The 45945-nt window shown below is 73.1% G+C and carries 52 protein-coding genes and 1 pseudogene; 21 read left to right on the top strand and 32 right to left on the bottom strand.

Annotation, left to right across the window (positions count from 1 at the left end; translation table 11 throughout):
* The 7 genes from KBX37_RS16705 to KBX37_RS16735 form a co-directional block, all read right to left on the bottom strand.
* The coding region (locus KBX37_RS16705; protein ID WP_210776869.1) for a dihydrofolate reductase family protein at positions 1–371 on the bottom strand (371 nt) is incomplete at its 3' end.
* Between the two features lies 1 nt (position 372).
* Positions 373–1026 (bottom strand): GTP cyclohydrolase II, encoded by a 654-nt coding sequence (gene ribA, locus KBX37_RS16710; protein ID WP_210776870.1) that lies wholly within the window; start codon positions 1024–1026, stop codon positions 373–375.
* Between the two features lie 12 nt (positions 1027–1038).
* Positions 1039–2064 (bottom strand): lysylphosphatidylglycerol synthase domain-containing protein, encoded by a 1026-nt coding sequence (locus KBX37_RS16715; RefSeq protein ID WP_307849092.1) that lies wholly within the window; start codon positions 2062–2064, stop codon positions 1039–1041.
* A 56-nt stretch (positions 2065–2120) separates the two neighbouring features.
* Positions 2121–2936: a class I SAM-dependent methyltransferase gene (locus KBX37_RS16720; RefSeq protein WP_210776872.1), complete on the bottom strand. Its 816-nt coding sequence runs from the start codon at positions 2934–2936 to the stop codon at positions 2121–2123.
* A gap of 2 nt (positions 2937–2938) precedes the next feature.
* On the bottom strand, positions 2939–3973 hold the full coding sequence (locus KBX37_RS16725; protein ID WP_210776873.1) for a glycosyltransferase family 4 protein: 1035 nt from the start codon (positions 3971–3973) through the stop codon (positions 2939–2941).
* Between the two features lie 3 nt (positions 3974–3976).
* Entirely contained in the window at positions 3977–4375 is a 399-nt protein-coding gene (locus KBX37_RS16730) for a 6-carboxytetrahydropterin synthase (RefSeq protein WP_088961569.1), read from the bottom strand.
* 4 nt (positions 4376–4379) lie between these two features.
* Entirely contained in the window at positions 4380–5360 is a 981-nt protein-coding gene (locus KBX37_RS16735; protein ID WP_210776874.1) for a zinc-binding alcohol dehydrogenase, read from the bottom strand.
* 95 nt (positions 5361–5455) lie between these two features.
* Between KBX37_RS16735 and KBX37_RS16740 the strand changes: the two genes are divergently transcribed.
* The 3 genes from KBX37_RS16740 (at position 5456) to KBX37_RS16750 (ending at position 8715) form a co-directional block, all read left to right on the top strand.
* On the top strand, positions 5456–6238 hold the full coding sequence (locus tag KBX37_RS16740; RefSeq protein WP_210776875.1) for a CDP-alcohol phosphatidyltransferase family protein: 783 nt from the start codon (positions 5456–5458) through the stop codon (positions 6236–6238).
* Between the two features lie 430 nt (positions 6239–6668).
* A complete protein-coding gene (locus KBX37_RS16745) occupies positions 6669–8300 on the top strand; it encodes a sulfatase (RefSeq protein WP_210776876.1) in 1632 nt (543 codons plus the stop codon).
* 79 nt (positions 8301–8379) lie between these two features.
* Entirely contained in the window at positions 8380–8715 is a 336-nt protein-coding gene (locus KBX37_RS16750; RefSeq protein WP_210776877.1) for a hypothetical protein, read from the top strand.
* A gap of 21 nt (positions 8716–8736) precedes the next feature.
* On the opposite strand, the gene KBX37_RS16755 is transcribed toward KBX37_RS16750, so the two are convergent.
* Genes KBX37_RS16755 through KBX37_RS16765 form a run of 3 tightly spaced genes read right to left on the bottom strand, consistent with a single transcriptional unit; the run spans position 8737 to position 11649 of the window.
* Positions 8737–9537 carry an ABC transporter ATP-binding protein gene (locus KBX37_RS16755; protein WP_210776912.1) on the bottom strand — a complete coding sequence of 267 codons (801 nt, stop codon included), beginning with the start codon at positions 9535–9537 and terminating at the stop codon, positions 8737–8739.
* Positions 9538–9580: 43 nt separating this feature from the next.
* On the bottom strand, positions 9581–10603 hold the full coding sequence (locus KBX37_RS16760) for an iron chelate uptake ABC transporter family permease subunit (RefSeq protein WP_210776878.1): 1023 nt from the start codon (positions 10601–10603) through the stop codon (positions 9581–9583).
* Complete coding sequence (locus KBX37_RS16765) at positions 10600–11649, bottom strand: FecCD family ABC transporter permease (RefSeq protein ID WP_374103767.1); 1050 nt, start codon at positions 11647–11649, stop codon at positions 10600–10602. The genes KBX37_RS16760 and KBX37_RS16765 overlap by 4 nt, the downstream gene beginning before the upstream one ends.
* 83 nt (positions 11650–11732) lie before the next feature.
* On the opposite strand from KBX37_RS16765, the gene KBX37_RS16770 reads away from it, so the two are divergent.
* On the top strand, positions 11733–12764 hold the full coding sequence (locus KBX37_RS16770; protein ID WP_210776879.1) for an ABC transporter substrate-binding protein: 1032 nt from the start codon (positions 11733–11735) through the stop codon (positions 12762–12764).
* 4 nt (positions 12765–12768) lie between these two features.
* A complete protein-coding gene (locus KBX37_RS16775) occupies positions 12769–13614 on the top strand; it encodes a siderophore-interacting protein (RefSeq protein WP_210776880.1) in 846 nt (281 codons plus the stop codon).
* 61 nt (positions 13615–13675) lie between these two features.
* Here the strand turns inward: KBX37_RS16775 and KBX37_RS16780 are convergent, their stop codons facing one another.
* The 3 genes from KBX37_RS16780 to KBX37_RS16790 form a co-directional block, all read right to left on the bottom strand.
* Entirely contained in the window at positions 13676–14380 is a 705-nt protein-coding gene (locus tag KBX37_RS16780; protein ID WP_210776881.1) for an HAD family hydrolase, read from the bottom strand.
* Positions 14381–14462: 82 nt separating this feature from the next.
* Positions 14463–15353, bottom strand: a complete 891-nt coding sequence (gene sigJ / locus KBX37_RS16785; RefSeq protein ID WP_307849093.1) for an RNA polymerase sigma factor SigJ — start codon at positions 15351–15353, stop codon at positions 14463–14465.
* Positions 15354–15453: 100 nt separating this feature from the next.
* Positions 15454–15720 carry a hypothetical protein gene (locus KBX37_RS16790; RefSeq protein ID WP_210776917.1) on the bottom strand — a complete coding sequence of 89 codons (267 nt, stop codon included), beginning with the start codon at positions 15718–15720 and terminating at the stop codon, positions 15454–15456.
* A gap of 409 nt (positions 15721–16129) precedes the next feature.
* Between KBX37_RS16790 and KBX37_RS16795 the strand changes: the two genes are divergently transcribed.
* The 3 genes from KBX37_RS16795 (at position 16130) to KBX37_RS16805 (ending at position 18993) form a co-directional block, all read left to right on the top strand.
* Complete coding sequence (locus KBX37_RS16795) at positions 16130–16588, top strand: DUF4383 domain-containing protein (RefSeq protein ID WP_210776882.1); 459 nt, start codon at positions 16130–16132, stop codon at positions 16586–16588.
* A gap of 109 nt (positions 16589–16697) precedes the next feature.
* The gene (locus tag KBX37_RS16800; protein WP_210776883.1) at positions 16698–17249 is read left to right on the top strand and encodes a PadR family transcriptional regulator; all 552 of its coding nucleotides are present in this window, start codon (positions 16698–16700) and stop codon (positions 17247–17249) included.
* Between the two features lie 25 nt (positions 17250–17274).
* Positions 17275–18993 (top strand): acyl-CoA dehydrogenase, encoded by a 1719-nt coding sequence (locus tag KBX37_RS16805; RefSeq protein ID WP_210776884.1) that lies wholly within the window; start codon positions 17275–17277, stop codon positions 18991–18993.
* An 88-nt stretch (positions 18994–19081) separates the two neighbouring features.
* On the opposite strand, the gene KBX37_RS16810 is transcribed toward KBX37_RS16805, so the two are convergent.
* From KBX37_RS16810 to pgi, 4 genes are all read right to left on the bottom strand, one after another.
* Positions 19082–19744, bottom strand: a complete 663-nt coding sequence (locus KBX37_RS16810; protein WP_210776885.1) for a lysoplasmalogenase — start codon at positions 19742–19744, stop codon at positions 19082–19084.
* Entirely contained in the window at positions 19741–20571 is an 831-nt protein-coding gene (locus KBX37_RS16815; protein WP_210776886.1) for a sterol desaturase family protein, read from the bottom strand. The genes KBX37_RS16810 and KBX37_RS16815 overlap by 4 nt, the downstream gene beginning before the upstream one ends.
* On the bottom strand, positions 20568–21293 hold the full coding sequence (locus KBX37_RS35625) for a FadR/GntR family transcriptional regulator (protein WP_210776887.1): 726 nt from the start codon (positions 21291–21293) through the stop codon (positions 20568–20570). The genes KBX37_RS16815 and KBX37_RS35625 overlap by 4 nt, the downstream gene beginning before the upstream one ends.
* A gap of 109 nt (positions 21294–21402) precedes the next feature.
* The gene (gene pgi / locus KBX37_RS16825) at positions 21403–23040 is read right to left on the bottom strand and encodes a glucose-6-phosphate isomerase (RefSeq protein ID WP_210776888.1); all 1638 of its coding nucleotides are present in this window, start codon (positions 23038–23040) and stop codon (positions 21403–21405) included.
* A 237-nt stretch (positions 23041–23277) separates the two neighbouring features.
* On the opposite strand from pgi, the gene KBX37_RS16830 reads away from it, so the two are divergent.
* From KBX37_RS16830 to KBX37_RS16840, 3 genes are all read left to right on the top strand, one after another.
* Positions 23278–25239, top strand: a complete 1962-nt coding sequence (locus tag KBX37_RS16830) for an ABC transporter ATP-binding protein (RefSeq protein ID WP_210776889.1) — start codon at positions 23278–23280, stop codon at positions 25237–25239.
* 340 nt (positions 25240–25579) lie between these two features.
* A complete protein-coding gene (locus KBX37_RS16835) occupies positions 25580–26986 on the top strand; it encodes an endo-1,4-beta-xylanase (RefSeq protein ID WP_210776890.1) in 1407 nt (468 codons plus the stop codon).
* Between the two features lie 267 nt (positions 26987–27253).
* Complete coding sequence (locus tag KBX37_RS16840) at positions 27254–27715, top strand: hypothetical protein (RefSeq protein WP_210776891.1); 462 nt, start codon at positions 27254–27256, stop codon at positions 27713–27715.
* Positions 27716–27847: 132 nt separating this feature from the next.
* Here KBX37_RS16840 and KBX37_RS16845 read toward each other — a convergent pair whose 3' ends face one another.
* From KBX37_RS16845 to KBX37_RS16870, 6 genes are all read right to left on the bottom strand, one after another.
* Positions 27848–28357: an NUDIX domain-containing protein gene (locus KBX37_RS16845; protein ID WP_210776892.1), complete on the bottom strand. Its 510-nt coding sequence runs from the start codon at positions 28355–28357 to the stop codon at positions 27848–27850.
* A gap of 11 nt (positions 28358–28368) precedes the next feature.
* Positions 28369–28959, bottom strand: a complete 591-nt coding sequence (locus KBX37_RS16850; RefSeq protein ID WP_210776893.1) for an NADAR family protein — start codon at positions 28957–28959, stop codon at positions 28369–28371.
* Between the two features lie 118 nt (positions 28960–29077).
* Positions 29078–29719 (bottom strand): SRPBCC family protein, encoded by a 642-nt coding sequence (locus KBX37_RS16855; protein WP_210776894.1) that lies wholly within the window; start codon positions 29717–29719, stop codon positions 29078–29080.
* Positions 29719–30081, bottom strand: coding sequence for a helix-turn-helix transcriptional regulator (locus KBX37_RS16860; protein ID WP_210776895.1), 363 nt, complete (start codon positions 30079–30081; stop codon positions 29719–29721). Before KBX37_RS16860 ends, KBX37_RS16855 begins: the two co-directional genes overlap by 1 nt.
* 35 nt (positions 30082–30116) lie before the next feature.
* Positions 30117–30788: a peptidoglycan recognition family protein gene (locus KBX37_RS16865; RefSeq protein ID WP_210776896.1), complete on the bottom strand. Its 672-nt coding sequence runs from the start codon at positions 30786–30788 to the stop codon at positions 30117–30119.
* Between the two features lie 49 nt (positions 30789–30837).
* The gene (locus tag KBX37_RS16870) at positions 30838–31569 is read right to left on the bottom strand and encodes a lysozyme (protein ID WP_210776897.1); all 732 of its coding nucleotides are present in this window, start codon (positions 31567–31569) and stop codon (positions 30838–30840) included.
* Positions 31570–31798: 229 nt separating this feature from the next.
* Here KBX37_RS16870 and KBX37_RS16875 point away from each other — a divergent pair, with 229 nt between their 5' ends.
* The 4 genes from KBX37_RS16875 to KBX37_RS16890 all read left to right on the top strand — a co-directional run bounded on the left by KBX37_RS16875 (position 31799) and on the right by KBX37_RS16890 (position 35078).
* Positions 31799–32341: a carboxymuconolactone decarboxylase family protein gene (locus tag KBX37_RS16875; RefSeq protein ID WP_210776898.1), complete on the top strand. Its 543-nt coding sequence runs from the start codon at positions 31799–31801 to the stop codon at positions 32339–32341.
* Between the two features lie 51 nt (positions 32342–32392).
* Positions 32393–32770 (top strand): YciI family protein, encoded by a 378-nt coding sequence (locus tag KBX37_RS16880; protein ID WP_374103768.1) that lies wholly within the window; start codon positions 32393–32395, stop codon positions 32768–32770.
* Positions 32767–34005 carry a sigma-70 family RNA polymerase sigma factor gene (locus KBX37_RS16885; protein ID WP_307849094.1) on the top strand — a complete coding sequence of 413 codons (1239 nt, stop codon included), beginning with the start codon at positions 32767–32769 and terminating at the stop codon, positions 34003–34005. The genes KBX37_RS16880 and KBX37_RS16885 overlap by 4 nt, the downstream gene beginning before the upstream one ends.
* 164 nt (positions 34006–34169) lie before the next feature.
* Positions 34170–35078, top strand: coding sequence for a DUF559 domain-containing protein (locus KBX37_RS16890; protein ID WP_307849095.1), 909 nt, complete (start codon positions 34170–34172; stop codon positions 35076–35078).
* 143 nt (positions 35079–35221) lie between these two features.
* Here the strand turns inward: KBX37_RS16890 and KBX37_RS16895 are convergent, their stop codons facing one another.
* The gene (locus KBX37_RS16895; protein ID WP_210776901.1) at positions 35222–35650 is read right to left on the bottom strand and encodes a MarR family winged helix-turn-helix transcriptional regulator; all 429 of its coding nucleotides are present in this window, start codon (positions 35648–35650) and stop codon (positions 35222–35224) included.
* Positions 35651–35731: 81 nt separating this feature from the next.
* Here KBX37_RS16895 and KBX37_RS16900 point away from each other — a divergent pair, with 81 nt between their 5' ends.
* On the top strand, positions 35732–37534 hold the full coding sequence (locus tag KBX37_RS16900) for an ABC transporter ATP-binding protein (RefSeq protein WP_210776902.1): 1803 nt from the start codon (positions 35732–35734) through the stop codon (positions 37532–37534).
* Positions 37535–37652: 118 nt separating this feature from the next.
* A complete protein-coding gene (locus tag KBX37_RS16905) occupies positions 37653–38279 on the top strand; it encodes a hypothetical protein (protein WP_210776903.1) in 627 nt (208 codons plus the stop codon).
* A gap of 10 nt (positions 38280–38289) precedes the next feature.
* Here KBX37_RS16905 and KBX37_RS16910 read toward each other — a convergent pair whose 3' ends face one another.
* From KBX37_RS16910 to KBX37_RS16920, 3 genes are all read right to left on the bottom strand, one after another.
* The gene (locus tag KBX37_RS16910; protein ID WP_210776904.1) at positions 38290–38973 is read right to left on the bottom strand and encodes a DUF1345 domain-containing protein; all 684 of its coding nucleotides are present in this window, start codon (positions 38971–38973) and stop codon (positions 38290–38292) included.
* A 201-nt stretch (positions 38974–39174) separates the two neighbouring features.
* Entirely contained in the window at positions 39175–39609 is a 435-nt protein-coding gene (locus KBX37_RS16915; RefSeq protein WP_210776905.1) for a hypothetical protein, read from the bottom strand.
* Between the two features lie 103 nt (positions 39610–39712).
* Complete coding sequence (locus KBX37_RS16920) at positions 39713–40198, bottom strand: hypothetical protein (protein ID WP_210776906.1); 486 nt, start codon at positions 40196–40198, stop codon at positions 39713–39715.
* A 672-nt stretch (positions 40199–40870) separates the two neighbouring features.
* On the opposite strand from KBX37_RS16920, the gene KBX37_RS16925 reads away from it, so the two are divergent.
* Positions 40871–41059, top strand: a complete 189-nt coding sequence (locus KBX37_RS16925; RefSeq protein WP_210776907.1) for a DUF3024 domain-containing protein — start codon at positions 40871–40873, stop codon at positions 41057–41059.
* A 178-nt stretch (positions 41060–41237) separates the two neighbouring features.
* Here KBX37_RS16925 and KBX37_RS16930 read toward each other — a convergent pair whose 3' ends face one another.
* Positions 41238–41684 carry a hypothetical protein gene (locus KBX37_RS16930; protein WP_210776908.1) on the bottom strand — a complete coding sequence of 149 codons (447 nt, stop codon included), beginning with the start codon at positions 41682–41684 and terminating at the stop codon, positions 41238–41240.
* A gap of 393 nt (positions 41685–42077) precedes the next feature.
* On the opposite strand from KBX37_RS16930, the gene KBX37_RS35630 reads away from it, so the two are divergent.
* Positions 42078–43625, top strand: coding sequence for a plasmid pRiA4b ORF-3 family protein (locus KBX37_RS35630; protein ID WP_210776909.1), 1548 nt, complete (start codon positions 42078–42080; stop codon positions 43623–43625).
* 167 nt (positions 43626–43792) lie between these two features.
* Here KBX37_RS35630 and KBX37_RS16940 read toward each other — a convergent pair whose 3' ends face one another.
* From KBX37_RS16940 to KBX37_RS16950, 3 genes are read right to left on the bottom strand one after another with little or no spacing between them, the layout of a single operon-like run.
* Entirely contained in the window at positions 43793–44002 is a 210-nt protein-coding gene (locus KBX37_RS16940) for a type II toxin-antitoxin system VapB family antitoxin (protein WP_210776910.1), read from the bottom strand.
* A 27-nt stretch (positions 44003–44029) separates the two neighbouring features.
* A complete protein-coding gene (locus KBX37_RS35995) occupies positions 44030–44545 on the bottom strand; it encodes a hypothetical protein (protein ID WP_374103769.1) in 516 nt (171 codons plus the stop codon).
* A complete protein-coding gene (locus tag KBX37_RS16950) occupies positions 44515–44793 on the bottom strand; it encodes a DivIVA domain-containing protein (protein ID WP_374103770.1) in 279 nt (92 codons plus the stop codon). Before KBX37_RS16950 ends, KBX37_RS35995 begins: the two co-directional genes overlap by 31 nt.
* A gap of 312 nt (positions 44794–45105) precedes the next feature.
* Here KBX37_RS16950 and KBX37_RS16955 point away from each other — a divergent pair, with 312 nt between their 5' ends.
* On the top strand, positions 45106–45345 hold the full coding sequence (locus KBX37_RS16955) for a winged helix-turn-helix domain-containing protein (protein ID WP_089020718.1): 240 nt from the start codon (positions 45106–45108) through the stop codon (positions 45343–45345).
* Positions 45346–45394: 49 nt separating this feature from the next.
* A complete protein-coding gene (locus KBX37_RS16960) occupies positions 45395–45886 on the top strand; it encodes a helix-turn-helix domain-containing protein (RefSeq protein ID WP_210776911.1) in 492 nt (163 codons plus the stop codon).
* Here the strand turns inward: KBX37_RS16960 and KBX37_RS34545 are convergent.
* Positions 45841–45945: pseudogene (locus tag KBX37_RS34545) on the bottom strand (IS5/IS1182 family transposase); the annotation flags it as partial. The gene KBX37_RS16960 and the pseudogene KBX37_RS34545 sit on opposite strands and share 46 nt — an antisense overlap.

Below are 45945 nucleotides of genomic sequence, written 5' to 3' on the forward strand. Positions count from 1 at the left end.
GTCTTCGCCACCGCCGGCGCGGCGCAGTACACGCTCCGGTCCGCGTCGCCGACGGTGAAGAACCGGGCGCTCGGGTCGAGGTCGCCGCGCCCGGTCAGCGTCACCTTGACCGGCGACGGCGGCAGCCCGCGGTCCACCCGCGCCCGGCGCAGGCGCTCCGAGCGGATCACCAGCCGCGGGTCGTCGCGGCGGACGGTGCCGGCGCCGACCAGGATCGCGTCGCAGCCGGCCCGGACGGCGTCGACCCGGGCCAGGTCGTCGGCGTTGGACAGCAGCAGCCGCTGCCCGGTGGCGTCGTCGATGTACCCGTCGATCGACGTGGCGCAGCTCAGCAGCACGTACGGCCGCGCGCCCGCCGGCACGGCGCCCATCTCAGGTCAGCGACGGCGAGTCGGCGGTGCGGGCGGCCGCCCGGCTCGCCTTCGCCGCGAGGTAGTCGGCGTTGGCGGGGGAGAGGTAGACCCCGGTGGGGACCACCTCCGTCACCGTCACGCCGAGCCCGTCGAGCTGCTCGGCCTTCTCCGGGTTGTTGCTCAGCAGCGCCAGCCGCCGCACGCCCAGCACCGCCAGCATCTGCGCGGCCGCCCGGTAGTCGCGTTCGTCCTCGCCGTGCCCGAGCGCCACGTTCGCCTCGTAGGTGTCCAGGCCGGCGTCCTGCAACGCGTAGGCGTCCAGCTTCGGGTACAGGCCGATGCCGCGCCCCTCCTGCCGCAGGTAGAGCAGGAACCCGCCGGCGTCGGCGATGCGCTCCACCGCCTCGCGCAGCTGCGGGCCGCAGTCGCAGCGCTGGCTGCCGAAGACGTCCCCGGTCAGGCACTCGCTGTGCGGGCGGACCAGCGGCGCCGGCCCGGCCGACTGCCGCCGCAGCGCGCCCGCCCAGTCGCCGAGCCCGAACGCCAGGTGCTCCCGCCCGTCCGCCAGCCCGTCGAAGGTGAAGACCCGGGCCGTGGTGGCGTACCCGTCGGGTAGGCGGAGGGGAACCGTGACCTGCGTGCGGACCGTGGCGACCGGAAGTGCTCCGTACATGTGTCTCCTCCGTCAGGCGCTGCCGGCCAGCCCGGCAGCGGGTACCGCAGCAGAACCGCCCTGGCCCACCGTACGAGGTGTGGACCGGTACGGGTACCCGGCCGGAAGCCGGCCCAGCAGCAGCACGGCGGCGCCGGGCAGGGCGGCGACGACCACCAGCGCCCCGTACACCAGCGCGGTGGACACCCCCTGGGCGGCGCCCAGGCCGGCGGCCCCGAACGCCCAGGCGGCCACCCCCTCGCGCGGGCCGAACCCGGCCACGTTCGCCGGCAGCCCCATCGCCAGCAGCCCCAGCAGGGTCAGCGGCAGCAGCTGCGCCAGCGGGGCCGTGGCCCCGGCGACCCGGGCCGCCACCAGGAAGGTGCCCAGGTGGCCGAGGACCGCCACCGCCGAGGCGAGCAGCACCCCCGGCCCGGTCCGGCGGGTCAGCAGGCCGGCGCGGACGTCGGCGGCGGCGGCGCGCAGCGCGCGGGCCCGCCGGGACGGGCCGGAGCGGGGCAGCGCCCGGGCCAGCAGCACCACGCCGAGGGCGAGCGCCAGGGCCAGCGCGGTGGCCTCCGGCAGCCAGGGCCGCACCGGCGACGGCAGCGCCAGCAGCAGCGCTGCGGCGAGCATGACCTGGACGACCTGACCGGCGCTGCGTTCCCAGACCACCGCCCGCACGGCCCGGCCCAGGTCGCCGGCCTCCCGGCCGTGGCGCACCGCCCGGTGCACGTCGCCGAGCACCCCGCCGGGCAGGGTGGCGTTGAGGAAGACCGCCCGGTAGCAGTCCGCCACGGCGGTGCCCAGCGGGAGCCGGACGCCGAGCCCCCCGGCGACCAGCCGCCACCGCCAGGCGCAGCAGACGGTGCTGAGCGCCCCGAGCAGCAGCGCCGCGACCACCGCCGCGGCGTCGATGCGGCGCAGCGCGGCCAGCGCCGGGCCGGTGCCCAGCCACCACAGCAGCGCCGCCACCAGCGCGACGCCGCCGAGGTTGCTCACCCAGGCCCACCTTGGACGGACCGGGGTGCCGGGGGTTTCGTGGGCAGCCTGTGGCACGCGGGGCCTCCTGTCGAAGATCTCTCCCTCCTCCACGTACCGCCCGGCCGTCGGGTTCATTCCACCCCGGCGAGCAGGTCGTCGTGGCCCACCGTGACGGTCAGCCGGCCCGCCGCCGCCTCGGCCAGCCGGCGGCGGGCGTACCCGGTGATCCGGGCGGCCAGCTCCGGGCGCTGCTCGACGGCGGCATCGCACCAGCCGGTGAACCACTCGGCGATCAGCGCGTCCTGCCCGGCGCCCAGCCGCCACGGGCTGGACCGGACCGTCACGGGAACCCCGTGCCGCCGGAACGCGGCGACGGTGGCCGCGGCGGCGTCCGGACCGAGCAGCCGCCGGCCGTCGACGGTACGGCGTTGGTGCGCGTCGAACGCGGCGGCGACCTCCGCGTCCAGCTCGTCCGGCGGGTCGAGCCGCACCCGGCCGATGACGGAGAGCGTGAACAGGGTCGGGCGGCCCGCCCCGACGCAGGCCGTCACGATCGCCTCGATCTCCTCGGCGGTCAGCATGTCCAGCAGCGCCGAGGCGGTGACCAGGTCGGCGCCGGCCAGATCGGCGGCGGTGAGCCGGGTGATGTCCGTGCGCCGCGTCTCGACGCGCACCGGGCTGCCGTCGGCGGCGCGCGGCGGGGCGGCGAGGGCCCGGTCGAGCAGCCCCGGGTCCCGGTCATAGAGGACCCAGTGCTGCGGGCCGGGCAGCCGGGGGGCCAGCCAGCGTGCCATGGAGCCGGTGCCACTGCCCAGGTCGTGCACCACCAGGGGCCGGCCGGCGGCCAGCCGGGCGCGGACCCGGTCCACCAGGTCGTCGGCGCGGGCGGCGGCGTCGGCGGGCTCGCGCAGCGCGAGCCAATCGGCGAAGGGGTCGGTGACGTGCATGGTCAATCCCTCACTCCGTTCAGGACGTGGGCGATCGCCGCAGCGGTGTCCGGCCAGCCGGCCAGGCCGTCCCGGCGGGCCAGGGCCGCCTGCCGCAGCCGGTGCCGCAGCGGCGCCCCGGTGAGCCAGCGCCGCAGCGCGCCGGCCAGCGCGGTCGGGTCGTCGGCGGGTACCAGCAGGCCGGGCGGCTCGCCGTCCGGGGCCCGGCCCAGCGCCTCGGGCACCCCGCCCACCCGGGTCGCGAGCACCGGCAGGCCGCGGGCCAGGGCCTCGGTGACCACCATCCCGTACGTCTCGGCGTGCGAGGCGAGCACCAGCAGGTCGGCGGCGGCGTACGCGGCGTCGAGGTCGGCCCCGGTGCGCGGTCCGGCCAGCCGTACCCGCCCGGCCAGCCCCCGCTCGTCCACCAGCCGGCGCAGCCCGGCGACGAAGCCGGGATCGCGGGTGAGCGCGCCCACGCAGTCCAGCGTCCAGGGCAGGTCGGCGACCTCGGCCAGGGCGCGGACCAGCACGTCGTGTCCCTTGTGCGCGGTGACCGCCGCGACGCAGAGCAGTGCCGTGCCGGCGCCCGTGCCGGTCGCCGGTGGCGCCGGGTCCACCCCGGGGGTGGCCACGTGCACCCGGTCGGCGGGCAGCGGGTACCGGTCGAGCAGGCGGCGGCGGGTCCACCCGCTGGTGCTGACCACCGCGACGGCGCAGGCCAGCGCGGCGGCCTCGGTGTCGTCCTCCAGCGGCATGTGCACCAGCACCACCAGCCGCAGCCGCCGGGCGTGCGGGGCCAGCACCTCCGGCACGGCCGAGGCGACCAGCCCGTCGAGCAGCACCACCGTGCCGTCGGGCAGCGTCGCGAGCACCCCGGCCAGGCGGGTCCGCGCCGGCGGGTCGGGGCGCGGCCACCGCCCGGGTACGCCGTGCTCGCGCACCGCCCACCCCCGCTCGGCGAGGCCCCGGCAGACCCGGCGGTCGTACGTGTTGCCGCCGCTCGGGGTCGCCGGGTCGTCGATGTCGCCGGGGAGGACGACGTGCACCACCGGCACCGGCTACAGGGACCGCTCGTAGCTGGCCCAGGCGATGTGCGACTCGTGCAGCGTCACCGTGATCCCGGCCAGCTCGCGGGCCCCCGGGCCGAGCCCACCGGCGTGCGCCCGCTCGGCCAGCCGGTCCGCGACCGTGCGGCACAGCACCTCGGTGGTGGTGTTCACCCCGGCGAAGGCCGGCTCGTCGTCGAGGTTGCGGTAGGTCAGCTCGGCGAGGACGGCCCGCAGCTCCTCGGTGGCCCGGCCGATGTCCACCACGATGCCGTCGGCGTCCAGCTCGGCGCGGCGGAAGGTCGCGTCCACCACGAACGTCGCCCCGTGCAGCCGCTGCGCCGGCCCGAAGACCTCGCCCCGGAAGCTGTGGGCGACCATCATGTGGTCCCGTACGGTCACGCTGAACACGGCGTCACTCCCCGTCGTAGGTGATGAGGTGGCACAGCGCGGGGAGGCTCCCCGCGGCCAGTCGGTCGAGCACGTCGGGCAGGTCCGCGAAGCGCGACCGGCCGGTGAGCAGCGCGTCGAAGACCGGATCGGCGAGCAGCTCCAGGGCCAGCGCCATCCGGTCGGCGTAGCTTCGCCGCGCCGCCCGGGCCGGCGAGACCGTGCCGACCTGGCTGCTGCGGATGGTCAACCGGCCGGAGTGGAACGACCCGCCCAGCGACAGTCGCACCGGCCGGTCGCCGTACCAGCTCAGCTCGACCACCGTGCCCTCCGGGGCGAGCAGGTCGATCGCGCGCTGCAACCCCGGGCCGGTCGCGCTGGCGTGCACCACCAGGTCCCGCCCGTCGGCCGCGTCGTCGGGCGACGCGAAACCGGCGCCCAGCGCCGCGGCGACCGCCGCCCGCGCCGGGTCGGGGTCCACCAGCTCGACGCGTACCCCGGGGAAGCGGGCGAGCAGCGCCGCGACGGCGCAGCCCACCATGCCGGCGCCCACCACGCTGACCCGGTCGCCGACCAGCGGCGCGGCGTCCCAGAGCGCGTTCACCGCCGTCTCCACCGTGCCGGCCAGCACCGCGCGGGCCGCCGGTACGCCGTCGGGGACCGGCGTCACGGCCGAGGCCGGCACGACGTACGCGCTCTGGTGCGGGTGCAGGCAGAAGACGGTACGCCCGCGCAGCCGCGCCGGACCGGCCTCGACCACGCCGACGCTCAGGTAGCCGTACTTGACCGGGGCGGGGAAGTCGCCCTCCTGGAACGGGGCGCGCATCGCCGCGTACTGGTCGGCCGGCACGCCGCCGGTGAAGACCAGCGTCTCGGTGCCCCGGCTGACCCCCGAGTACCGCGCGCGCACCAGGACCTCGTCGGGGCCGGGCTCCGGTAGCGTCACCGGGCGGATCTCACCCACGCCGGGGGAGCGGAGCCAGAAGGCGTGGGCGTCGCGGATCACGCGGATGTTCTCCTCATCTGGCTGCCGGACCGAACCGAACGGCCACCCGCTCCGTGTTTCCTGTCGAGGCCGTCGATCATAAACACGGAGGCAGGGTGTCCAAGGTTCGAACCGGTCCGGTGCTCGGCCTGACCGCCCAGATCGTCCTGCTCGCCGGGCTGGCCGCGACCGTCGGGCTCGACGCCGCCGGCTGGCTGGCCGGCGTCGCGTACGGCATCGGGCTCTGCGGGGCGCTCGACCGTGGCCTGCGCCGACGCGGCGCAAACCGGTTGGGCCCGGCGGACCGGGTGACGCTGACCCGGGCGGTGCTCGTCGGCGGGGTGACCGCCCTGGTGGTGGACGCCATCGACGCGGCGGCGCCGCTGGCCGTGCTGGTGCCGATGGCCACGGTGGCGCTCGCCCTGGACGCCGTCGACGGTTGGGTGGCCCGGCGCACCGGCACCGCCAGCGCGCTCGGCGCCCGCTTCGACATGGAGGTCGACGCCTTCCTGATCCTGGTGCTCAGCGTCCACGTGGCGCCGTCCACCGGCGGCTGGGTGCTCGCCATCGGCGCGATGCGGTACGCCTTCGTCGCGGCGAGCTGGGTGCTGCCCTGGATGCGCGGGACGCTGCCGCCGCGGTACTGGCGCAAGGTGGTGGCCGCGGCCCAGGGGGTGCTGCTGCTGGTCGCCACGGCGGAGGTGCTGCCCGCGCCGGCGACCGCCGACGTGGTGGCGGCCTCGCTGGCGTTGCTGGTCGAGTCGTTCGGCCACGATGTCGGCTGGCTCTGGTGGCACCGCCGGGTCCGGACCGCCCCCGTACGCCGCCCGACGCCGGCTCTCCGGCCGGTGCCGGAGACCGTCGCCGAGCGCCCGCTCGCCGCGCACCAGCCCGTCTGAGCCGCACGATCGCCCGGCCGGACGGCCGGGCACAGCCCAGGGAAGGGACATCGCAGTGTCAGTGCTGTCGCGCCTGCGCCGCCGGGCCACGGTGGACGGTCAGGCCCGCCCGGTCGATCCGACCCCGCCGGTCGATCCGACCCCGCAGCCTCGGCGCGGCGAGCCCGACGGGCCGGCCCTCGACCAACCCGCCGACGCTGCCGCCGGGGCGGAGGCCCCCGAGGCGGCGTCCCCGCGGCAACCGGCTCCCGCCGGGGTGGAGGCACTGGATGCGGCGTCCGCGCCGCAACCGGCTCCCGCCGCAGCAGAGGCCCCCGATGTGGCGTCCGCGCTACACCCGGCTCCTGCCGAGGCGGAGGCACCCGGCGCTCCGAGCGGGCCGGAACCGGCCGGGCCCGTGGCGGATGGCGTCGCCGGTGGACGGGGACGGATGCGTACCGTCGCGGCGCGGGTGACCACCGTGGCGGCCGGCCTGCTCGTGTTCGCCGTGCTGGTGGCGCCGAACCGGCTCGACCAGCTCGGCCCGGCCGCGTTCCTGCGCATCCCGGTCGAGGGGCTGGTCGCCGCCGCACTGCTGCTGGTGCTGCGCGGCGTGGCCCGGCGGGCGGCGGCGGTGCTGTGCGGCGTCGCGCTCGGGCTGCTCGCCGTCGTCAAGCTGCTCGACATGGGCATGTCCGCCAGCCTCGCCCGCCCCTTCGACCTGGTCCTCGACTGGGTGCTGCTGGACGACGCGTACGGCTTCGTCCGCGACTCCGTCGGCCGGGCCGGCGCGGTCGGCGCGATCGTGGCGCTGGTCGCCGCGGTCGGCGCGCTGCTGGTGCTGACCACCCGGTCGGTGCTCCGGCTGACCCGGCTGGTGGCCCGGCACGACCGGCGGGCGGTCCGGGTGCTGGCGGGGTGCGCTGCGGTCTGGGTCGCCGGCGCGACGATCGGCGTGCCGGTCGCCGACTCGGGGACGTCCCGACTGGTCGGCCAGCATGTCGGCCAGCTGGGTGCCGGGCTGCGGGACCGGGAGGCCTTCGCCGCCGAGGCCGCCGCCGACGCCTTCCGCGACACCCCGGGCGACGAGTTGCTCACCGCCCTGCGCGGCAAGGACGTGATCGTCGCGTTCGTGGAGAGCTACGGCCGCGACGCGGTGCAGGACCCGGAGTTCGCCCCGCAGGTCGGCGCGGTGCTCGACGGCGGTACGCGCCGGCTCGCCGAGCGTGGTTTCCACGCCCGCAGCGGTTTCCTCACCTCACCCACCGCCGGCGGGGGCAGTTGGCTGGCGCACGACACCCTGCTGTCCGGGCTCTGGGTGGACAACCAGCAACGCCACCTCAGCCTGCTGGCCGGCGACCGGCTCACCCTCAACGGCGCGTTCCGGCAGGCCGGCTGGCAGACGGTGGGCGTGATGCCGGCGGCCACCCAGCCCTGGCCGGAGAGGAGCTTCTTCGGCTTCGACCGCTACCACGACGCGGCCGGGCTCGACTACCGCGGCCCGAAGTTCAACTACGCGCCCATGCCCGACCAGTACACGCTGGCCACCTTCCAGCGGCGGGAGCGGGCCACCCCGGGGCACGCGCCGATCATGGCGGAGATCCCGCTGATCTCCAGCCACTCACCCTGGGCGGCGATCCCCCGGATGCTCGACTGGGACCACGTCGGCGACGGGTCCATCTACCGCCGGCCGACCTCGGTGGCCGCCAACCCGAAGGACGTGGTGGGGCGCAGCGCCACCGAGGTCCGCACCGGCTACCGGCGCTCCATCGAGTACTCGCTGAACAGCCTGATCTCCTATGTGGAGACGTACGGCGACGACGAGCTGGTGCTGGTCTTCCTCGGCGACCACCAGCCCGCGCCGGTGGTGACCGGGGAGAACGCCGGCCGGGACGTGCCGATCACCATCGTGGCCCACGATCCCGCCGTGCTGGCACGGGTGACCACGTGGGGTTGGGACGAGGGGCTGCGGCCCGGCCCGCGTGCGCCGGTCTGGCGGATGGACACCTTCCGGGACCGGTTCCTGCGCACCTTCGGCCCGCAGCCACCGGCCGGGGCGGCCGCCCCACCGTCGCCCCGCTGACCCGGGAGGGATTCCGGACGGAGCGGACCAGCCCCGGATAAGCTGATCGGCCCCGGCGAACTCGACAGGCAGGAGCACCGTGGGCAGGCGATCGGAGGTGGCCCAGGCGGTCACGAGTGCCGGCCTGGCTGTCGTCGCCCACACCTGGTTCGGCGTCGCCGCCGCGAATGCACTGTGGATCGGACGGGATTCGCCCGGCGAGTGGACCTTCTACTTCGGCGCGACTAGCTGTCTGCTCCTGCCGGTGACCGTGGCCGCGGGTTGGTTGCTGACCCGCTCGCCCCGGACCAGGTACCTCGGGCGGGGTGCGCTCGTGGGGACAGCGACCGTGACCGTCCTCGTCGCAGCGGCGGCGGTGACGGGGTGGGCGCCGCCGTGGATCAGCGAAGGCTGGACCGGCACCGGCTGGAGCTGACGACGAGGGGGCGGGGGTCCGTCAGGACGTCGGCACTACCCGCGAGGCCGCGTCCGGGAGACGTGGGCGGCGGGTGGCGGGCACCACCAGCGGCGTGCCGGTCTCCGGGTCCTCGACGATCCGGCACGGCAGCCCGAACACCTTTTGGACCAGTTCGGCGGTGACCACCTCGCGCGGGTCGCCCTCGGCGACCACCCGGCCGTCGCGCATGGCGATCAGGTGGGTGGCGTAGCGGGCGGCGTGGTGCAGGTCGTGCAGCACCGCCACCAGCGTGCGGCCCTGCTCCTCGTGCAGCCGGGCGCAGAGGTCCAGCACCTCGATCTGGTGGGCGACGTCCAGCCAGGTGGTCGGCTCGTCGAGCAGCAGCAGCGGCGTCTGCTGGGCCAGCGCCATGGCGATCCAGACCCGCTGCCGCTGCCCGCCGGAGAGCTCGTCGACCGGCCGCTCGGCCAGTTCGGCGACGCCGGTGGCGGCCATCGACTCGGCGACCACCCGTTCGTCCTCCCGGGACCACTGCCGCAGCAACCCCTGGTGCGGGTACCGGCCGCGGGCGACCAGGTCGGCCACCGTGATGCCGTCCGGCGCCACCGACGACTGCGGCAGCAGGCCGAGGGTACGGGCCACCGCCCGGGACGGCAGCGCGTGGATGTCCCGCCCGTCGAGCAGCACCGTCCCGGCGCGCGGCCGCAGCGTCCGGGCCAGGGCCCGCAGCAGCGTCGACTTGCCGCAGGCGTTCGGCCCGATCACCACGGTGAACGACCCGTCCGGTACGGCCACCGACAGCCCCTCCGCGACGATCCGCCGCTCGTACGCCAAGGTCAGCCCGACCCCGTCCAGGCGTGGGTTTCCCGACACGCGATCTCCTTCAGTTTCGTCCGGCCCGCCGCGCGGCGAGCAACCACACCAGGTACGTCCCGCCGAGCACGCCGGTCACCACGCCCACCGGCAGTTGCTGGCCGGCGAGGGCGCGCTGCGCCACCAGGTCCGCCCCGACCAGCAGCACCGCACCGGTGAGCGCCGAGGCCACCAGGTTCGGCCCCGGCGCGCGGGTGAGCCGGCGGGCCAGATGCGGCGCGGTGAGCGCCACGAAGGAGACCGGCCCGGCGGCGGCCGCCGCGACGGAGGCGAGCAGCACCGCCGCGCCGAGCAGCACCTGCCGGACCCGGGTCACCGGCACGCCCAGCGCGGTCGCGGTCTCGTCGCCCAGCTCCACCATGGCCATTGCCCGGCCGCCGGCGAGCACCACCGGGGTGAGTGCCGCGAGAACGCCGAGCAGCGGCACCGCCTGCGACCAGCCGCGCCCGTCCAGACTGCCGGTGAGCCAGAGCACCGCCCGGGCGGCGTCCATCAGCGGCGCCCGGGTGAGCAGCCAGCCGTTGACGCCGGTGAGGATCGCGGTGAAGCCGATGCCGACCAGCACGAGCCGGTGACCGGCCAGGCCCCGGGCGCCGGCGACGGCACGGATGAGCAGGCCGGTGCAGATCCCGGTGGCCAGCGCCGCGCCGGACAGCGCGAGGCTGCTGCCGCCGAGCACCACGGCGATCAGCCCGCCGGTCGCCGCTCCCTGGGTGATGCCGAGCACGTCGGGGCTGCCCAGCGGATTGCGCAGCAGCGTCTGGACCACCGCGCCGGACAGCGCCAGGGCGGCCCCGACGCCCAGCGCGGTGACCAGCCGGGGCAGGCGCAGCTCGCCGACGATGAACTCCTCGGCCGCGGTGCCGCCCCCGGTCAGCGTGCGCAGCACGTCGGCCGGGCTCATCGGGTAGTCGCCGCCGCCGACGGCTAGCACGCCGAGGCTGACGGCGAGCAGCGCGGCGGTGGCGACGACGACCAGCGATCGGGGACGCCAGCGCAGCGACCGGCCACCCGGGGTGCGGAGCACGGTCATCGCCGGGCCACCAGACGCAGGAAGAGCGGGCCGCCGAGCACGGCGGTGACCAGACCGACCTGGAGTTCGCCGGGGCGGCCCAGCACCCGGCCCAGCACGTCGGCGCCGAGCAGCAGGACGGGCGCGTACAGCGCGCAGGCGGGCAGCAGCCAGCGCAGGTCCGGCCCGGTCAGCACGCGGACCAGGTGCGGCACGAGCAGTCCGACGAAGACGATCGGCCCACAGGCGGCGGTGGCCGCGCCGCAGAGCAGCGTGATCGCCGCGATGGCGCCGCCGCGCACCAGGGCCGGCCGGGCGCCGAGCGCCCGCGCGGTGTCGTCGCCCAGGGCCAGCGCGTTCAGCGACCGTGCGCCGGCCAGGGCGACCAGCAGGCCGGCCAGCACGAAGGGCGCCACGGTACGCAGGGTGGCGAACTCGGCGTTGGCCAGCGAGCCGACCGTCCAGAACCGCAGCCGGTCCAGCGAGGCGGAGTTGAGCAGCATGACCGCGCTGACGTAGGAGTAGAGCACCGCGTTGAGCGCCGCCCCGGCCAGCGCGAGGCGGTCCGGGGTGGCCCGCCGGCCGCCGCCGACGGCGTACACCCCGACGGTGACGGTGGCGGCGCCGAGCAGGGCGAACCAGATCCAGCCGCCGGCGGTGCCGACGCCGAGCAGGGCGGTGGCGGAGGCGACCGCGGCCGCCGCGCCGGCGTTGATGCCGAGCAGTCCCGGGTCGGCCAGGGGGTTGCGGGTGAGCGTCTGCATCAGCGCCCCGGCCACCCCGAGTGCCGCGCCGGCGACTAGGCCGAGCAGCGTGCGGGGCAGGCGCATCCGGTGCACCACCGCGTGTTCGGGGGAGGCGGCGGAGACCAGGCCCTGCCAGACCTCGGTGGGGGAGAGCGGTCGGGCGCCGACGGCGATGCTCAGCACCGCGACGACGAGCAGGAGCAGCAGTCCGGCGGCGAGCGCCGCGGCGGGGCCGGCCCGGCGGGTGGGTGGCGCCGGCGCCGGGGCGGCGGCGAGCGTGGTGACGGACAGGGTCGGCTCCGGGGGGAAACGGCATGGCACCGGTTGACTTCGGGTTAGGTTAGGTTAACCTAACCCCGCCATCGCGGATCATCGCGGTCCGGTCCTGATCGAAAGACGTCATCATGCCTGCTTCCATGTCCGCCCGCGGACTCTCCCGCCGGGGCCTGCTCGCCGCTGGCGGCGCCACCCTCGCGACCCTCCTCGTCGGCTGCGGCCAGGCCGACAAGCCCGGCTCCACCAGCGCCAAGGGTGCGACCGGCCCCTGGTCGTTCACTGACGACCGCAACCAGAAGATCGAGCTGGCGAGCACCCCGACCCGGGTCGTCGCCTTCACCGGGGTCGCCGCCGCGCTGGTCGATTTCGGACTCGACTCGCAGATCGTCGGCGTGTTCGGCGAGACCACCCGCAGCGACGGCTCCGTCGACCCGCAGGCCGGCGGCCTCGACGTCGACCGGGTCACCGTGCTCGGCAACGTCTGGGGCGAGTTCAACGTCGAGAAGTACGCGGGGCTGCGCCCCGAACTGCTGGTCACCCACATGTACGACCCCGGTGCCCTCTGGTACGTGCCGGACGAGAGCCGCGACAAGATCCTCGCCCTGGCGCCCAGCGCCACCGTGACCACCGCCCGGGTGCCGATGACCAAGCCCATCGAGCGGTACGCGGAACTGGCCCGCTCCCTCGGCGCCGACCTGACCGCGAAGAAGGTCACCGACGCCAAGGCGCGCTTCGAGGCCGCCGCCGAGTCGGTCCGCCAGGCGGTCAGGGCCAACCCCGGCATCCGGGTGCTCGCCGCCTCCGGCAGCCCCGACCTGTTCTACGTCTCCAACCCGAAGGTCAGCACCGACCTGATGTACTTCGCCGAGCTGGGCGTCGACATCGTGGTGCCGAACAAGCTCGCCACCGGCGACTACTTCGAGAGCCTGAGCTGGGAGAACGCCAACAAGTTCCCCGCCGACCTGATCCTGCTCGACAACCGGTCCACCGCGTTGCAGCCCAAGGACCTCGCGGCCAAGCCCACCTGGCAGCAGCTGCCCGCCGTCCGCGCCAACCAGGTCACCGGGTGGGACGCGGTGCCCCGCTTCTCGTACGCGGGCGCGGCGCCGCTGCTGGAGAACCTCGCCACCGCCATCCGGTCGGCCAAGCGGGTCGGCTGACGCCGTGACGACCGGCACCGCGACCCGCGTCGCCCTGCGCTACCGCTTCTACCAGGCCCAGGTCCGGCACACCCGGCGCATCGGCGCCTCGCTGATCCGGGTCACCCTGACCGGCGAGGAGCTGGCCGGGTTCGCCGGCGGCGGCCGGGACCAGAGCGTCTCGCTCTTCCTGCCCCACCCGGGCCAGCCGGAGCCGGTGGTCCCGCTCGACGCCGGGGACGACTGGTACGCACGCTGGCGGGCCACCGACCCGGCCGTCCGCGCGGTGATGCGCTCCTACACCATCAGCGGGCAGCGGCCGGAGGCGTCCGAGGTGGACGTCGACTTCGTCCACCACGGTGACAGCGGCCCGGCCACCCGGTGGGCGGTCCGGGCCCGGCCGGGGGACCGGATCGTCCTGCTCGGACCGGCTGAGCGGGACAACCGCAGCGTCTGCTTCCGGCCCCCGCCCGGCACCGACCACGTCCTGCTGGCCGCCGACGAGACGGCGCTGCCGGCCGCCGCCGGCATCCTGGCCTGGCTGCCCGCCGGTGCCACCGTCCGGGCGTGGATCGAGGTGCCGGACGCCGCCGACGTGCGCGAACTGCCCACCGTGGCGAACGCGGAGGTGCGCTGGCTGGTCCGGGGCACCACCCCGCCCGGCACCGGCCTGCTGGTCGAGGCGATCCGCGCCGCGCGGCTGCCGGCCGGCGTCCCGTACGCGTGGATCGCCGGCGAGTCCTCGACGGTCCGGGCGGTCCGCCGGCACCTGGTCACCGACCGCGGCCTGGACCGGCGGCGGGTGACCTTCGCCGGCTACTGGCGGCGCGGGGCATCCGAGGAGCAGTTGCGCGCGGAGGCGGACGCCTGACCGGGCCGACCGAGGTCCTTCCGGGCGGTGTTCCGCGGTCCGCTCGCCTGCGTCCGGTTGGTCACCCGATCCGACGGTCAGCCGTCGAAGAGGAACTCAGACTGGCCGGCTCACGCAGCAGGGCGGGCAGGTCGCCCAGGGTGGCGAACGCACGTCCGGTCCAGCTCGGGTCGGTGTCGCTGTGCTCCGTGGTCCGCAGCACGGTCATGCCGGCCGCTGCCGCCCCGGCCAGCTCGCCGTCCGCGCCGTCGCCCACGAAGACGCACTCCGGTGGCGCGACGCCCAGCCGCGCCGTGGCGGTGTGGTAGATCGCCGGGTGGGGCTTGGCCAGCCCCACGTCGCAGGAGAAGACAGCGACGTCGAAGCGGCGGGCGAGCGGGCTCTGCGGCCATGCCTCGGCGGTCTCCGAGGTGGCGTTGCTGATGAGGGCCAGCGGATGCCCGTCGTCGCGCAGCGCGTCGAGCACGTCCAGCGTGGCGGTCGAGACACTGTCCAGCAGCCGGCGCGCGAGGTCCCGCCGGTGTCCGCCGGCCCGGGTCACCTGTTCGTCGGTCGGTGTGCCGCCGAGGCGTCCGGCGAGGATGCGGACGGTCTCCTCCACGTCCCACCGGACCAGCCGCTCACGCCAGGTGGCGTGGTACGCGGCGACCAGCGCGGCCGGAGCCACCCCGACCATGAGCGCCATCTCGCCGACCACCCGGTCACGCTCGTCATCGGGACCGTGGACCAGGGTGTGGAAGAGGTCGAAGATCACCGGCCGGGGCATGTGAGCATCCTACGGAGATGGTCAGCGCTGTCACCTCCTTGCCGTCCCGATGCTCCGATGGAGGTCAAGAGGCTGTCCGCCGTCAGTCGTCGAAGCCGGCCAGGTCGAGCCGGCGCAGCCGGTCGGTGTCGGAGAGCACGTCGACGGCGACGATCCGGCCGTCGGTGACGGTGAAGCCCATCACCGAGATCGGCCGGCCCTGCGCCGCGACCACCGCGCCGGCGGCCCCGTTGACCAGCGCCGGCCGCATGAACGGGTAGAGCCGTCCGAAGGTGACCGCCTGCCCGGCGACCGTCGGCGCGCCGGTGAGCAGCACCGTGTTGCGGCTGCCCGGGCCGGCGTCGGAGCGCAGCACGACGTCGGGGTGCAGCACGGCCACGAGCGCGTCGAAGTCGCCGTCGCGGGCGGCGGCGAAGAACGCCTCGACGACCGCCCGCTGCCGGGCGAGGTCCGGGTCGGGCACGGGGGCCTGCCCGCGTACCCGCCGCCGGGCGCGGCTGGCCAGTTGCCGGGCCGCGGCCGGGGACCGCTCGACCATCGGGGCGATCTCCTCGAACGGCACGGCGAACATGTCGTGCAGGACGAACGCGAGCCGCTCGGCCGGCGTCAGCGTCTCCAGCACCACCAGCAGCGCCAGTCCGACCGAGTCGGCCAGCACCGCGGCGTGTTCGGGGTCGTTCCCGGGCTCGCGGCTGATCACCGGCTCGGGCAGCCGCACGTCGAGGGGTTCCTCGCGGCGGCGCTCCCGCGAGCGGAGCGCGTTCAAGCAGACCCGGGCCACCACGGTGGTCAGCCAGCCGCCGATGTTCTCCACGGCGCCGGTGTCGGCCCGGCTGACCCGTACCCAGGCGTCCTGGACGGCGTCGTCGGCCTCGCTCACCGAGCCGAGCATCCGGTACGCCACCGCCCGGAGCCGGGTCCGGTGCTCTTCGAACCGCTGCGTCAACCACTCCTGCTCGTCGACTGCTGTCACGTCGCCCCCTCGTTGCGTCTCACAGCAGTAGACACAGCCGAGCCGGCCGATGTGACCCCGGGTCGGTGAGTGGGTGCGCGGCGATAGCCCCCGCGAGGCGTCAGGCGGCCTCGGCGGCCGTCCGGGAGCGGCGGCGGGGCAGGGCCGCCAGGTCGCCCGGCGCCTCCTCCCGCCGCTCGTCGCGCACCGGGTCGGCGACCTCCTCGGGGGCGTCGCCGGAAAGTGCCAGCGCCCGCTGCGCGTGGCGGGCGGCCTCGCACGGCCACTCCTGGTGGTCGCAGAGCAGGTTGTCGCAGTGTCCGGTCTCGTCCGGCTGGTGCGCGTCCACCACGCCGGCGGCGAGCCGCCACAGGAGCGGATCTGTCACCCCGGCGGGCACGGTGCCCCGGTCGCGCGGCTCTGGGCGGTCGGTCTCGGACAACGGTCTCCCCCTCTGTCGGTACCGGGGGACAATCTCCACCTCCCGCCCCCGGTAAACGCCCTCGTGGAGTGGTCAACGCCACGTTGACTGATTGACCTGCGCCGGTCCTGGACACCAGCACCGGATGACGACTCGACGGGTGACCCCGGAAAGCCTCGGCGCCTGGCTGGTCAAGGGCAACGCGGACGCGGTCGACCTGGCGCCCCGCTTCGCCGCCGACCCTGGTTCGCCGCGCTCCGGGAGCACCTGCCACCGGCCTGAGCCGGCCTCCGCTCACCACCGCCCGGTTCCGGAGGTTTGCGGCGTGTGGTCCGGGGCATCCGGGGCCACCCGGACTTCGACGGAGGTGGTTGACATGGTGAACAGACCCGGCCGAGGGCCACCGGCGACCGCCGCGTCCCCCGTCCGTCGCGCCGCACAGGCGGCCGGCGTGCTCTTCCTGCTGATCAGGGTGCTGGGTTTCATCCCCGGCATCACCACGAACTTCGACACGATGATGTTCGCCGGGCACGAGTCGAGGGCGAACCTGCTCGGGCTCTTCCAGGTGTCGATCCTGCACAACCTGGTACACCTCGCGTACGGCGTCGCCGGGCTCGCCCTGGCGCGCACGGTCTCCGGCGCGCGCACGTTCCTGCTCGCCGGCGGCGCGATCTACCTGGTGCTCTGGCTCTACGGCCTGGTGGTCGGCCAGGAGACCGGCGCCAACTTCGTCCCGCTCAACACCGCGGACGACTGGCTGCACCTCTTCCTCGGGCTCGGCATGATCGGGCTGGGGGTGGCGTCGACCCGCCGCCCCGCCGGCGCCCGCCGCTGATCCTCGTCCGACGACGCCGCGCTCCCGCGAGGGGCGCGGCGTCGTCGTGTGTGTGACCGACGCCCCTGCGGCCTTGCCTATGCAACTCGTTGCATAGCAGGATGCCCGTATGGCCCTCGAGCACGCGATCCTGGTCTCCCTGTTGGAGCAGCCGGCCTCCGGCTACGAGCTGGCCCGCCGCTTCGACCGCTCGATCGGCCGGTTCTGGACCGCTACCCACCAGCAGATCTACCGGGTGCTCAAGCGGATGGAGACCGACGGCTGGGTCACCGCCGAGGAGGTCGGCCAGGACGGCCGCCCCGACAAGCGGTGCTGGTCGGCCACGGCCGCCGGGCAGAGCGCGCTCGCCGACTGGCTGCGCGCGCCCGTGCAGCCCGAGGCGGTCCGGCACGAGCTGGCCGTCAAGATCCGCGGTGCCGCCTTCGCCGACCGGGCCGGCCGCGCCGACCTGGTCGCCGAGGTCGAGCGCTACCGCGCCGACCACGAGGCGGTCCTCGCCAGCTACCTGGCCGGCGAGCGCCGCGACTTCCCGGCGCCGGACCCCGGCGACGCCCGCGCGGCACTCCAGCACGTCGTGCTGCGCGGCGGCATCGCGTACGAGCGGATGGTGCTGGCCTGGCTCGACGACGTCCTCGCCACCCTGCGCGACCACGCCCGCTGACCCCCACCCTCCGGAAAGGACCCCCATGGCCGACCCGTTGCTCAACCCGCGCACCTACGACCCCGCCCACCTCGACTCCGAGTCCCGCCGGCTGCTGCGCGCCACCGTCGACTTCTTCGAGCAGCGCGGCAAGAAGGTCCTGGTCGACAGCTACAACGACCACACCTGGTACGGCGACTTCCTCGACTTCGCCGCCAAGTCCGGTCTCTTCGCGGCGTTCTGCACCCCGGCCGCCGACGGTGCCGGCGACCCGGCCAAGCGCTGGGACACCGCCCGTAACGCCGCGCTCAGCGAGGTGCTCGGCTTCTACGGCCTCGGCTACTGGTACACCTGGCAGGTCACCGTCCTGGGCCTCGGCCCGGTCTGGCAGAGCGACAACGCCGCCGCCCGCGCCCGCGCCGCCACCCTGCTCGACGCCGGCCACGTGATGGCGTTCGGCCTCTCCGAGCGCAGCCACGGCGCCGACATCTACTCCACCGACATGCTGCTCACCCCGGACGGCGAGGGTGGCTTCCGGGCCACCGGCGGCAAGTACTACATCGGCAACGGCAACGTCGCCGGCCTGGTCTCGGTCTTCGGCCGCCGCGCCGACGTGGACGGCCCCGACGGGTACGTCTTCTTCGCCGCCGACAGCCGGCACCCCGCGTACCACCTGGTGCGCAACGTGGTGAACGCGCAGATGTACGTCAGCGAGTTCCGCCTGGAGGACTACCCGGTGCGCGCCGAGGACGTCCTGCACACCGGGAAGGCCGCCTTCGACGCCGCCCTCAACACCGTCAACGTCGGCAAGTTCAACCTCTGCACCGCCTCGATCGGCATCTGCGAGCACGCGATGTACGAGGCGGTCACCCACGCCCACAACCGGGTGCTCTACGGCCGGCGGGTGACCGACTTTCCGCACGTGCGCCGGGAGCTGACCGACGCGTACGCCCGGCTGGTGGCGATGAAGCTCTTCAGCGACCGGGCGGTGGACTACTTCCGCTCGGCCGGCCCGGACGACCGCCGCTACCTGCTGTTCAACCCGATGACCAAGATGAAGGTGACCACCGAGGGCGAGAAGGTCGTCGACCTGCTCTGGGACGTCATCGCCGCCAAGGGCTTCGAGGCGGACACCTACTTCGACAAGGCCGCGCGGGACATCCGGGGCCTGCCCAAGCTCGAAGGCACCGTGCACGTCAACCTGGCCCTGATCCTGAAGTTCATGGCCAACTACCTGTTCCGGCCGGCCGAGTTCCCGCCGGTGCCGACCCGGCACGACCCGGCCGACGACGAGTTCCTGTTCCGGCAGGGCCCGGCCCGGGGGCTGGGCGCGATCCGCTTCCACGACTGGCGGGCCGCGTACGACGCGCACGCCGGCGTGCCGAACGTGGCCCGGTTCCGGGAGCAGGCCGACGGGCTCTGCGCGCTGCTGGCCGCCCACGCGCCGAGCGAGGAGCAGCAGCGCGACCTGGACTTCCTGCTCGCCCTCGGCCAGTTGTTCGCGTTGGTCGTCTACGGCCAGCTCATCCTGGAGCAGGCCGCGCTGACCGGCCTGGACGCCGACCTGCTGGACGAGATCTTCGACATCCTGGTCCGCGACTTCTCCGGCCACGCCACCGAACTGCACGGCAAGGCGGCCACCACCGACGCGCAGGCGGCGTGGGCGCTGACCCAGGTCCGCCGCCCGGTCGCCGACCCGCAGCGCACCGCCCGGGTCTGGTCCCAGGTGGCGGCGCTCTCCGGCGCCTACGAGATGAACCCCTGACAGACCGCCCGGTCGGACGGTACGCGGAATGGGGCGGGGCGCGGTCGCCGCGCACGGGGCCCCCGCGCCACGCCGCGATCGAGGTCGATCACCCCTCGGTCGTCGCCCCCACCGGCCCAAAGGGGCGGTCCGCCACGGTCGGCCGTCTGGTGGCGTCCCGGCGGGCCCAGGCGGTGGTGAGCAGGACCAGGGCCGCGATGTAGGTGACCATCACCGCCAGCCGGCGCCCGGGCGGCTCCACCCCCGCCGCGCCGAGCCCGATCAGCGCGTCGGAGACGAGGAAGAGCGCCCCGCCTGCCGCCGCCCGGCGGGACACCCCCACCGAGGCGGCGGCCATCAGGCTCAACGCCAGGCTGTAGCCGAGCACCGGCAGCCGCAGGTCGCCCAGCCGCTCCCAGAGCAGCGCGTTCGCGCCCGCCCAGACCGCCAGGTAGCCGGCGAACGCGGCCAGCGGCGCCCGCCGGTGCCGCAGGAAGGCGGTCAGGAAGCAGAGCTGGGTGCCGAGGAAGCACCCCATCCCGACCAGGAACGCGGTGGTGCCGGGCAGCAGCAGCGCCACGTCACCCGCCGTCGCGAACACCAGGCCGGCCGCCACCAGGTCCCACCTGCGGCGTACGCGCAGCAGCCAGGCCAGCAGCAGCGGCGCGAGCAGCGGCTTCGCCGCCCACTGCAGCGCGGGTACGTCGAGTGCGACGCCGGCCAGCTCGACGGCGACGACCGCCGCGTACAGCCCGGGCCAGAGCCGCCTCATCGGGCGGGCTGCCAGCCGGGCCGGCCGAAGACGTGCCCCAGCCGGTGCCGCCAGGACGTGTCCCGCCGGACGTCGGCCCAGATCGCGGCGTACTCGTGGGTGGCCACCCGCAGCGGGTTGTAGGTGTTGATGTTCTTGGTCAGGCCGTAGCGGACGGCGGCGCGTTCGGGCTCGAAGCTGCCGAAGAGCCGGTCCCAGACGATCAGGATGCCGCCGTAGTTGCGGTCGAGGTACTCGGTGTTGGCGCCGTGGTGCACCCGGTGGTGCGACGGGGTGTTGAAGATCCATTCGATCGGCCGGGGCAGCACGTTGATCCGCTCGGTGTGCAGGAAGAACTGGTACAGCAGGCTGATCGACTGCTGGAGGAAGATCATCCACGGCGGGATGCCGAGCAGCGCCAGCGGCAGCCAGAACGGCAGCGAGGTCATCGGCGTCGTCCAGCCCTGCCGCAGTGCGGTGGAGAGGTTGTAGAACGTGCTGGAGTGGTGCACCACGTGGGCGGCCCAGAACAGGCGTACCTCGTGGTGGGTGCGGTGGAACCAGTAGTAGGCCAGGTCTTCGGCGAAGAAGAGCAGCACCCAGGTCCAGACGCTGGTGGGGGAGAGCTGCACCGGGGCGAGGGTCCACAGCCCCACGTAGAGCCCGATGGTGAGCAGCCGCCAGGGCGTGCCGATGAGCACGCTCCCGACGCCCATGGTGAGGCTGGTGGTGGTGTCGCGCAGCTCGTAGCCGCGTTCGTCGTCGTCGGGAGCGAACCGGTACGACACCGCTTCCACGACGACGAGCAGCAGGAACGCGGGTACGGCGTAGAGCACGGCGGGGATCATGCTCGGCATTCCCTTCCTGGTGGGGTGGCGGGGGTGGTGAGCGAGGCGGTGAGCAGCGCGCGGGCCTGCGCGGCGGCGGCGTCGCCGCGCCCGTCGGCGATCGCCTCGGCCAGCCGGCGGTGGCCGGTGACGTCCAGCAGCTCGGCGGCACGCCGCTCGGGCGGCACCTCGCCGACGGCCACCGCCCCGGCGACCAGGCTGTTGAAGGACAGCAGGTACGCCGTGTTGCCGGAGCCGTCGACGATGTCCCGCCAGAGCACGATGTTGGCCTTGTCCATCGCGTGCAGGTCCGGGGCGAGCGCCGCGTACGCCTCGACGTCGCGGATGACGCTGCCCCGCAGCTCGGCATCGGCCCGCTCGGCGCAGAGCCGGGCGGCGTCCACGCCGACGCAGGCGCGCATCTCCAGCATGTCCCGCACCAGCGTGTCGACGGGGAGCACGTCGCCGGACTGCACGAGGGACAGCGCCAGGTCGAGACCGGCGTGCACCCGCCAGTCGAGCACCCGGGTGGCGCCGCCCTGGCTGACCCGGAGCAGGCCGAGCTGTTGCAGCCGCCGCAGCGCCTCGCGCACGGCGTGCCGGTTGACCGCGAACGCGGCGGCCAGCTCGCGCTCGCCCGGCAGCGGTTCCTCGGGGCGGTAGCGGCCGCTGACGATGGCGTCGCGGAGCTGGCCGAAGACGTGGTCGGCGACGGAGCTGCGGGGGACGGGTACGAAGGCCACGGCAGCAGTGTGACCCCGGGCACATCAACCCGTCAACTGGTTGGACCAGTTCGCGTACCCCAAAAAGACGGCGGCCGGGTCCACGACCCGGCCGCCGTTCCGCGGGGGTTCAGTCCCGGCCGCGCTCGCGGCGGTAGCGGCGGATCAGGGCGGCGGTGGAGGAGTCCACGTCGGACAGGTCCGGGTCGCCGCCGGTCAGCTTCGGCGCGAGCTGGTTGGCCATCACCTTGCCCAGCTCCACGCCCCACTGGTCGAACGGGTTGATGTCCCAGATCGCGCCCTCGGTGAAGACGATGTGCTCGTAGAGGGCGATCAGCTGACCGAGGGTGCCCGGGGTCAGCTTCGGCGCGATGATCGAGGTGGTCGGGTGGTTGCCCGGCATCACCCGGTGCGGCACCACGCACGCCTTCGTGCCCTCCGCCTCGACCTGCTCCTTCGTCCGCCCGAACGCCAGCGCGGCGGTCTGCGCGAAGAAGTTCGACATGAACAGGTCGTGCATGTCGCCGAGGTCGTGGTTGGGCTGGCTGAACGCGATGAAGTCGGCCGGGATCAGCAGCGTGCCCTGGTGGATCAGCTGGTAGAACGCGTGCTGGCCGTTGGTGCCCGGCTCGCCCCAGAAGATCTCGCCGGTCCGGTGGTCGACCGGGGTGCCGTCCAGCGTCACCGACTTGCCGTTGCTCTCCATCGTCAACTGCTGCAGGTACGCCGGGAACCGGTGCAGGTACTGCGAGTACGGCAGCACGGCGTGGGTCTGCGCCCCGAGGAAGTTGGTGTACCAGACGTTCAGCAGGCCCAGCAGTGCCGGGACGTTGCGCTGCACCGGCGTGGTCCGGAAGTGCTCGTCCACGGCGTGGTAGCCGGCCAGCAGTTCGCGGAACCGGTCCGGCCCGACCGCCAGCATCACCGACAACCCGACCGCCGACGGCAGCGAGTACCGGCCGCCCACCCAGTCCCAGAAGCCGAACATGTTCTGCGGGTCGATGCCGAAGTCGCGGACCCGCTGCTCGTTGGTGCTCACCGCGACGAAGTGCTTCGCGATCGCCGCGTCGTCGTCGGCGTCCAGCCCGGACAGCAGCCACATCTTCGCCTGGTTGGCGTTGGCCAGGGTCTCCTGGGTGGAGAAGGTCTTCGAGACGATCACGAAGAGGGTGGTCGCCGGGTCGAGGTCGTGGGTCTTGTCGTGGATGTCGGTCGGGTCGATGTTGGACACGAACCGGCAGCTGATTCCGCCGTCCCGGTACGCCTTCAGCGCCTCGTACGCCATCACCGGCCCGAGGTCGGACCCGCCGATGCCGATGTTGACCACCGTGCTGATCCGCTCGCCGGTGTGCCCCCGCCACTGCCCGGAGCGGACCCGCTCGGCGAACGCCGCCATCCGGTCCAGCACCCGGTGCACGTCGGCGACCACGTCCTGGCCGTCGGCGATCAGGGTGGCGTCGCGGGGCAGCCGCAGCGCGGTGTGCAGCACCGCGCGGTCCTCGGTGGAGTTGATGTGCCGCCCGGCGAACATGGCGCAGATCCGGTCGCTGAGCCGGGCCCGCTCGGCCAGCGCGGTGAGCAGCTCCAGCGTCTCGTCGGTGACCAGGTTCTTGCTGTAGTCGACGTGCAGGTCGGCGACCTCGCCGGTGAGCCGCTCACCCCGGCGCTGGTCGGCGGCGAACAGCTCCCGCAGGTGGGTGCCGCGCATCGTCTCGGCGTGCTTGCGCAGCGCCTGCCATTCGTCGGTGGTGGTCACACGCGCAGCCATCGGGTCGATCTTCTCCTTCACGACAGGACGCCGGTGGCGCTCCTCGCGCCGCCGCCGGCTCGGCTCCAGCCTGCCACCCCGGCGGGGTCGGCGCTACGCGACGCGGCAGACCCGTCCCGCACCGTGGTCGGCGACACGCCGTTGCGACACGTGTACGACGCGCCGGTCACGTCGGGACACCGCGTGATCGCTGACAGTAGGCTCTTCTCTGCCCTGTCCCTCGGCCCGGGAGGACCCATGGCGACGGTGATCGGCCCACGCCGCTCGTCCCGACAGGACGGCCCCTCCGACGACGCCGACGAACTGGAGCTGCCGGAGCTGGAGGACGGCCACTGGATGCACCGGGCGACCGAGTTCGCCCACACCAGCTTCCGGTCGGTCGCCCGGCGACTGCCCCACCTGGTCCGCGAGGCGGTCACGCTCGCCTGGGCCACCAGCCGGCGGGACACCCTCGCGGCGATCGGCCTGAACCTCGCGGCCGGGGTGATGACCACCCTCGGGCTGCTCGCCACCACCGGCGTGCTGCGTGAGCTGTTCGCCGGCGGCCCGACACCCGACCGGGTCCGCGCCGCGCTGCCGTCGCTCGTCCTGGCCGCGCTGGCGGTGACGGCCCGGGGCGTCCTCACCGTGACCGCCGGCTGGGCCCAGGCCCGGCTGATTCCCCAGATCAACTACGAGGTGGAGCTGCGGCTCTTCGAGGCCACCACGGCGGTCGAGCTGGCCGCCTTCGACGACGCCGGCTTCGCCGAGGAGATGGACCGGGTCCGGGACCGGGGGATGGCCGAGGCGGCGTCCATCGTCGACCACACGGTCAACCTGATCACCGGCGTGGTCGGCGTGCTGGCCACCGCCGCAGCGGTGACCGTGATCCAGCCCGTGCTCCTGCCGTGCCTGCTGCTCGCCGCGGTGCCCGAGGCGGTCACCGCGGTCCGGATGGCCCGCCGAAAGTACCTGGCCATGCTGGCCCGGATCACCCGCCGCCGCCGGATGTGGATGCTGGCGCACCTGATGGCCAACCGGCGCACCGCCGTCGAGGTCCGGGCCTACCAGATGCGCGACTTCCTGCTGGGCGAGTTCCGCCGCGTGATGGCCGTGGAGACCCGGGCGGAGCTGCGCCTGGTCCGGGCGCAGAGCGCCACCCGGGCGTTCGGCATGTCCGCCGCCGGGGTGGCCGCCTTCGGGATGTACGCCGTGCTCGGCGGGCTGCTGCTCACCGGCGTGGTCGCGCTGGCCGCCGCGGCGACCGCCCTGCTGGCGCTGCAGTCCGCCCGGTCCAGCCTCGGCATCGCCGTCTTCGCCACCAACAACCTCTACGAGGACGCCCTCTACTACCAGGACTACCGGGACTTCCTGGAGCGGGCGCGGGGGCGGATCGGGGTGGGGGAGGGCCGCCCGGCACCCGGGTTCGACACCATCGCACTCGACCGGGTCAGCCTCCGCTACCCGGACACGGACACCCCGGCGGTGGACGAGGTCAGCCTGACCGTCCGCCGGGGCGAGGTGATCGCCCTGGTCGGCGAGAACGGTTCCGGCAAGACCACCCTGGCCAAGCTCATCGCCGGGCTCTACCGCCCCACCGGTGGGACGATCCGCTGGGACGGCGTCGACCTCGCCGAGCTGGACCCGGCGCAGACCGCGGCCCAGGTGGCGGTGATGACCCACGAGTACTGGAAGTTCCCCTTCACCGCCGGGCAGAACATCCGGATCGGCCGGCACGACCGCCGCGCCGACCAGGCCGGCCCGACCGTGGAGGACGCCGCCCGCGCCGCCGCCGCGCACGACATGATCGCCGACCTCCCGTTCGGGTACGACACGTTGCTCGACCGGGAGTTCAAGAACGGCCAGGACCTCTCCGGCGGCCAGTGGCAGCGCCTCGTCGCCGCCCGGGGCCTCTACCGGGAGGCCCGGCTGCTGATCTGCGACGAGCCCTCCGCCGCCCTCGACGCCCGGGCCGAGCACGCCCTCTTCAAACACCTGCGCCGCCGCCCCGACCGGGCGGTCGTCCTGATCACCCACCGGCTGGCCAACGTCCGGCACGCCGACCGGATCTTCGTGCTGGACCATGGCCGGCTGGTGCAGCACGGCACCCACGACGAGCTGATGGCCGCCGGCGGGCTCTACCGGGAGCTGTTCGAACTCCAGGCGAGTGGCTACCTCGCGGCGGCCGGCACGGAGTCCGGGGGCTCGTCGACCGGGTGACCGGCCGGGTGGGACGGTCGCCTCCTCGCGCTGCTTCCCGCCGGTGTCGGCCCATCGACCCCGAAAGTTTCGACGTCCCGAAGCCTCCGGTTCGTCGCCAGCTCCGCAGATACGTCAGGTGCGATGACCGACGTGCGAGACATCGATTTTCGTTGAAGTATCGGAAAGCTTTCGGTACCGTCAGGACGGGACCCCTCGACCCTTGCGGTGACAGTCGCAGCACGGCGGATCCCGGCGCGGCCTCCGGGCGGTCACGTCGGGCGACGGAGCCGGTCACCGCGTCGGGCGACGGTCGAGGCGCGACGTCCCACCCCCATCACTGTCGAAAGGTTGACCTGCCATGACCCACGTCCCCGCCCGCCCGGGCGGACGTCCGACGACCCGAGCCCGGCTCCGCGCGACCCTCGTGGCCGCCGCCGCGGGCGTCGCCGCCCTCGGCACCACGCTCGCCCTGGCGCCCGGCGCCAGCGCCGCCACCACCCTGGGCGCGTCCGCCGCCCAGACCGGCCGCTACTTCGGTACGGCGGTGGCCGCGAACAAGCTCTCCGACGCCACCTACGTCGGGATTCTCAACCGCGAGTTCACCTCGGTCACGCCCGAGAACGAGATGAAATGGGACGCGACCGAGCCCACGCAGGGCCAGTTCACGTACGCCAACGCCGACCGCATCGTCAACCACGCCCGAGCCGACGGGATGCAGGTGCGCGGGCACGCGCTGGCCTGGCACTCGCAGCAGCCGGGCTGGGCGCAGAACCTCAGCGGCACCGCCCTGCGCTCGGCGATGGTCAACCACGTCACCCAGGTGGCGACCTACTACCGGGGCAAGATCCACTCCTGGGACGTGGTGAACGAGGCGTTCGCCGACGGCGGCACCGGCGCCCGGCGCGACTCCAACCTCCAGCGCACCGGCAACGACTGGATCGAGGTGGCGTTCCGCGCCGCCCGGGCGGCCGACCCGACCGCCAAGCTCTGCTACAACGACTACAACACCGACGGGCAGAACGCGAAGAGCAACGCGGTGTACGCGATGGTGCAGGACTTCAAGGCCCGGGGCGTGCCGATCGACTGCGTCGGTTTCCAGTCCCACTTCAACAGCGCGTCGCCGGTGCCGGCCGACTACCAGGCCAACCTCCAGCGCTTCGCCAACCTGGGCGTGGACGTGCAGATCACCGAGCTGGACATCGAGGGGTCCGGGTCGGCCCAGGCCGACAACTACGGCCGGGTCGTCCGGGCCTGCCTCGCCGTGAGCCGCTGCACCGGCATCACCGTCTGGGGCATCCGGGACACCGACTCCTGGCGGGCCAGCGGCACCCCGTTGCTCTTCGACGGCAGCGGCAACAAGAAGCCGGCCTACACCGCCACGCTCGACGCGCTCAACTCCGGCGGCCCCACCACGCCGCCGACCACCACGCCCCCGCCCACCACGCCCCCGCCGTCGACCCCGCCGCCCGGCGGCGCGTCCTGCACGGCCAGCGTGTCGCTCGACTCCTGGACCGGTGGCTTCGTCGCGACCGTGCGGGTCACCGCCGGCGCGTCGGCCGTCCGCGGCTGGACGGTGGGGCTCACCCTGCCGGCCGGCGCCGCGGTCACCAACTCCTGGAACGCGCAGCCCAGCGGCACCAGCGGCAGCCTGACCTTCCGCAACCTCAGCTACAACGGTCAGGTGGGCGCCGGCGCCAGCACCACCTTCGGCTTCCAGGGCACCGGCGTGGGACCGTTCACCACGCCCACCTGCTCGGCGAGCTGAGCGGGTGATCCGGCGCGCCGGGTCGGCCCTCCGCGCCGGGTCGCCCGGCCGGGTGATGCCGAGGACGCGTCCCGGTCGGCGAAGAGGGGGGCGCGGAACAACCCTCCGCCGCCCGCACCACTCGACGCCGGGCCGCCCGTCCTGCCGGCGGTGGAAGAAAGACCCCTTCGGCTTTGTGCTGGGCATGCGGCGCAAGATGCGATGCGTGCCGCGGCGCGACATCATCGACATCGGGCCGGACTTCGCCCGTCGGCAAGCATGATGGGGGTGTTCCCGGTTTTGACTTCCAGCCATGCCACGGGTGTCGGCCCTGTGGAGGAACATGCCGGCGAAGCCTTCCAGTTCCTCGCCGACGACGACGGGTGCATTGCGATGGTGCACCGGGAACGTGATCGATCAGTCCTCGCCTACGTGCTGCCCCAGGTATTCGTCGAAGTCGAGTTGGACTGGGAAGAACGGGCGGCGTTCCTCTTGGTCGGAGAACCGGCCGATGGGGGTCGACCGGCCGGATACTACGTCGATCCGCAGGGCAGAAAGGTGCGTTGGCACCTGACCGCAGCTCTCGACCGAAGCCCCGATCCGGAGCACCGTGGGATGGCGAAACGGCTGCGGCAAGTCACCCGGCGATCGGGCTTCGACGCCATGGTGGCTCAGGTCGACGGGTACGCGGACGCCATCCGGGAGGTGCTTCCTCAGCTCCCGGCCCTGGTCCGAGAACTCCGGTCCTGACCGCACCGTCGATGACGTTGGGCCACGAACTCCGCCTCATCCCCGCCCACCCACTGGCCGTCAGCGGTTCTCGACCGGTGATCCGGGACCGCGATGCGGCCCCGGACCGTCTAGCGGCCCGGTGCCCGGCGGTCAGCCCTGCCGGGCGAAGAACTCCGCCATCGCATGCGTGTGAGTGGAGAAGGCCAACTCGACGGGCTCGGTGAGGACCAGCCACTCGGTGGCCTCCTCGGTCGGCGCCGACGGCGGCAGCCCGTCGGCGGGCCGCTCGGGCAGCTCCCCGAAGATCATGATGGTGCCGCCGGCCGGTGCCTCGTGCACCGCGAACAGCCGGGCCTGGTCGGCCTCGCCGATCAGGCCGGTCTCCTCGCGCAGCTCCCGGACCAGCGCGTCGGCCCACTCCTCGCCGTACTCGATGAAGCCACCCGGCAGCGCGAGCAGGCCGCGCGCCGGTTCGATGTCCCGGCGGACCACCACCAGGCCGAGGCCGGCGTCGGTGCGGACCGGCAGCAGCGCCACCGCGACCGGCAGCGGGTTGCGCCAGACCGTCTCGTCGCAGGCCGCGCAGATTCGCGGCCAGCCGGCGTCCGCCGGGTAGGCGGCGCCGCAGAAGGAGCAGTGCGCGTACGGAGAGCCGGTCATGTCGCCGCACGTTACCGGCCCGGCGGCGGCTCCGGCGACCGATCAACCTGCTCCCGGAGCGTCTCCCGGGCCTGCATCAGCGCGAAGCCGAGCAGGTTCAGCCCCCGCCACCGGGCCGGGTCCTCGGCGCGCGGGTCGTCGGCGGCCAGCCCGATGCCCCACACCCGGTCCACCGGGCGCGCCTCGACCAGCACCCGGTCGCCGGTGCCCAGCAGGTACGCCCGCAGGTCGTCGTGCTGGCCGAACTTGGCGACGCTGCCGGCGACCACGATGTCGTACCGCCGGGCCTCCCACACCGCCTGGTCGAAGCCGCGCACCTGGCGGCCGAGCGCCTTGGCACGGTGCGGGTGGCCGGCGGCGAGGATCAGCTCGCCGGCCTCCTCGTCGCCGAAGAGCGCCGCCTTCTGCCACATCATCCAGTGCTCGGCGGTGGTGAAGCGGCGGCCGTCCACGGTGAACGCCGCTGGCCACCACTGGCTCAGGCAGCCCGCGCCGATCGTGCCGTCGCGCCGGGGCCGGTGCCCCCAGAAGCAGAGGTATTTCACCGGCTGTCCGCTCTGGACGAGGGCGGCGAGGTCGGCGGTACTGCGGGGCGGCGGCATGCTCGACAGTGTCACCCCGGGCACCGACACTCCGCCTCCCGGTTTCCCCCCGGCCCGCCGAAACCGGCTCGTCCGGCGCGCTTGCCGAGTCGGCCCGCGTATCCGGGGGGCCTGGTGGTCAGGCGGCAGGTGCGCCGGTGTAGAAGGCGGTGGTGCGGGCCGTCGCGGCCCGCGCGGCCTCCGGGTCGGTGCCGGCGGCGACGCTGGCCTCGCCCCAGCTCTCGCTGCTCAGGATGACGAACCGTCGCCCCTCCTCGGAGCCCATCCAGGCTTCGGCCTGCTCGGGCGAGATCCCGCTGCCGTCGGCGGCCAGGTGCGAGGCGAGGCCGAGCAGACCGAGGTCCCAGCCGACGCCGACCGCGCCCGGGCCGAACTCCGTCCAGCGGTCGTCGTCGACGTGCGCGACGTGCTCCAGCTCGAACCGGGTACGCCCGTCGCCCTCCGGCGTCAGCCGCACCTCGATCCAGCTGACCTCGTCGCCGTACTCCCAGGTGGCGGCGAAGCTCTTCGGCGGGTCGCAGCGTTGGATGGTGCCGCCGGCGTTGCCCTCGAGCTGGTAGCGGCCGTGCAGCCGCAGCTCGCCGGAGACCGGCAGGAACCAGCGGGGGATGCGTTCGGCGTTGGTGCAGGCGTCCCAGAGGTCCTCCAGGGGCGCGTCGTACGTCTGGCTGATCGTCATCACCCGGGCCTCGCCGGCTTCCAGGGTCCGGCTGCCCACGGTGCGCCGCACGGCGCTGATCTGGTGCGTGACGTCGGTCATCAGGGTTTCTCCTCGGTCGGGTCCTGCGGTGGGTGCAGGCGCCGTTCGCGTCGGCCGCGCGCCAGCTCGGTGGCGAGGGCGTCCAGGGCCGGGGCCCAGAACCGGCGGAAGCCGGCCAGCCACTCGTCGACCTCGCGCAGCGGTCGCGGGTCGACGGCGTAGAGACGGCGGGCGCCCTGCGGTCGGACGGTGGCGAAGCCGTTGTCCCGCAGCACCCGCAGGTGCTGCGAGACGGCGGGCTGCGAGATGCCGTACTCCCGCTGGATCACCGCGCAGACCTCCCCGGCGCTGAGCTCGCCATCGGCGAGCAGCTCCAGGATGCGGCGGCGCACCGGGTCGCCGAGGACGTCGAAGGCGTGCACGGACCCTTTCTATCAGCCAGGGCTTATATAAGCAATCACCCCAGTCGCGCGGCGACGGCGGCGCGCAGCTCGGGAAGCCGGCCGTGCAGCAGGCCGGGGCACTGGGTGTTGTTGAAGTCCTTGTGCCCGTAGATCTCGCTGGGCGCGATGCCGTACTGCTGGCAGGTGAAGGCGCAGAAGACGATCAGGCTGTTCCAGAGCGCCGCCGGCGGCTGCACGTTCAGGTAGATGCCGTCGTTCTCGATACCGATCGCCTGGCTGTTCTGCCCGACGCAGTGCGCGCCCTGCACCATCGTCTGCCCGTGCAGCAGCCCGTAGAGGCTGCCGTGCCGGCCCTCGGTGAGGTATCCGCCCCGGCTGTTGGTGAAGTGCTGCCCGGAGTCGAGCCAGCCGTTGCTGTCCATGTGCAGGTCCTGGATGTCGCGGGAGTTCGCGTACGCCTTGGCCAGGCTGTAGTCGGTGGTGTTCGGGAACGCGGTGTGGTGCACGATGATCTTGTTGGGTCGGCTCTGCACCACGCTGACCGGCGACGACGGGGGTCGGGCGCCCCAGGTCGCGCAGTTGGCGATGACGGGCTGGTCGACGCGGGTGGCGACGGCCCGCGCGTCGCGGCCCCCGCCGAGCTGGGTCAGGGCGGAGGCGCCGGCGGCGGCGCCGAGCAGGACCGCGCCGCGCAGCGCGGCCCGGCGGGACACGGGTACGGACATGGGTGCCTCCTTCGTCGGTGTACCGGTGGCGGACCGCCGCCGGTGGGGGTCAGCAGGGTCCGTTGCAGGCCAGCACCCGGAGCCGGTCCAGGGTGCCGTTCCAGACGTTCTGGTCGCCGGGGAAGACGCCCGACGACGACCACTGCCAGAAGGAGTACGTCGGCCAGCCCGCCGGCAGGGTGCCCACCGTGCTGGCGTAGCGGGCAATCCACAGGGGATTGTTGGCGGCGAACTGCGAGGTGTTGCCGGTGCAGGTGATCCACCAGTCGGTGGTGGTGTAGATGGTGGCCCACCGGCCGGTGCGCGCGTGGTACTGGTTGACGAAGGAGGCGATCCAGCTGCGCATCGCGCTCTGGCTCAGCCCGTAGCAGGTCGCGCCGTACGGGTTGTACTCGATGTCGAGCGCGCCGGGCAGCGTCCGGCCGTCCTTGGACCAGCCGCCGCCGTGGTCGACGAAGTAGTTGGCCTGGGTGGCCCCGCTGGTGGTGTCCGGGCGGGCGAAGTGGTACGAGCCCCGGATCATCCCGACGTTGTAGGAACCGTTGTACTGCTGGGCGAAGTACGGATTGGTGTAGTAGGTGCCCTCGGTGGCCTTGACGTACGCGAACCGGGCGCCGTTGTTCCAGGCGGCCGACCAGTTCACGTTGCCCTGGTGGCTGGAGACGTCCATGCCGGGCAGGCCGGCGGGGGCGGCGCTGGCGGAGCCGGAGACGAGGCCGACGGTGGCGACCACCGTGACGGTCGCCAGCAGTGCGGCCGCGGCCGCGCGGAGACGGTTCATCTTTCCTCCCTGGGGGGCGCCGCGGGGGCGGCGGGAGTGACGAAAGGAACTGTCAGTATTAGGTCATGAAGTGTAGATAAACTTCAATAGAAGAAGTCAAGATTATCTATGGAGTGTGGCCGGTCGACACACCTGACCGTCCGGCCATGGATCCGCGTCGACGTACCCGCCAGAATGGCGGGGCCAGCTGCCGAGCCCGGTGGGCGCGGCCGACGGAGAGGGTGACCGGATGGCGCACATCGACCTCGGCGTGGACGAACGGCGCCAGCCCGGCATCGTCGGCCTGCTGCGGTACCGGCCGGAGACCGCGGGACCGCTGATGGACCTGGCCGAGGTGCTGCTGCGCGGGCCGAGCAGCCTGACCCGCGGTGAACGCGAGCTCATCGCCGCGTACGTCTCGGGCCGTAACGGGTGCGACTTCTGCCGCGCGTCGCACTCCGCCACCGCCGGGGCCCAGCTCGACGACGGCCCCGACCTGGTCGACCGGGTCCTCGCCGACCTGTCGACCGCCCCGGTGCCGGAGAAGCTGCGCGCCCTGCTCCGCCTCGCCGACACCGTCCGCGAGGACGGCCGCGCCGTCACTGGCGAGCTGGTCGACGTCGCTCGCGCCCACGGCGCCACCGATCGGGAGATCCACGACGTGGTCCTGATCGCCGCCGCCTTCAGCATGTACAACCGGTACGTCGACGGGCTCGGCGCCGCCACCCCGGACGACCCCCGGGCGTACGCGATGTCCGCGCAGCGGATCCTGACCGCCGGCTACCGCGCCTGAAAATCTCCGTCGCCGGAGTGTCGATCCGCCCGCCCGTCGATCGTGTGGAGGGTGGAAGCCGATCCACACCAGGAGGACGACATGAAGCAGTACCTGTTGAGCATCTACCAGCCCGAGGGCGGGACGCCGGACCCGGAGTTCCTGGCCGGGGTGATGCGCGAGCTGGGCGCCATCCGCGAGGAGCTCGAGGCGACCGGCTCGTGGGTCTTCGGGCAGGGGCTGCACGCCCCGGAGACCGCCACCGTGCTGCGCCCGAAGGACGGCGAGGTGCTGGTCACCGACGGCCCCTTCGTCGAGGGCAAGGAGTATCTGGGCGGGTTCACCATCATTCGCGCCGCCGACCTCGACGCCGCCCTCGAATGGGGCCGCCGGTACGCCCTCGCCACCAGGCTGCCGATCGAGGTGCGCCCCTTCCAGGGCGAGGGGTGACCCTCGACGTCGAGGCGGCCTTCCGCGCCGAGTACGGCCGGGCGGTCGCCGTGCTGGTCCGCGTCCTCGGCGACATCGACCTCGCCGAGGAAGCGGTCCAGGACGCCTTCACCGAGGCGGTGCGGCGCTGGCCGGAGACCGGAGCGCCGCCCAGCCCGGCCGGCTGGATCATCACCACCGCCCGCCGCCGCGCCATCGACCGGCTGCGGCGGGAGGCCTCCCGGGCGGACCGGCACGCCCAGGCCGCGCTGCTGTACGCCCAGGAGCCACCGGCCGAGGAGGGACCCGTGCGCGACGACCGGCTCCGGCTGATCTTCACCTGCTGCCACCCGGCGCTCGGCCCGGCCGCCCGGGTCGCACTCACGCTGCGCCTGCTCGGCGGGTTGAGCACCGCCGAGATCGCCCGCGCCTTCCTGGTCCCCGAGGGCACCATGGCCCAGCGGCTGGTCCGCGCCAAGGCCAAGATCCGCGACGCCGGGATCCCGTACCGCGTCCCCCGCGACGCCGACCTGCCCGACCGGCTGCGGGCGGTGCTCGCCGTGGTCTACCTGATCTTCAACGAGGGGTACACCGCCAGCGCGGGTGAGCGGCTGGTCCGCACGGAGCTGTGCGCCGAGGCGCTGCGGCTGGGTCGGCTGCTGGTCGATTTGATGCCCGACGAGCCGGAGGCGCTGGGCCTGCTCGCGCTGATGCTGCTCACCGAGGCCCGCCGCCCCGCCCGGGTCACCGCCCAGGGCGCGCTGGTCCCGCTCGCCGAGCAGGACCGCACCCGCTGGGACCAGGCGCTGACCGCCGAGGGGCAGGCCCTGGTCCGCCGCTGCCTGCGCCGCAACCGGCCCGGCCCGTACCAGCTCCAGGCCGCGATCAACGCCGTGCACAGCGAGGCCCCCACCGACTGGGGCCAGGTCCTCCAGCTGTACGACCAGCTCCAGGCGCTCGCCCCCGGCCCGGTGGTGGCGCTGAACCGGGCGGTGGCCGTCGCCGAGGTGCACGGCCCCGCCGTGGCGCTCGCCCTCGTCGACGACCTGCACCTCGACACGTACCACGTCTTCCACGCCGTCCGCGCCAACCTCCTCCGCCGCCTCGGCCGCCCCGCCGAGGCCGCCGCGGCCTACGAAACCGCCATCGCCCACACCGCCAACGCCCCCGAGCGCGCCCACCTCCGCGCCCAGCTTGCGGCCCAGGTTGATCGGCTACGCCTCAGCGACCCGACACGCCGGTGGATGAGCCGTTGACACGTAGCCGATCACGGTGGCCCTAGCAGGTGGCGGGGGCGAATGGGGGTTGTCCACAGGGGAGCTGTTCCTCCACAGGAGGCTTGTGGGGGTGTTGGGGGCGCGGCAGGGTCTGCGGGGTGAATGAGGTGCTCGGGTCGCTGGTCAGGCGTCGAGGGGGCGTGGTGACCTGGGCTGTGGCGCGGCAGGTGGTGCCGGAGTGGATGCTGCGCCGAGCCTGTCGAGCCGGACACCTCGTCCGGGTGCTGCCTCAGGTCTACGTCGACGCCCGGTTGATTCGCGATCCGGTGCTTCCAGGGGATCCCGTGCTCGCCCGCCTCGATCCACCGGCGGCGCAGCGCGCCGCGCTCGCATACGCGGACGGGCGAGCTGCGTTGAGTCAGTTGAGCGCCCTCGACGTGTGGGGGCTGCGCCGCCAGGCCCTCGGTGAGCCGGTGCATCTCGACGTGGCCGCCGGCTCCGGGCTCCGCCCCCGGCCCCACCTCCTCATTCACCACCGACGGGGGTTCTCCCTCGCGCCACCGCAGGTCCTGAGTCGAGGTGGTCTCCCGCTCGTCCGGCTGGAGCGGGCGCTGGTCGACGCCTGGCCGCTGTTGCCTCCCGTGGAAAGGCCCGACGCGGTGATCCGTGCGGTGAACGATCACCTGACCACACCGCAGCGGCTCGGCGCCGCCCTGAGTGCGACTCCGCGACTGCCTGGCCGCGCCGAGCTGCGGGCTCTGCTGGCAAAGCTCGATGCCGGCTGCCGCAGCCCGTTGGAGATCTGGGGTCACGACCACGTCTTCACCGGCCCCGGGATGCCGGCGTTTCAACGGCAGACGCGGATCGTCGTCGGTCGCCGGACGATGTACCTGGACGTCTGGGCCGAGCGGGAGCGGGTCGACTTCGAACTCGACGGCGCCGCGACCCACGGTGACCGGCGACAACGCGAGGTCGACCTGCGGCGGGACGCGCTGCTCGCCACCGCCGGCATCCTCGTGGTGCGCTTCGCCCACCGCCGCCTGGTGCACGAGACCGATGCGGTACGCCGCGAGGTGCTGGCGATCCTCGCCAGCCGCCGCCCGCGCGCGTGACGGTGTCGGCGGGCGCGAGGCGGGCAGGCCTCGACGTCGAACACGATCAGGCCGCACGTGGCGAAGCAGGCAGCGGGTGCGCGCCGAGGGCCTTGCGAGCCGGCAGCTCTGCCGCGCCGGCCCCCAGGCAAGACGGGGTGGGGTCAGTCGCGGAGGGTGCGGAGGATGCGGGTCAGGTGCGCGTGGTCGGCGGGGGAGAGGTGACCGAAGAAGCGGTCCGCCTCGGCGGTACGGGCCGCGCGGATGGCCGCGCCGATCCGCGTACCCTCGTCGGTCAACGTGACCAGGGTCGCGCGCCGGTCGGCCGGGTCGGGGTGGCGCGCGACGAGCCCGCGTTCCTCCAGGCCGTCGACGACCTCGGTGGTGGAGCGGGGTGCGATGTGCAGGTAATCGGCGAGCGCGCTGAGCCGCATGGGCCCGTGCCGACCGAGCACGGCGAGGGCGCGGGCGTGGCCGGGGTTGATCTCCCACGGTTCGAGGGTCTGCCGGGACTGGTGGCGCAGCCGGCGGGCCACCGCCCAGAACAGCTCGGCCAGGCTCTCCTCGTGCGCCTCGCGCTCGTCGGCGTCCACGGGAATACGGTAGCAGCAACTCCTGTTGTTCCCTCATGATGAGGTAACCTCAGCAATAACCCCGACAGGAAGAGGCATTCCTTGGACCCGAGCCCCACCCACCGGGAGGGCCGCGGCGGCGCCCCCCGTACCGTCTCCGCCGCCGAGAAGGCCCAGGCCCGCGACGTGTCGCTGCGCCGCATCGGCCGGCTCTTCACCGCGTACCGCTGGCAGTTGGCCACCATCACCGTGATCATCGTGGTCTCGTCGGTGCTGGCGATGGCCACGCCGTTCCTGCTGCGTGCCGTGATCGACCGCGCGCTGCCCGAGCGCGACCTGACCCTGCTGGTCTGGCTGGTCGTCGGCATGGTCGCGGTCGCGGGCGTGACCGCCGTGCTCGGCGTCGTGCAGACCTGGATCTCCACCCGCGTCGGCCAACTGGTGATGCACCGGCTGCGCACCGACGTCTTCACCCACCTGCACCGCCAGTCGATCGCGTTCTTCACCCGCACCCGCACCGGCGAGGTGCAGTCCCGCATCACCAACGACATCGGCGGCATGCAGACCGTCGTCACCTCCACCGCCACCTCGATCGCGGCCAACCTGACCACGGTGGTGGCCACCGCGGTCGCCATGGTGGCGCTCTCCTGGCGGCTCTCCCTGGTCTCGCTCCTGGTGCTGCCGCCGGCGATCTGGCTGACCCGCAAGGTGGCCCGGATGCGCCGCGAGATCACCGCGCAGCGCCAGCGCGAACTGGCCGACCTCAACGTCACCATCGAGGAGGGGCTGTCGATCAGCGGCGTGCAGCTCAGCAAGACCCTCGGCGCCGGCGCCGCGCTGATCGACCGGTTCGCCACCTCGTCGGCCCGCCTGGTCGACCTCGAACTCCGCTCCGAACTGGCCGGACGCTGGCGGATGGCCACGATGACGGTCATCTTCGCCGCCATTCCGGCGGTGATCTACCTCAGCGCCGGCCTGCCCGGCACCGCCGGCACCCTCAGCATCGGCACCCTGGTCGCCTTCACCGCCCTGCAGGGCGGGCTGTTCCGCCCCCTGATGGGGCTGCTCAACGTCGGCGTCTCGCTGACCGCGTCGCTGGCGCTCTTCGCCCGGATCTTCGAGTACCTGGACCTCCCGGTGGAGGTGGACGACCCGGCGCACCCGGTCGAGATCGACCCGGCGCGGGTCCGCGGCCACCTGCGCCTCGAGGACGTCACCTTCAGCTACCCGGGCAGCGACACCGCCGCCGTCGCCGGGATCACCCTGGACGTGCCGGCCGGCACCAGCCTGGCGCTCGTCGGCGAGACCGGCTCCGGCAAGAGCACCCTGGCCGCCCTGGTCAGCCGCCTGCACGACCCCGGCAGCGGCCGGATCACCATCGACGGCGTCGACCTGCGCGACCTGCGGCTGACCGACCTCGCGGCCGTGGTGGGCGTGGTCAGCCAGGAGACCTACCTGCTGCACACCACCGTGCGGGAGAACCTCCGGTACGCCCGGCCCGACGCCACCGACGCCGAGATCGAGGACGCGGCCCGCGCCGCGCAGATCCACGACCTCATCGCCGGCCTTCCCGACGGGTACGACACGGTGGTCGGCTCCCGAGGGCACCGCTTCTCCGGCGGGGAGAAGCAGCGCCTGGCGATCGCCCGCACGCTGCTGCGCGACCCGCGCATCCTGGTGCTGGACGAGGCCACCAGCGCCCTGGACACCGAGACCGAACGGGCGGTGCAGCGGGCCTTCGACCAGCTCGCCCGGGGTCGTACCGTGATCACCATCGCGCACCGGCTCTCCACCGTGCGCGACGCCGACCAGATCGCCGTGGTCGACCACGGGCGCATCGTCGAGTCCGGCACCCACGACATGCTGATCGACCGCGACGGGCGCTACGCGGCGCTCGCCCGCTGACCCGGCGCCGCCAGCGGTCCGGCGGCGTCGGCCGGGGGCCCGAGACCATCGGGCGGCGCCTGGCAGAGACAACGGGGCTGTCGATCACTGGGGATCTTGTCGTACTAGTCTTCGCCGCATGGCCTTGCGACCGGACGAGTTCTACGACCACGCAGTCGCCGTCGCGGACAGCGGGCGCCGGCTCCCGTTGGCCCGCATGACGGGATGGGAGATCAGTCCGTTCGAGCCGGACGGACTGCGCGTAGCGCCGTTGCGCCCGCCGGTGCTCCCGGAGCCCGCGCGGCACGGCGAGGATCCGTCGGACTGCGACGCGTGCCGCGACCGGGACGAAGGGATCTGGTTCAACGATCACTGGCGGCTGGCCCGGATTCCGGGAGTGGGCGTCCCGCTGGTGCTCATGCTGTATCCGCGCGATCACTACGACATGGCGGATCTACCTGACGAACTGGCCGCCGAGCTGGGGCTGTTGAGCACTCGCATCGTCCGCCACATCCAGGCACTGCCGCACATCTCGCGGGCCCACGTCTACCGCATCGGAGATGGTGGCGCCCACCTGCACGTCTGGTTCTTCGCTCGGCCCGAGGGGCAGGCCCAGTTGTACGGGTCGTGGCTGGTCGTCTGGGACGACCTGCTGCCGGAGTACCCGGCGGACGTCGCCGAAGCTGACGCTGAGATCGTGGCAGACGCGTTGATCGCGTGCCACGGAGGCCACCGGTCGCCCACCAGCGAACCGGCCGGTCGGTAGTCCGACATCGTCAGCGTGCCAGGTCGGCGATGAGGTTCACGGAGCCCGCCACGATCACCACGCCGAATAGGTACGACAGGGCGGCATGGGACAGCACGCTGCCCCGGATCTGCGGATCGCTGATGGCCGTGTCCGATACTTGGTAGGTCATGCCGATCGTGAAGGCGACGTAGGCCAGGTCGCGGTAGGTGGTCTGCCCCTGCACAGGCTGGCCTTCGAAGCCGATCCCCCCGGTCGTCGATCGGAATTGCAGGTCGGCGTAGCGCAGGGTGAAGACCGTGTTGACAACGGTCCACGACAGCAGGACGGTCAGCATTGCGACGCCGACGAGCAGGATCCGCATCGAGCCGCTCTGCTTGCCGGCGAGGCTGAGAGCAAGGCCGACACCCAGCAGGCTGGTGACGCCCGCTGCCACCAGCAGCACTGCGGCGGTCACCCGCGTCTCGTCTTCACGCATGGCCATCATCTCGGTGTGGGAGCTGTCCGCTCGGATGATGACCGGCCAGATGGTGAGGAGGAAGGCGAGCGCGGCGGCGTCCCAGCCCCCGACCGCGGCCAACTGCCACGTCATGAACGGCAGGAGCGCGAGAGCGACGATGAGCCCGATGGAGGCGACGAGGACGGCTCGCCGTAGGGCAGGGGCGTGCCAGCCCAGGCATCGGTGATAAAACGTCTCCGGGGGCATGCCGGTCATCGTCCGAGTGTCTCCCATCGCATCGGATGGCGTGCTCATTGCCGCGCACAGGAGCCCGATGGTCACCTGGATGGCGCACCGATCCAGCAATCGGCATGCCTTTGCGCCCGTCGAGCAGTGCGACTCGACCGGATCCGAGCGGATGGAACGTCCGGAACTGCCGCCTGTCGTGCGCGCTCTCCGCTGCGGTGGGCGTCGCCGTCAGTAGCAGGCGCGGCCCGGCGAGGTGCGGACCTTACGACTGCTCCGGCGGCCGCACGTGCGGGGCCAGCCGTTCTCCCGCAGCGAGGTTGTCGCGCCAGTAGCGGTAGACCAGGCCGGTACCACCTCAACCGCCCGTGCTGCGACGAGACAGGTAAGAGGATCACCGCCGGCCGGTGCGTCGACGTCGAAGGCGACGATCACTGGTGGTTCTTCACCGACGTGCCGATGCACGAGTGCGCGCTCGTCGGGGGTGGGTTCCCGGAACCGGGGATCCTGGAACTGGGTCGGGCAGGCCAGGTATGCGACGTCGGTGAAGACCACCTCGAGACCGTGGTGGTAGGTCAGGTCGTGTCCCGCGGCCAACCGGAGCTCGGAGCCGTCGAAGTGCAGCGCGTCCCAGTCCCACCAACTTCCCTCAGGAAGTTCGATCACACCGCCGATCCTCCCATCAATGATCAGTCAACAGGTGGGACGCGGTCAGCATCTCCCGGGACACGACACGGCCGGGTCCGCGGGAGATCCGGGTACCACCGGTTCAGGCGGTCGGCGGCCCGGCGGCGCGTACCCGCGGGTCGGCCAGGGCGCGCGCCATGGCGGCGATCAGCCCGCTCGCGCACAGGGTGGGGGCGCCGACCAGGAACTCCTCGCGTTCCATCCACTCGACCCGCTCGACGCCCGGACGGTCCAGCAGCGCCTGGTCCAGCGAGCGCTCCGAGTCGTCGTCGTAGCACGACCGGGCCTCGTCGCCGAGCCACAGACCCCAGTGGAAGGGGCCGAGATGCGCCGGCCCCGAGTCCGACTCGTCGTGGATCTCCAACCAGCGGTCGCGTGGCTCGGCGAGCAGGACGCCGAGGGCGTTCGCGGCGACGAGATCCGGCAGCGTCATCGGCGGCTCGCCGGGCTCGGTGGAGGGCAGCACCAGGTCGGCGAGGTCCTCCTCGTGCTCAGGGCAGGAGCACTCCGGCCGTCGCGGCGGTGTCCAGTGGGCGGTAGCGGGGCTCGGTGCGGCTGAGAGGGGCATGGCCGCATCGTAGGGGTGTCGGTGCCGCCGTGGGTGTACGCGAAAAGCTGATCCCTCGAATACCTGGTTTACGCGTGCCGCATGGGTGGGTGGCGCGGTGCAGAGGCGAGTGCAGGCGCCGAGGTCAAGCTGGCCGACTCCTGCGGCGACACGGTGTGGGGCTGCATGGCGCACGCCGAGGAGCGCTGCTCAACGCCCGCGGTGCGTTCCTGGTCAGTGAGGACGGGTTGGGGTTGGGGCCTTTTCTGCGGGCGCGGCAGGCGAAGGTGGAGCACCAACCGGATGACGCCGAAGGCGGTTACCCACTGGTGCTCGTGACCGGTAAGGGGGGCGAGGCGCCGGTGCAGGTGCTCGCCGTCGTTGCTGCCGAAGCTGGACGGTGCGGTGGTGCGGGTGGGCGACAATGAGTGGATCGCCCTGCCGGACGCCTGGGTCGTCAACGCTCACCGCAGCGCGGTGGCCGCCTCCTGATGCGCCGCGCTGCTCGACTGGATGTGGCGGGAGGTCGAAATGGCGGCAGCTCAAGGGCTACCGGAAGCGGATGTGGCCCAGGCGCGTCGGTGGTGCCACCAGCGTGTCCCGGAGCGGGTCCGTGACCAGGTGCGGATCGAGTGTGAGGAGGCGGCCCGCCACCTGACGATCGTCGAGTGTCGGGCTCCGTGGCGAGCCGACATGGGCTCGGAGTGGACGCGGCTGCCCGTCGCACGCCTCCGGTACACCAAGAGCACCGGGACCTGGACGCTGTACTACCGGGACCGCAACCTGCGGTTCCATCGGTACGACCTGGCCCCGCCAACAAGCAACATGGCGGACCTTCTCGACGAACTCGATCGGGACCCCACAGCGATCTTCTGGGGCTGACTGCTCCGTTCAGTCAGCTTCCCTCATGCTCGCTCGAGACCCGCAGAGCACCGAGGCGAAGCCCGATCGGCGGAACGGCGCGTGAGTTCCACCGCTCGGCGCATCGACTGGTTCTGCGGCGCGGGGTTGAGCCCGCGCCGGGTGACCCGGCAAGGGGTGGCGGGCTTCAGCCCCGCGACTACGCCGCTACCGGACGCCGGCGCCGCGCGCGGACGGTGCGAATAACGACGTACACCCAGCCCACCACAGCAGCCGCACCGGCCACCGTCATGCCGGTGATCGTGAGGTAGGTCGAACCACCCGCGCTCGCGAAGACCCCTTTGCTATGACCCGAGTCGATCGCCTCGACGGTGCCGTCCAGCCGCAGGCCGTCCGGATCGTCGTAAAGGATCACGTCGGAACGCGTCGCGGAGCCGTCGGACGCCTTCCAGGAACCGTAGAAGTTGCATACCCGCTTACGGCACTGCTCGCGCTCGGCGGTAAAGACGCCGACTGTCCCGTTGCCGCTCTTGGCCCGCCACGCCGGTACAAGGTCGCCGACGTTGAACAGGCCGACCACCGCGAAAATCGGCAGGCAGACCAACAGGTATTTACGCCAGTCACTGACGTCCTTCACGCTAGTCACGGCAGGCAGGCTATGGGGCACCGGACATCGCTGTCAGCCCCGTCCCGCCGCCGCACCGCAATGATGCCAAATCGCGACACAACGTACCCGACTGCAAGCTGCTCAGTCGGACAGTTACTCGATCCTCGGTCGATACACAGCCGTCGACGCCCTGCCAGCAACGCGAGTGTCTGCGGCCTTCGCCGCCCTCGCCCTGACTATCTCAACTCGAACCCGACACGGGGTTGACCGCGTCGAGCGTCTCGCGGCGAGAGCGGATCTGCCAAGATCGCCAGTGGAGCCGATCGAACTGGACGAAGTGGAGTCCGGCAGGTACAGCTCAGCACCGGTGGTTCTCTTTCTCGGCGTGTCGCGGTTTGCGATCAAGTCGGTCGGGTGCGGCAGACTGTGCCCGTGAGTCCAGTGAGCCGCGGTCGACGCCGCAACGCAAAGAAGCGATCAGTACGCGGCGGTGCGCCGCTCGTCGTGGTGGGCGCACCGGAGGAGTGCGACTGCCCGAACTGTGCCGGGGCGCAGCCAACGCCGGGGCAGATCGATGACCTGCTGTCGCAGTCGGTCGACATCGACGCCATGCAGGATCCGCTGGAGGTGGAGATGGCCGCCTCGATGTTGCTGGCGATCGGGGCTGCCATGGGCGACGACTTCGACCGGGCGTTGCTGGGCCTGTTCGTGCCGACGTTCGAGGCGAAGTCCACCCCGGCGGCGCGGGCGATGTTGGCGGGGATCGCGTCGGTCACCGACGGTGAGGTCAGTCGGGCTGCGGCGGAGGCTGCGCACCGGCTCACCGGTGCCGGCGTCACCGCACCACCCTGGCTCGCCGAACTGGACGCCCCGATCACGGTCGAGGACTGCCGCCGCTTCGTCGATCCGTCGGGGTCGACCTTCCTGCTGGCTGGCAGGTTCCAGCGGGCCGGCCGGTCGAACGTCGTCGTCGTCAGCCTGGACGACTGCGACTGTGGTGCCGCCGGTCAGATCCTGTTGATCGAGGCGGACCGGTGGGACGAGGCCCGCGAGGCGCTTCTGGCCGACCTGCACGCCGGTGGCGTCGACGTCACCGAGGAGAAGCTGCGGCCGGCGGACTTCCGCCGAGCCGTGGAGGACGCGCTGGACGCCCGCGCCGAGCACGACCGGTTCGACCCCGAGGTGCTGGACGAAGCCCTCGAGGAGGACGGTCCCGACTATGCCGCTCTGGCCCTGGTGCTTCGTAGTTGGATGCGGGCGCTTCCCGCGACCCGCCGCCGCACGCGGGGTCACAGCCACGATGGCGAACTGGATGTCGCGTCGATCTCCGCGCTGCTCGACCTCCTGAACCCGAGGGGGCGCGGCGGTGCCGTACCGGCCCAGCGTCGCCCCGCCAGCCTGCCCGCGAAGCGGAAGAAGTCCGACGGCCAGGCGCCGATTTACCAGATCAAAGTGAGCCTGCGGGGCGCCCGCCCGCCGATCTGGCGGCGTCTCGAGGTGCCCGCCGACGTCAGCCTCGCCCGGCTGCACGAGCTGATCCAGGTCGCCTTCGGCTGGAACGACAGCCACCTGCACGTCTTCGAGACCCGGCACGGCAGCTTCGGCCGACCTGACCCAGAGCTCGGCCACCGCGCCGCATCGCGGGTCACCCTGGAGCAGGTCGCCCCCGCCGTCGGGGACAAGCTGCGTTACACGTACGACTTCGGCGACAACTGGGAGCACGACATCCTCGTGGAGAAGGCCCTCGACCGGGAATCGTCTGTGGCGTACCCGCGCTGTGTCGGCGGACGGCGTGCCGCGCCGCCGGAGGACTGCGGCGGCGTGTGGGGGTACGCCGACCTGGTGGAGATCCTCGGCGACCCCACCCATCCCGAGCACCAGGACCGGCTGGACTGGCTGGACCTGGACGATCCGACCGGCTTCGACCCGGCCCGTTTCGACGCGAAGGCGGTGACCGCAGCCCTGCAGCAGGGCCGGTAGTCCAGGGAGCCCACCTCCGGGTGAATCCCCGGGCGCCGATATTGGGTCGGAGTGCGAGGAGGTTCGGCGGCATCTCACGGTCATCGAGCGCCGGCCGCCGTGGACCGTACGGGCATTCTGGGGCCAGCGGGCGAGCGCCGACTTGTCGAGGAGGTGTAGCTCCCGGCTCACGCCCCGTCCGGCCTGGCCGCGCCCGTTTCGCTGGTGAAGTCGGGAAGCCCGCCGGTCTTGAGCCAGTCGGCAAACTCGCGTCGCTTCTCCCGGTTGAGCACGGCCTCAAGAGCGGCGTTGACCGTCGCCTTCTTCGTCGTGGTCCCGAGGATCTTCGACGCCGCCGCGAGCAGGTCGTCGTCGACGTCCAGGATCGTTCGTGACATGGTCAGGACCTTTCTGGCGGCAGCGATTCAGTTTTGACCGATCTTGTGGCGTGGCGGCCTGTGAGCTGCGCGGCAGCACTGATGCCTTCGAGGGTGAAGCAGGCGAGCTGGCTGGCGCTGGTGGCCCCGCAAGGTTCCGCTGGCTGGCACGGTGCCGCCCGTTGCGCCGATCGCGTCACCGAGCATCAGCCCGAGCACGCAGCCCCGGGCGGTCGCGAACTGCTCCGCGTCACCCTGGTCACTTCGCGAGGCGTAAGGGCGATTGGCGCGGGGGCGTTTCGGAGCCGGGGTGCTGGTGGCGCGGCGGAGGCCGGCGAGTTGGACGTAGACCTCGCGCTTGGCGGTGGCCTCGCCACGACGGTTGAGGACGTAGCCGGTCAGCCAGATCCAGCCGTGGTACGTCGGCTGGTCGGAGACCGACACGACACGGAAGGTCAGGGCGCGGTCCCCGGCGAACTGCACCGAGGCCCGGCCGTCGATGGTGAGCAGGTCGCCGGAGGAGGGCCGCACAGTCACCAGTGACCGGAGTTCGGCGGCCGGCACTCCCGCGCGTGCAGGGTCTGCCAGTCGCGCAGCGCCCGCTTGATCCGGTCGTTCTCCTGGCTGAGCAGCCGTACCGCCTCGTTGAGCAAGGCCAGCTCGTCGGCCACGCGGGCCTGGAACTCGCGTACCTCATCGGGGTCAACGCCGCGCCGGCGCGCGGCGAACTCGCGGGTCCGCACCTCGTGCGGCGTCAACCGGCCCGGGTGACCGGCCGGGTAGGGCTGGCCACCTCGATACACCTGAGCCACGACGATCCTCTCTGCGGGCAGGCGGGAGCGCGGAAGCTTCCGGCAGGGGGTGTGGAAGGGCGGGCCGTCCGCGCGGGGGCCGCGGACGACCCGCCCGCTCGGCCGTCGCAGCTCAGTTCAGCGGTACGACAGCAGAGCAGTCCAACGGGTCGGGACGGGTACGCACACCCGCCCCGACCAGGGGATGAGCCGAACTCGTTGCCACGCGAGGATCGGCTCCGAATCAACATAGCTAGACATGTCAGATGAGTCAACGTCGCTTGTTGGGCGCGTCGCGGTGTGATCAAATCGAATCGCCACGCGAGGAGTGCCATGCGAGAAGTGCCGGATTACTGGCGCATCGCCGATGATGTGATCGCCGACGTCAGGTCGAAGAAGTTGAAGCCGGGGGACAAGCTGCCCTCGATCGTTGAGCTGCGCGCTCGTTACGACGTCAGCCACGGGACCGTGCAGATGGCCTACGCCCGGCTGGAGGCGCTGCGGGTGATCCGTCGGCAGCAGGGCAAGGGTGTCTTCGTCACCGACCCGAAGACCTGGATGCGGGAGCCCTGACGCTCGGTGGCCGACTCGCTGTCGTCACCGCGCTTCATGATCTCAATTGGTGTGCGATTATCGCACTATTGCGGAAGACCTGAACTGGCAGCTTGTCGGTGAGCAGGTGCGACAGGCTCGCCTGTCCGTGGGCATGTCGCAGCAGGATCTCGCCAGCGTGGTGGGTCTCGAACGCACGATGCTGGCGAAGGTCGAGGCAGGCCACCGCCGTCTGGACGGTTTGGAGCTAGCCCGACTGGCGCGCGCGTTCCGGGTGTCGATGGAGTACCTGATCGAGCCGCGGCCGGCTGTGCTTTCCCGGCGGGCGGCACCGCTGACCGAGGAGACGGACACGGCGGCGGCCCGGTCGTCCGAGCGTCTGGAAATCGCGCTGACCGAGTGGCTGCGGAACGTGCAGCAGCTCATTGCTCTCGACCTGCTGCAGACCCGTCCGCTCCTGCCGTACCCGCAGCGGGTCACGTCCGAGGCTGAGGCTAGGGCCTGTGTCGAAGTCGGTCACAGCCACTCGTTGATCGCGGCGATGTGCACGGTGGCTTCGTAGCGCACGGCGAGCTTGTCGAAGCGGGTCGCCACGGCCCGGTTGCGTTTGAGGCGGTTGAT

The organism is Micromonospora sp. U56 (genome assembly GCF_018070095.1).
In the GTDB taxonomy this organism is placed as follows: Bacteria; Actinomycetota; Actinomycetes; order Mycobacteriales; family Micromonosporaceae; genus Micromonospora; species Micromonospora purpureochromogenes.

What these genes read in the sequence shown, in the direction of transcription:
- KBX37_RS16955 (WP_089020718.1), top strand. Translation starts at nt 45,106, where the DNA reads ATGCGAGAAGTGCCGGATTACTGGCGCATCGCCGATGATGTGATCGCC.
- KBX37_RS16910 (WP_210776904.1), bottom strand. Translation starts at nt 38,973, where the DNA reads ATGACCGGCATGCCCCCGGAGACGTTTTATCACCGATGCCTGGGCTGG.
- KBX37_RS16845 (WP_210776892.1), bottom strand. Translation starts at nt 28,357, where the DNA reads ATGACCGGCTCTCCGTACGCGCACTGCTCCTTCTGCGGCGCCGCCTAC.
- KBX37_RS16810 (WP_210776885.1), bottom strand. Translation starts at nt 19,744, where the DNA reads ATGAGGCGGCTCTGGCCCGGGCTGTACGCGGCGGTCGTCGCCGTCGAG.
- KBX37_RS16780 (WP_210776881.1), bottom strand. Translation starts at nt 14,380, where the DNA reads ATGCCCCGGCCGGTGATCTTCGACCTCTTCCACACCCTGGTCCACGGT.
- KBX37_RS16745 (WP_210776876.1), top strand. Translation starts at nt 6,669, where the DNA reads ATGCGTACCGTCGCGGCGCGGGTGACCACCGTGGCGGCCGGCCTGCTC.
- KBX37_RS16855 (WP_210776894.1), bottom strand. Translation starts at nt 29,719, where the DNA reads ATGACCGACGTCACGCACCAGATCAGCGCCGTGCGGCGCACCGTGGGC.
- KBX37_RS16940 (WP_210776910.1), bottom strand. Translation starts at nt 44,002, where the DNA reads ATGTCACGAACGATCCTGGACGTCGACGACGACCTGCTCGCGGCGGCG.
- pgi (WP_210776888.1), bottom strand. Translation starts at nt 23,040, where the DNA reads ATGGCTGCGCGTGTGACCACCACCGACGAATGGCAGGCGCTGCGCAAG.
- KBX37_RS16720 (WP_210776872.1), bottom strand. Translation starts at nt 2,936, where the DNA reads ATGCACGTCACCGACCCCTTCGCCGATTGGCTCGCGCTGCGCGAGCCC.
- KBX37_RS16835 (WP_210776890.1), top strand. Translation starts at nt 25,580, where the DNA reads ATGACCCACGTCCCCGCCCGCCCGGGCGGACGTCCGACGACCCGAGCC.
- KBX37_RS16925 (WP_210776907.1), top strand. Translation starts at nt 40,871, where the DNA reads ATGGGCTCGGAGTGGACGCGGCTGCCCGTCGCACGCCTCCGGTACACC.
- KBX37_RS16870 (WP_210776897.1), bottom strand. Translation starts at nt 31,569, where the DNA reads ATGAACCGTCTCCGCGCGGCCGCGGCCGCACTGCTGGCGACCGTCACG.
- KBX37_RS16795 (WP_210776882.1), top strand. Translation starts at nt 16,130, where the DNA reads ATGGTGAACAGACCCGGCCGAGGGCCACCGGCGACCGCCGCGTCCCCC.
- KBX37_RS16800 (WP_210776883.1), top strand. Translation starts at nt 16,698, where the DNA reads ATGGCCCTCGAGCACGCGATCCTGGTCTCCCTGTTGGAGCAGCCGGCC.
- KBX37_RS16850 (WP_210776893.1), bottom strand. Translation starts at nt 28,959, where the DNA reads ATGCCGCCGCCCCGCAGTACCGCCGACCTCGCCGCCCTCGTCCAGAGC.
- KBX37_RS16905 (WP_210776903.1), top strand. Translation starts at nt 37,653, where the DNA reads ATGGCCTTGCGACCGGACGAGTTCTACGACCACGCAGTCGCCGTCGCG.
- ribA (WP_210776870.1), bottom strand. Translation starts at nt 1,026, where the DNA reads ATGTACGGAGCACTTCCGGTCGCCACGGTCCGCACGCAGGTCACGGTT.
- KBX37_RS16875 (WP_210776898.1), top strand. Translation starts at nt 31,799, where the DNA reads ATGGCGCACATCGACCTCGGCGTGGACGAACGGCGCCAGCCCGGCATC.
- KBX37_RS16830 (WP_210776889.1), top strand. Translation starts at nt 23,278, where the DNA reads ATGGCGACGGTGATCGGCCCACGCCGCTCGTCCCGACAGGACGGCCCC.
- KBX37_RS16815 (WP_210776886.1), bottom strand. Translation starts at nt 20,571, where the DNA reads ATGATCCCCGCCGTGCTCTACGCCGTACCCGCGTTCCTGCTGCTCGTC.
- KBX37_RS16770 (WP_210776879.1), top strand. Translation starts at nt 11,733, where the DNA reads ATGCCTGCTTCCATGTCCGCCCGCGGACTCTCCCGCCGGGGCCTGCTC.
- KBX37_RS16865 (WP_210776896.1), bottom strand. Translation starts at nt 30,788, where the DNA reads ATGTCCGTACCCGTGTCCCGCCGGGCCGCGCTGCGCGGCGCGGTCCTG.
- KBX37_RS16805 (WP_210776884.1), top strand. Translation starts at nt 17,275, where the DNA reads ATGGCCGACCCGTTGCTCAACCCGCGCACCTACGACCCCGCCCACCTC.
- KBX37_RS16920 (WP_210776906.1), bottom strand. Translation starts at nt 40,198, where the DNA reads ATGCCCCTCTCAGCCGCACCGAGCCCCGCTACCGCCCACTGGACACCG.
- KBX37_RS16760 (WP_210776878.1), bottom strand. Translation starts at nt 10,603, where the DNA reads ATGACCGTGCTCCGCACCCCGGGTGGCCGGTCGCTGCGCTGGCGTCCC.